Source organism: Devosia sp. Soil_C_22, assembly GCF_057657195.1.
This window is the reverse complement of record NZ_JBDGIY010000001.1, coordinates 3,116,399-3,171,949: the sequence shown is the minus strand read 5'-3', so window position 1 is coordinate 3,171,949 and position 55,551 is coordinate 3,116,399. Positions and strand designations below refer to the sequence as shown.

At 65.9% G+C, this 55,551-nt stretch carries 51 protein-coding genes (2 of these 51 only partly in view); 24 read left to right on the top strand and 27 right to left on the bottom strand.

Annotated features, from left to right (window positions below):
- The 8 genes from tolB to AC3A6I_RS15265 form a co-directional block, all read left to right on the top strand.
- On the top strand, positions 1-881 hold the 3' portion of the coding sequence (tolB, locus tag AC3A6I_RS15300) for a Tol-Pal system beta propeller repeat protein TolB (protein ID WP_487544599.1). Its footprint begins 430 nt before the window's first position; the window shows 881 of its 1,311 coding nt (coding positions 431-1,311); its start codon lies beyond the left edge, outside the window; the stop codon is at positions 879-881.
- A gap of 178 nt (positions 882-1,059) precedes the next feature.
- Entirely contained in the window at positions 1,060-1,554 is a 495-nt protein-coding gene (gene pal, locus AC3A6I_RS15295) for a peptidoglycan-associated lipoprotein Pal (RefSeq protein WP_487544597.1), read from the top strand.
- Between the two features lie 192 nt (positions 1,555-1,746).
- Positions 1,747-2,832, top strand: coding sequence for a tol-pal system protein YbgF (ybgF, locus tag AC3A6I_RS15290; protein WP_487544596.1), 1,086 nt, complete (start codon positions 1,747-1,749; stop codon positions 2,830-2,832).
- On the top strand, positions 2,814-3,830 hold the full coding sequence (gene tilS / locus AC3A6I_RS15285) for a tRNA lysidine(34) synthetase TilS (protein WP_487544595.1): 1,017 nt from the start codon (positions 2,814-2,816) through the stop codon (positions 3,828-3,830). Before ybgF ends, tilS begins: the two co-directional genes overlap by 19 nt.
- 139 nt (positions 3,831-3,969) lie before the next feature.
- A complete protein-coding gene (gene ftsH, locus AC3A6I_RS15280; RefSeq protein ID WP_487544594.1) occupies positions 3,970-5,901 on the top strand; it encodes an ATP-dependent zinc metalloprotease FtsH in 1,932 nt (643 codons plus the stop codon).
- A gap of 376 nt (positions 5,902-6,277) precedes the next feature.
- Positions 6,278-7,621 (top strand): phosphoglucosamine mutase, encoded by a 1,344-nt coding sequence (gene glmM, locus AC3A6I_RS15275; protein WP_487544593.1) that lies wholly within the window; start codon positions 6,278-6,280, stop codon positions 7,619-7,621.
- Between the two features lie 340 nt (positions 7,622-7,961).
- Positions 7,962-8,696, top strand: coding sequence for an outer membrane protein (locus tag AC3A6I_RS15270; RefSeq protein ID WP_487544592.1), 735 nt, complete (start codon positions 7,962-7,964; stop codon positions 8,694-8,696).
- Positions 8,697-8,799: 103 nt separating this feature from the next.
- Complete coding sequence (locus AC3A6I_RS15265) at positions 8,800-9,072, top strand: hypothetical protein (protein WP_487544591.1); 273 nt, start codon at positions 8,800-8,802, stop codon at positions 9,070-9,072.
- A gap of 1 nt (position 9,073) precedes the next feature.
- Here AC3A6I_RS15265 and AC3A6I_RS15260 read toward each other — a convergent pair whose 3' ends face one another.
- Positions 9,074-10,225 carry a winged helix-turn-helix domain-containing protein gene (locus tag AC3A6I_RS15260; RefSeq protein ID WP_487544590.1) on the bottom strand — a complete coding sequence of 384 codons (1,152 nt, stop codon included), beginning with the start codon at positions 10,223-10,225 and terminating at the stop codon, positions 9,074-9,076.
- A 194-nt stretch (positions 10,226-10,419) separates the two neighbouring features.
- The gene (locus AC3A6I_RS15255) at positions 10,420-12,474 is read right to left on the bottom strand and encodes an ATP-dependent helicase (protein ID WP_487544589.1); all 2,055 of its coding nucleotides are present in this window, start codon (positions 12,472-12,474) and stop codon (positions 10,420-10,422) included.
- A 371-nt stretch (positions 12,475-12,845) separates the two neighbouring features.
- Here AC3A6I_RS15255 and AC3A6I_RS15250 point away from each other — a divergent pair, with 371 nt between their 5' ends.
- Positions 12,846-13,139 carry a hypothetical protein gene (locus tag AC3A6I_RS15250; protein WP_487544588.1) on the top strand — a complete coding sequence of 98 codons (294 nt, stop codon included), beginning with the start codon at positions 12,846-12,848 and terminating at the stop codon, positions 13,137-13,139.
- Positions 13,140-13,256: 117 nt separating this feature from the next.
- Here the strand turns inward: AC3A6I_RS15250 and AC3A6I_RS15245 are convergent, their stop codons facing one another.
- From AC3A6I_RS15245 to AC3A6I_RS15220, 6 genes are all read right to left on the bottom strand, one after another.
- Complete coding sequence (locus tag AC3A6I_RS15245) at positions 13,257-14,957, bottom strand: HAD family hydrolase (RefSeq protein WP_487544587.1); 1,701 nt, start codon at positions 14,955-14,957, stop codon at positions 13,257-13,259.
- A gap of 54 nt (positions 14,958-15,011) precedes the next feature.
- Positions 15,012-15,224 carry a hypothetical protein gene (locus AC3A6I_RS15240; RefSeq protein ID WP_487544586.1) on the bottom strand — a complete coding sequence of 71 codons (213 nt, stop codon included), beginning with the start codon at positions 15,222-15,224 and terminating at the stop codon, positions 15,012-15,014.
- 66 nt (positions 15,225-15,290) lie between these two features.
- The gene (locus AC3A6I_RS15235; RefSeq protein WP_487544585.1) at positions 15,291-15,992 is read right to left on the bottom strand and encodes a TfuA-like protein; all 702 of its coding nucleotides are present in this window, start codon (positions 15,990-15,992) and stop codon (positions 15,291-15,293) included.
- Complete coding sequence (locus tag AC3A6I_RS15230; protein WP_487544584.1) at positions 15,989-17,107, bottom strand: YcaO-like family protein; 1,119 nt, start codon at positions 17,105-17,107, stop codon at positions 15,989-15,991. Before AC3A6I_RS15230 ends, AC3A6I_RS15235 begins: the two co-directional genes overlap by 4 nt.
- Positions 17,108-17,206: 99 nt before the next feature.
- Positions 17,207-17,425 (bottom strand): hypothetical protein, encoded by a 219-nt coding sequence (locus tag AC3A6I_RS15225; RefSeq protein ID WP_487544583.1) that lies wholly within the window; start codon positions 17,423-17,425, stop codon positions 17,207-17,209.
- A 20-nt stretch (positions 17,426-17,445) separates the two neighbouring features.
- Positions 17,446-19,200 carry a BTAD domain-containing putative transcriptional regulator gene (locus AC3A6I_RS15220; protein WP_487544582.1) on the bottom strand — a complete coding sequence of 585 codons (1,755 nt, stop codon included), beginning with the start codon at positions 19,198-19,200 and terminating at the stop codon, positions 17,446-17,448.
- Between the two features lie 403 nt (positions 19,201-19,603).
- On the opposite strand from AC3A6I_RS15220, the gene AC3A6I_RS15215 reads away from it, so the two are divergent.
- Both AC3A6I_RS15215 and dld read left to right on the top strand, forming a co-directional pair.
- Entirely contained in the window at positions 19,604-20,083 is a 480-nt protein-coding gene (locus AC3A6I_RS15215; RefSeq protein ID WP_487544581.1) for a Ros/MucR family transcriptional regulator, read from the top strand.
- 530 nt (positions 20,084-20,613) lie between these two features.
- Complete coding sequence (gene dld, locus AC3A6I_RS15210; RefSeq protein ID WP_487544580.1) at positions 20,614-22,323, top strand: D-lactate dehydrogenase; 1,710 nt, start codon at positions 20,614-20,616, stop codon at positions 22,321-22,323.
- 19 nt (positions 22,324-22,342) lie between these two features.
- Here dld and AC3A6I_RS15205 read toward each other — a convergent pair whose 3' ends face one another.
- Entirely contained in the window at positions 22,343-23,326 is a 984-nt protein-coding gene (locus AC3A6I_RS15205) for a bile acid:sodium symporter family protein (RefSeq protein WP_487544579.1), read from the bottom strand.
- A gap of 87 nt (positions 23,327-23,413) precedes the next feature.
- On the opposite strand from AC3A6I_RS15205, the gene AC3A6I_RS15200 reads away from it, so the two are divergent.
- Positions 23,414-24,301: a LysR family transcriptional regulator gene (locus AC3A6I_RS15200; protein WP_487544578.1), complete on the top strand. Its 888-nt coding sequence runs from the start codon at positions 23,414-23,416 to the stop codon at positions 24,299-24,301.
- 7 nt (positions 24,302-24,308) lie between these two features.
- Here the strand turns inward: AC3A6I_RS15200 and AC3A6I_RS15195 are convergent, their stop codons facing one another.
- Positions 24,309-24,923: a GNAT family N-acetyltransferase gene (locus AC3A6I_RS15195; protein ID WP_487544577.1), complete on the bottom strand. Its 615-nt coding sequence runs from the start codon at positions 24,921-24,923 to the stop codon at positions 24,309-24,311.
- A 53-nt stretch (positions 24,924-24,976) separates the two neighbouring features.
- Between AC3A6I_RS15195 and AC3A6I_RS15190 the strand changes: the two genes are divergently transcribed.
- A complete protein-coding gene (locus tag AC3A6I_RS15190; protein WP_487544576.1) occupies positions 24,977-26,140 on the top strand; it encodes a M20 aminoacylase family protein in 1,164 nt (387 codons plus the stop codon).
- Here AC3A6I_RS15190 and AC3A6I_RS15185 read toward each other — a convergent pair.
- The 3 genes from AC3A6I_RS15185 to AC3A6I_RS15175 are packed head-to-tail and all read right to left on the bottom strand — an operon-like array spanning position 26,137 to position 28,553.
- Positions 26,137-26,892: an amino acid ABC transporter ATP-binding protein gene (locus AC3A6I_RS15185; RefSeq protein ID WP_487544574.1), complete on the bottom strand. Its 756-nt coding sequence runs from the start codon at positions 26,890-26,892 to the stop codon at positions 26,137-26,139. The two genes, AC3A6I_RS15190 and AC3A6I_RS15185, sit on opposite strands and share 4 nt — an antisense overlap.
- Entirely contained in the window at positions 26,893-27,729 is an 837-nt protein-coding gene (locus AC3A6I_RS15180; RefSeq protein ID WP_487544573.1) for an amino acid ABC transporter permease, read from the bottom strand.
- Positions 27,726-28,553, bottom strand: coding sequence for an ABC transporter substrate-binding protein (locus AC3A6I_RS15175; protein ID WP_487544571.1), 828 nt, complete (start codon positions 28,551-28,553; stop codon positions 27,726-27,728). The genes AC3A6I_RS15180 and AC3A6I_RS15175 overlap by 4 nt, the downstream gene beginning before the upstream one ends.
- 324 nt (positions 28,554-28,877) lie before the next feature.
- Between AC3A6I_RS15175 and AC3A6I_RS15170 the strand changes: the two genes are divergently transcribed.
- Complete coding sequence (locus tag AC3A6I_RS15170; RefSeq protein WP_487545040.1) at positions 28,878-30,053, top strand: phosphoserine transaminase; 1,176 nt, start codon at positions 28,878-28,880, stop codon at positions 30,051-30,053.
- Positions 30,054-30,140: 87 nt separating this feature from the next.
- A complete protein-coding gene (gene serA, locus AC3A6I_RS15165) occupies positions 30,141-31,724 on the top strand; it encodes a phosphoglycerate dehydrogenase (protein WP_487544570.1) in 1,584 nt (527 codons plus the stop codon).
- Between the two features lie 68 nt (positions 31,725-31,792).
- Here the strand turns inward: serA and AC3A6I_RS15160 are convergent, their stop codons facing one another.
- The gene (locus AC3A6I_RS15160) at positions 31,793-32,173 is read right to left on the bottom strand and encodes a hypothetical protein (protein WP_487544569.1); all 381 of its coding nucleotides are present in this window, start codon (positions 32,171-32,173) and stop codon (positions 31,793-31,795) included.
- A gap of 114 nt (positions 32,174-32,287) precedes the next feature.
- On the opposite strand from AC3A6I_RS15160, the gene AC3A6I_RS15155 reads away from it, so the two are divergent.
- Complete coding sequence (locus AC3A6I_RS15155; RefSeq protein WP_487544568.1) at positions 32,288-33,085, top strand: helix-turn-helix domain-containing protein; 798 nt, start codon at positions 32,288-32,290, stop codon at positions 33,083-33,085.
- On the opposite strand, the gene AC3A6I_RS15150 is transcribed toward AC3A6I_RS15155, so the two are convergent.
- The 3 genes from AC3A6I_RS15150 to AC3A6I_RS15140 form a co-directional block, all read right to left on the bottom strand.
- Complete coding sequence (locus tag AC3A6I_RS15150; protein WP_487544567.1) at positions 33,082-34,017, bottom strand: DMT family transporter; 936 nt, start codon at positions 34,015-34,017, stop codon at positions 33,082-33,084. The two genes, AC3A6I_RS15155 and AC3A6I_RS15150, sit on opposite strands and share 4 nt — an antisense overlap.
- A 90-nt stretch (positions 34,018-34,107) precedes the next feature.
- Positions 34,108-35,484 carry an FAD-binding oxidoreductase gene (locus AC3A6I_RS15145; RefSeq protein WP_487544566.1) on the bottom strand — a complete coding sequence of 459 codons (1,377 nt, stop codon included), beginning with the start codon at positions 35,482-35,484 and terminating at the stop codon, positions 34,108-34,110.
- 177 nt (positions 35,485-35,661) lie between these two features.
- On the bottom strand, positions 35,662-37,050 hold the full coding sequence (locus AC3A6I_RS15140; RefSeq protein ID WP_487544565.1) for an FAD-binding oxidoreductase: 1,389 nt from the start codon (positions 37,048-37,050) through the stop codon (positions 35,662-35,664).
- A gap of 267 nt (positions 37,051-37,317) precedes the next feature.
- Between AC3A6I_RS15140 and AC3A6I_RS15135 the strand changes: the two genes are divergently transcribed.
- Positions 37,318-38,607 carry an adenylosuccinate synthase gene (locus AC3A6I_RS15135; protein WP_487544563.1) on the top strand — a complete coding sequence of 430 codons (1,290 nt, stop codon included), beginning with the start codon at positions 37,318-37,320 and terminating at the stop codon, positions 38,605-38,607.
- 48 nt (positions 38,608-38,655) lie between these two features.
- Positions 38,656-40,824, top strand: a complete 2,169-nt coding sequence (locus AC3A6I_RS15130) for a hypothetical protein (protein WP_487544562.1) — start codon at positions 38,656-38,658, stop codon at positions 40,822-40,824.
- Here the strand turns inward: AC3A6I_RS15130 and AC3A6I_RS15125 are convergent.
- The 3 genes from AC3A6I_RS15125 to thiB are packed head-to-tail and all read right to left on the bottom strand — an operon-like array spanning position 40,821 to position 44,026.
- Positions 40,821-41,459, bottom strand: coding sequence for an ATP-binding cassette domain-containing protein (locus AC3A6I_RS15125; RefSeq protein ID WP_487544561.1), 639 nt, complete (start codon positions 41,457-41,459; stop codon positions 40,821-40,823). The two genes, AC3A6I_RS15130 and AC3A6I_RS15125, sit on opposite strands and share 4 nt — an antisense overlap.
- A complete protein-coding gene (locus AC3A6I_RS15120; protein WP_487544560.1) occupies positions 41,446-43,062 on the bottom strand; it encodes an ABC transporter permease family protein in 1,617 nt (538 codons plus the stop codon). Before AC3A6I_RS15120 ends, AC3A6I_RS15125 begins: the two co-directional genes overlap by 14 nt.
- Positions 43,037-44,026, bottom strand: coding sequence for a thiamine ABC transporter substrate binding subunit (thiB, locus tag AC3A6I_RS15115; RefSeq protein ID WP_487544559.1), 990 nt, complete (start codon positions 44,024-44,026; stop codon positions 43,037-43,039). Before thiB ends, AC3A6I_RS15120 begins: the two co-directional genes overlap by 26 nt.
- 192 nt (positions 44,027-44,218) lie before the next feature.
- On the opposite strand from thiB, the gene AC3A6I_RS15110 reads away from it, so the two are divergent.
- Together AC3A6I_RS15110 and blaOXA are read left to right on the top strand one after the other, a co-directional pair.
- Entirely contained in the window at positions 44,219-44,917 is a 699-nt protein-coding gene (locus AC3A6I_RS15110; RefSeq protein WP_487544558.1) for a thiamine diphosphokinase, read from the top strand.
- The gene (blaOXA, locus tag AC3A6I_RS15105; RefSeq protein WP_487544556.1) at positions 44,917-45,702 is read left to right on the top strand and encodes a class D beta-lactamase; all 786 of its coding nucleotides are present in this window, start codon (positions 44,917-44,919) and stop codon (positions 45,700-45,702) included. Before AC3A6I_RS15110 ends, blaOXA begins: the two co-directional genes overlap by 1 nt.
- A gap of 590 nt (positions 45,703-46,292) precedes the next feature.
- Here blaOXA and rpoH read toward each other — a convergent pair.
- Both rpoH and AC3A6I_RS15095 read right to left on the bottom strand, forming a co-directional pair.
- Positions 46,293-47,180: an RNA polymerase sigma factor RpoH gene (rpoH, locus tag AC3A6I_RS15100; protein WP_487544555.1), complete on the bottom strand. Its 888-nt coding sequence runs from the start codon at positions 47,178-47,180 to the stop codon at positions 46,293-46,295.
- A 186-nt stretch (positions 47,181-47,366) separates the two neighbouring features.
- Positions 47,367-48,386, bottom strand: coding sequence for an RluA family pseudouridine synthase (locus tag AC3A6I_RS15095; RefSeq protein ID WP_487544554.1), 1,020 nt, complete (start codon positions 48,384-48,386; stop codon positions 47,367-47,369).
- On the opposite strand from AC3A6I_RS15095, the gene AC3A6I_RS15090 reads away from it, so the two are divergent.
- On the top strand, positions 48,385-48,738 hold the full coding sequence (locus AC3A6I_RS15090; protein ID WP_487544553.1) for a hypothetical protein: 354 nt from the start codon (positions 48,385-48,387) through the stop codon (positions 48,736-48,738). The two genes, AC3A6I_RS15095 and AC3A6I_RS15090, sit on opposite strands and share 2 nt — an antisense overlap.
- Positions 48,739-48,747: 9 nt before the next feature.
- Here AC3A6I_RS15090 and AC3A6I_RS15085 read toward each other — a convergent pair whose 3' ends face one another.
- Together AC3A6I_RS15085 and AC3A6I_RS15080 are read right to left on the bottom strand one after the other, a co-directional pair.
- A complete protein-coding gene (locus AC3A6I_RS15085; RefSeq protein WP_487544552.1) occupies positions 48,748-49,875 on the bottom strand; it encodes a hypothetical protein in 1,128 nt (375 codons plus the stop codon).
- A 137-nt stretch (positions 49,876-50,012) separates the two neighbouring features.
- Positions 50,013-50,606, bottom strand: a complete 594-nt coding sequence (locus AC3A6I_RS15080) for a DUF1134 domain-containing protein (RefSeq protein ID WP_487544551.1) — start codon at positions 50,604-50,606, stop codon at positions 50,013-50,015.
- Positions 50,607-50,775: 169 nt separating this feature from the next.
- Between AC3A6I_RS15080 and AC3A6I_RS15075 the strand changes: the two genes are divergently transcribed.
- The gene (locus AC3A6I_RS15075; protein WP_487544550.1) at positions 50,776-51,303 is read left to right on the top strand and encodes a YHS domain-containing (seleno)protein; all 528 of its coding nucleotides are present in this window, start codon (positions 50,776-50,778) and stop codon (positions 51,301-51,303) included.
- Between the two features lie 62 nt (positions 51,304-51,365).
- Complete coding sequence (gene chpT / locus AC3A6I_RS15070; RefSeq protein ID WP_487544548.1) at positions 51,366-52,040, top strand: histidine phosphotransferase ChpT; 675 nt, start codon at positions 51,366-51,368, stop codon at positions 52,038-52,040.
- 194 nt (positions 52,041-52,234) lie between these two features.
- Here chpT and AC3A6I_RS15065 read toward each other — a convergent pair whose 3' ends face one another.
- Positions 52,235-53,149 (bottom strand): calcium-binding protein, encoded by a 915-nt coding sequence (locus AC3A6I_RS15065; RefSeq protein WP_487544547.1) that lies wholly within the window; start codon positions 53,147-53,149, stop codon positions 52,235-52,237.
- 363 nt (positions 53,150-53,512) lie between these two features.
- Between AC3A6I_RS15065 and AC3A6I_RS15060 the strand changes: the two genes are divergently transcribed.
- Positions 53,513-53,887, top strand: coding sequence for a response regulator (locus AC3A6I_RS15060; protein WP_487544546.1), 375 nt, complete (start codon positions 53,513-53,515; stop codon positions 53,885-53,887).
- Between the two features lie 262 nt (positions 53,888-54,149).
- Here AC3A6I_RS15060 and AC3A6I_RS15055 read toward each other — a convergent pair whose 3' ends face one another.
- The gene (locus AC3A6I_RS15055; protein WP_487544545.1) at positions 54,150-55,016 is read right to left on the bottom strand and encodes an alpha/beta fold hydrolase; all 867 of its coding nucleotides are present in this window, start codon (positions 55,014-55,016) and stop codon (positions 54,150-54,152) included.
- Between the two features lie 103 nt (positions 55,017-55,119).
- Positions 55,120-55,551, bottom strand: partial view of a phosphotransferase family protein gene (locus AC3A6I_RS15050; protein ID WP_487544544.1) — the 3' end only. It continues 486 nt past the right edge of the window; the window shows 432 of its 918 coding nt (coding positions 487-918); its start codon lies off the right edge, out of view; it ends in the stop codon at positions 55,120-55,122.

The window sequence follows — 55,551 nt, the reverse complement described above, 5'->3', positions numbered from 1 at the left end:
ATCGCCGCATCGCCCATATCGTGTCCGACGCGATCTATTCCTCGCTGTCGGGCGGCACGGGCTATTTCGATACCCGCGTGCTGTACGTGGCCGAATCCGGTCCCAAGGCCAATCGCGTCAAGCGCATGGCAATCATGGATCAGGACGGCTTCAACGTGCAGTACTTGAGCTCGGGCAATGCCCTGACGCTCACCCCGCGCCTCTCACCGCGCGGCGACAGCGTGGTATTCACGTCCTACGAGGACGGCAATCCGCAGGTCTATTACGCCGGCCTCGGCGGCGCGTCCAAGAAGCTGATCAACGGCGCGCCGATGTCGTTCGCGCCGCGCTTTGCGCCTGACGGCTCCAACGTCGTGTTCTCGGTCTCCAACGGCGGCACGACCAACATCTATTCGGCCTCGGTCGGCGGCGGCAATCCGGTGCAGCTGACCAGCGGCGCGGCCATCGACACCTCGCCCTCCTATTCGCCGGACGGTTCGCGCATCGCTTTCGAAAGCGATCGCGGCGGCTCCCCGCAGCTCTACATCATGGGCGCTGGCGGTGGGGGGGCGCAGCGCGTCTCCTATGGCGAGGGGTCATACTCGACCCCGGTCTGGTCGCCGCAGGGCGATCTGCTCGCCTACACCCGGCAGTCGGGCGGACAGTTCCATATCGGCATCATGTCGCCGGACGGCTCCAACGAGCGCATCCTCTCGTCCTCCGGTCAGGTGCAGGAAGGCCCGACCTGGGCCCCCAACGGCCGCGTCATCGCCTTCTTCCGCGATCCGGGCGGCGATGCGGGTCCGGGGCTCTACTCGATCGACATCTGGGGCCGCAACGAGCAGAAGCTGGCAACGGAGTCGTTCGCTTCCGACCCGAGCTGGTCGCCGCTCCGCAGCTAACCATGAGTATTGGTGTTGCGGGAGCCGTGTCGTCCTCGCAACACCACGAAAAAGCCCGGATTCAGGCCACATTCGCGCCCTATTGGGGAAGAATTAACCAAGCGGAACAACCCCGCCTTAAGATTACCGGCGGTAAAAAACGCCAACACAAATCCTTCCATTCAGGAGATTTACCCGGATGCGTTCCGCAACGCCCCTTTCCACCGTGCTGCGTACTTTCGCGCTGGTGGTCCTCGTGGTCGCCGTAGCGGCCTGTTCGCGCAATGGTGCCGGCGGCGGCACCGGTGTCGGCAATCTCGGCCCGGGCGGCGGCGCCCCCGGCAGCCAGCAGGAATTCCTCGTTTCGGTCGGCGATCGCGTCTTCTTCGAAACCGACAGCTCGAGCCTTACTCCAACCGCCATGGCGACGCTCGACAAGCAGGCCGTGTGGCTCAACCGCTATACCAACTACCGCATCATGATCGAAGGCCACGCCGATGAGCGCGGCACCCGCGAGTACAATATCGCGCTCGGCGCCCGCCGTGCCTCGGTGGTGGTGAACTACCTCGTTTCCAAGGGCGTGCAGCAGCAGCGCATCACGTCCAAGTCCTTCGGCAAGGAGCGTCCGGTGGCGATCTGCAACGATATTTCGTGCTGGTCACAAAACCGCCGCGCTGTCACGGTCGTACAATAGCCTGAGCGGGTTTCGGGGCGGGGCGCTGCTCGTATAGCGGCGCATCCAGCGTAATCCCCGAGGCTTGTTCGAACTGGAGGCATAGCGCCGGGCGTCACCTATTGGCGTCCGGCGCTTTCTTTTTGTCGAAATCATGCGTTATGCGAAGGTCGTACAATCCCTCCATGATTGGACGTAACGGAGCCATCTGACGTGAAACTCTTCAGCATGCGCGGTGCACCGATCCGGCCCGCCATCCTTGCCACCATCGTTGCCGCGGGGCTTGCCGGTCCGGCGCTCGCGGCCGGCGATCTGTTCGGCGGCGCTTCCGCCACCACGCCGCCCCGGGCTGTCGGCGAGGAACGTATCCTCGTGGCGCAGAACCAGCAGGATACGGCGCAACTGCTGGTTCGCATGCAGGACCTCGAGCAGTTGGTCCGGACCCTCACCGGCCGTATCGAGGGGCTCGAGTTCCAGCTCACGCAGATGCAGACGCAACTGGCCAAGCAGGCCGAGGATAACGAGTTCCGCTTCCAGGAGCTGGAAGGCGGTGCGGTGGGAAAACCCCAGGCGGCAGCGCCAACTGACGGCGCGACGCCGTCTGCTGCGCTGCCGCAGGCCCCGGCAACCGACGTGCCTGTCACCGCCAATACCGACACGGCCGCGCCGGCCGGCAACGGAGCCCCGATGGATGATCTGCCGTTGGCCGACCTCAACGGCGAGCCGATGGACGATCTGGATGGCGCCCCTATGCACGGCGATCTCGCCGTCGGCGATTCGGCCGATCCGCTGCTCTCGGGCGGTGTCGACCAGCTCGGCACCATGCCCGGTGACGATGCGCTCAGCCTCGATCCGGGCCGGCCGCTCGACCTGTCGTTGCAGGGCAACGGCGAGATCTCGGATGGCGACGCCCAGGCCCAGTACGCCGCGGGCTACGAAGCCATGACGCGCGGCGACTATGCCTTCGCCGAGGATCAGTTCACCCAGTTCGTCGCGCTCTATCCCGACGATCCGCAGGCGCCCGACGCCATCAACTATCTGGGCGAGGCGCTGATCCAGCGTGGTGCCTATACCGACGCGGCCCAGGTGCTGGCCGACGGCTACACCAAGCACCGCGACAGCAACCGCGCGCCCGACATGATGCTGAAGCTGGGCGTGGCGCTGGTCGGCGCCGACCAGGCCGATGTCGGGTGCCGCACCTTCTACACGCTGGCGCAGCGTTACCCCAATCTGTCGCCGGCCTTCGCCCAGCGGCTCGCCGAGGAGCAACAGAAGGCGCAATGCCCGGTCGCCAACTGATCGATGCCGGCGCGATCTTTTCGCCGCTGGCGCAGTTTTCCCGCATCGGGCTCGCCGTTTCGGGTGGGCCCGACAGCCTCGCCCTGCTTTTGCTTGCCGGCGAGTATGCCCGCAAGCACGATAGCTATGACCGCTTCGTCGTCTATTCGGTCGATCACAACCTGAGGCCCGAGGCCGCTACCGAGGTGGCCTTTGTGCTGGATACGGCCACCAGGCTGGGATTGCAGGCGCGGGGCCTGCGCTGGGATGGCCTGAAGCCATCGACCGGCATCCAGCAGGCCGCTCGCCGCGCTCGCTACGCCCTGATCGGCCGGGCCATGGCCGAGGATGGGGTCGAGATCGTCGTCACGGCGCATCACCTGGGCGACCAGGCTGAAACCGTGCTGATGCGGCTTGCACATGGCTCCGGTGTCGAAGGCCTGCGCGGCATGGACTATTTCTCCGAGGTCAACGGCATCGCCATCGTGCGGCCGCTGCTCGGCATCGATCCGGTGGCGCTGGCCCAGGTGGTGGCGAGTGCCGGGCTGACGCCGGTAGGCGATCCGAGCAATCTCGATACCGACTACGAGCGAGTGCGCTGGCGGCACGCCCTGCCGCAACTCGCCGCTCTCGGCATCGACGCGCGTCGGCTATCGCGCTTTGCCGATCGCATGCGCGATGCCGATCTCGCCATCTCGGCCATGGCCAACACGGTGGAGTTCGAGGCCGGCATCGGCAGCCGTACGCTGGGGCACAAGATTCTGCGCGATTTGCCGCGAGCGGTGGCGGTCAAGGTGATGCAGCGTCTGCTGCGCGAAGTGGGGGCCGGCCTGAAGCCGCACGACCTCGCCCGCATCGAGGCGATCACGGATGCGCTACGTGGCCAGTCGGCCCTCAAGCGAACAAGTTTGCATGGTTGCCTCGTGGCGTCCGATGGCACGAGTATCGTCGTCGAGCGTGAACCGGGTCGCCGGGCCAAGGCGGATGCACGCGCAACCCGCGGCCCGCGTGACGCGTAATTAACCGGAAGAGCGCAAGCTCACTCGACTTTGCGGCCAAAGCGCCGCACCAGTGGCTACCTTGTAAGGCCCTAAGGCGAGGCCTACATTCGCCCTAATATTCCCGGCCCCCCGAACGGCCGGGCTTCAGGACAGGATGATGAACGTCAATTTCCGGAACTTCGCCATCTGGCTGGTGATCCTCTTCATGCTGATGGGCCTGTTCCAGGTCTTTCAGTCGTCGACCCGCTCGATCGCGGTTTCCGACAAGAGCTATAGCCAGTTCGTTTCCGACGTGAACGCGGGCAGCGTGCAGTCGGTGACCATCACGCAGAACGTGGTGACCGGCACGATGAACAGCGGCGCCAAGTTCGAAACGGTGCTGCCCGAGGGTGCCGATATCATTTCGCGGCTCGAGGAGCGCAACGTCTCGATCACGGCCCAGCAGCCGGAGTCGAGCCCGTTCTGGGGCATGCTGCTGACCTCGTGGCTGCCCTTCCTCGTCATCATCGGCGTGTGGTTCTTCTTCATCCGGCAGATGCAGGGTGGCGGACGCGGTGGCGCCATGGGTTTCGGCAAGTCGCGCGCGAAGCTGCTCACCGAGACCCAGGGCAAGGTGACGTTCGAGGACGTCGCCGGCGTGGATGAGGCCAAGCAGGATCTCGAGGAGATCGTCGAGTTCCTGCGCGATCCGGGCAAGTTCCAGCGCCTGGGCGGCAAGATCCCGCGCGGCGTGCTGCTCGTCGGCCCGCCGGGTACGGGTAAGACGCTCATTGCGCGCGCCGTCGCCGGCGAAGCCAACGTGCCGTTCTTCACCATCTCGGGTTCGGACTTCGTGGAAATGTTCGTCGGCGTGGGCGCCTCGCGTGTCCGCGACATGTTCGAGCAGGCCAAGAAGAACGCTCCGTGCATCATCTTCATCGACGAAATCGACGCCGTCGGCCGGCACCGTGGCGCAGGCCTCGGCGGTGGTAACGACGAGCGCGAGCAGACCCTCAACCAGCTGCTGGTCGAGATGGACGGCTTCGAGGCCAACGAGGGCATCATCCTCATCGCCGCGACCAACCGTCCCGACGTACTCGACCCGGCGCTGCTGCGTCCTGGCCGCTTCGACCGCCAGGTCGTGGTGCCGAACCCGGACGTGCAGGGCCGCGAGAAGATCCTCAAGGTCCACGTCCGCAAGGTGCCGCTGGCCCCCGATGTCGACCTCAAGGTTCTCGCCCGCGGTACGCCCGGCTTCTCGGGCGCCGATCTGATGAACCTCGTCAACGAGGGCGCCCTGCTGGCGGCGCGCCGCAACAAGCGCTTCGTCACGATGAGCGAGTTCGAGGATGCCAAGGACAAGCTGATGATGGGCGCGGAGCGCCGCACCCTCAGCCTGACCGAGGAAGACAAGAAGCTCACCGCCTATCACGAAGCCGGGCACGCGCTGCTCGCCATCAAGATGGACGCCTCGGACCCGATCCATAAGGCCACCATCATTCCGCGCGGCCGTGCGCTGGGCATGGTGATGCGCCTGCCCGAGCGCGACCAGGTGTCGCTTACCCGCCGCAAGGCCTTCGCCGACATGGCGGTGGCCATGGGTGGCCGTGTCGCCGAGGAAGAGATCTTCGGCTACGACAAGGTGACCTCCGGCGCTTCGGCGGACATCAAGATGGCGACGAGCCTCGCCCGCGCCATGGCCACGGAGTGGGGCATGTCCGACAAGCTCGGCCCGCTGCTCTACGGCGATGCACAGGACGAGGTCTTCCTCGGCCGCTCGATGATGCAGCGCAACACGCACATGTCCGACGAGACCCAGAAGGTGGTCGACGAGGAGATCAAGCGTTTCGTCGACGATGGCTACAAAACGGCACAGACGGTCATTCGCGAGAACATCGATGACCTGCACGCCATCGCCCAGGCGCTCATCGAGTACGAGACGCTGACCGGCGACGAGATCCGCGGGCTTATGGACGGCAAACTGCCGATGCGTCCCGAGGATAGCGAGCCGGTGCAGAAATCGACCGGCGTGCCCTCGGCCGGCAAGTCGGGCCGCAAGCGCCCCGACGCCGATCCCGGCACCGCCCCCGAGCCGCAGCCGGGCAGCTGATCGGGCACAGATTGAGCAAGGGCCGTCCTTCGGGGCGGCCCTTTGTTTTGTGGACATGGACACTTGTCCACTAGCAGCGGTGCCCAAATACCACCCACCACCCTGTCCCTCCCCCGCAAGGGGGGAGGTGACGTGCGCTCACACATCTTCGTCCCACGAGCACCGGTGTTTGCTTGAGTGTCTCCCTCCCCCTTGGGGGAGGGGACAGGGGTGGGGGTATCTTGAGGTATGAGGGTTGCCTCCTTCACGACACCGCCCATTCCCACCCTCTCAGCCCCACATCCGCCGAGATTCACCGGTTAACGAAACGGCACCAATCTGTTTCGTATGCTTGGGGTTCGGCGCTAGATTGGCGCCCGGTCACCAGAGGGTTCTCATGGCGCGCAAATATTTCGGCACGGACGGCATTCGCGGCCTCGCCAACGGCAGCAAGCTGACCCCCGGGCTCGCCATGCGGGTCGGCATGGCCGCCGGCCTCAAGTTCGTCAATGGCGATCACCGCAACCGCGTGGTGATCGGCAAGGACACGCGCCGCTCCGGATATATGCTCGAGAGCGCGCTTACCGCCGGCTTCACCGCCGTGGGCATGGATGTCTACCTGCTTGGGCCGATGCCGACGCCGGCCGTCGCCATGCTCACCCGGTCGCTGCGCGCCGATCTCGGCGTCATGATCTCGGCCTCGCACAATCCGTTCGAGGACAACGGCATCAAGCTGTTCCGGCACGACGGCTACAAGCTCTCCGACCAGCTCGAAAGCGAGATCGAAGAGCTGATGGACGAGGACCTCAACGCACGGCTCTCGACCGGCCGCGATATCGGCCGCGCCCACCGCGACGAGGCGGCCCAGACCCGCTATATCGAATATGCCAAGCGCACCCTGCCCAAGGGGATCGACCTCACCGGCCTGCGTGTCGTGGTCGATTGCGCCAACGGCGCCGCCTACAAGGTTGCGCCCACCGCGCTTTGGGAGCTGGGCGCCGAGGTGTTCACCATCGGTAACGAGCCCGATGGCTTCAATATCAACGACAAGGTCGGCTCCACCGCCCCCGAGGCGCTGATCGCCAAGGTGAAGGAGCTGCGCGCCGACATCGGCATCGCTCTCGATGGCGATGCCGACCGCGTCATCATCGTCGATGAAAAGGGCGAGATCGTCGACGGCGACCAGTTCATGGCGGTCATCGCGCAGTCCTGGCATGCCCGCGGCGAGCTCAAGGGTGGCGGCCTTGTTGCCACCGTGATGAGCAATCTCGGCCTCGAGCGCTATCTGGGCAGCGTCGGCCTCAACCTCGAGCGCACCCAGGTGGGCGACCGCTACGTGCTCGAGACCATGCGCGCCAAAGGCTTCAATGTCGGTGGCGAGCAGAGCGGCCACATCATTCTCACCGATTTCACCACCACGGGCGATGGCCTCATCGCCGGCCTCCAGCTGCTCGCGGTCGCCAAGCAGGCGGGCAGACCCGTATCCGAGGTGTGCCGGCGCTTCGAGAAGGTGCCGCAGCTGCTGCAGTCAGTGCGTTACAAGGACGGCAAGCCGCTCGAGCACAAGCTGGTGCAGCAGGCGATCAAGGAGAGCCAGGCGCGTCTCGGCGACTCCGGCCGCCTCGTCATCCGCCCCTCGGGCACCGAGCCGGTGATCCGCGTGATGGCCGAAAGCGACGACGAAGGGCTGGTCGCCGCCATCGTCAGCGAGATCGCGGCGACGATCAAGAAGGTCGCGTAGACCGCTAGGATCGAGCGGGAAGGGTCCCCCACCCTGTCCATCCCCCGCAAGGGGGGAGGTGACCCTGTGGCACTTGCCTTCGTTCCACCAGAACCGGCGTTAGCTTGAGCGTCTCCCTCCCCCTTGCGGGGAGGGGACAGGGGTGGGGGTATCCTCCCGCGCCGACCATCATGGCCAACCCAGTCAGCCCACAGCAGCCTGCAAGTAATTCTCGGCCACCGAAAGCATTCGTTAACCACATCTGCACACCCGTCATTAGGGTTACTCGTTAGGGTTAAGCCGACTTTAAGAACTAGCCCGCATATTGGCCTCCACTTGACTGGTGCAAGAGGATTTCAGAATGCGCAAGTTTCTCGCTTCGGCGGCGGTGGCAGGAGCCGCGCTGCTGGTTGCCCCGGCCGCGATCGCGGCCGACATGCCCGAATACCCCGATATTCCCGAGGTCGACTACGACATCGGCGGTTCGTTCTATCTGCGCGGTAGCGCTGCGCTGAACTGGCACTGGGGCGAAGAGCTCACCCACCCGGAGATCGACCAGACCTGGGACTATAGCGAGTACGGCTATGGTTACAGCTGGGGCGCCGGCTTCGGCTACGAGACCGGCAACGGGCTGCGCGTCGATGCCACGATCGACTCGGTCGAAACCACCGGGCTCAAGATCACCAAGGATCTCGGCGATCCTAACGATGGCGACTACACGCTGATGCTGCGCTCCACCGTCGCGCTCGCCAACGTCTACTATGATTTCGGCCTCGGTGGCGACTGGAGCTACTCGGCGGGCGCCGGCGGTGCCTTCGGCTATGTCGGCGCCGGCGTCGGCGTTGCCTGGAACCATGCCGAGGTCAACGCCCCGACCGGCTTCCCGGTGCAGACCGGCACCAATGTCAGCGCGGCCGGCGCGGTCATGCTCGGTGTTGGCTACGATATGGGGGACTGGGTCGCGGATGTGGGCTATCGCGGCCTCTACATCGACCAGATCAACAACGAGCCGACGGCCGATCCGAACAACTACTACGAGGCCAACAGCAACTGGATCCACGAGCTGCGCGGTACCGTCCGCTATCGGTTCAACTGATCCGGCCTCAGCACCAGTCCATGCATGGAAGCGGCGCCCAGAAGGGCGCCGTTTTCTTTGGACGGTCAGCGTCCTGTCAGCTTGGCGCAACTAGCTTTTCGCCATGCAAATCAATGGTATCGGCAAGCTCGCCATCGACGGCGAGGAGCGTGGCGAATTTCAGTTCAGCTTCCTCACGACGGAAGGATTCGCCACAGGTCTCGGCGAACTCTTCGGCGACGCACAGGCGCTGCTTGAGGCGTTCCGGGCGAAGGCCGCGGCGTTGAGCTGTGACGGCTGGGGCGACCCGGTCGAGATCATGATCGTGGGCGAGCCTGACGCCGGCATCGTCGATTTCGTCACCCTGAACGAATCGCCGCGCGACTGGCTCGAATAGCTCACGCTTCGCCGTTGGCGAGCTGGAAGCGCTCGAAGCGGCCGAGTTCCTCCTCGATTGTCGCCTTGTGCTCGGCGGCCTTGCCCTTGCCCACCCAATGCCAGGCCTGGATCAGCACCTTGCCCGCCGCCCGGTCGGTCTTCAGATCCATCGCCGCGACGATCTCGTCACCCACCAGTACCGGCAGGGTGAAGTAGCCGAACTGGCGCTTTTCCTTCTTCACATAGGCCTCGAACACATGGTCGTAGCCGAAGAACAGTTTTAGCCGGCGCCGCTGGATCACCACCGGGTCGAAGGGCGAGAGGATATGCACCAGCGGCGGATCCTGCGGCTCCGGCACCTCCAGCGCCTCGGGGGGCGCGTAGTGCAGGGCAGGGTCGTCACCCACCGTCACGGGCACCAGCTTTCTGGTCCGCACCCGCGAGTCGATCAGCTTCTGCAATTCCGCGCTGAAGCGCAGTTTCGGGTGCATTACCGAGGGCCCGCTGATCAGCCCCTGTGAGGTGATCGCACGCTCGAGCAGATACTCGTCGATCTGTCGGTCGGTGGCGGCGCGCGGTCGCGGCGGCCAGCCGAAGTGGCGGTCCATCAGCTCGTAGGTCTTCACCATGCCGGTGCGTTCGGAGATGGTCAACTCGCCCGAGTAGAACCCGTATTGCAGCACGCGCTTGGATGGCTTGCGACTGCCCCATGGGTGGTCCTTCTCCACCAGTTCGTCATTGTCGATATCGCGGATCGAGAGCGCGCCATCCTTCCGGATCTGGCGCAACAGCCGCTTCAGGTCGTTGGGGTCGGCATCGGCGTACCAGCGCAGCGGCTCGGTCAGATGGTGCTTCATCTCGTTGAGGTAGAAGCGGATGTCGCGTGCCGGCACATAGGCCAGCGCATGCGTCCAGTACTCGAACACCGACTTGTCGACCGATTGCGCCTGCGCGAGGTCGGCCCGGCGATACTCCGGGATGCGGGTGAACAAGATGTGGTGATGCGCCCGCTCGATCACGTTGATCGTGTCGATCTGCACATAGCCCAGATGCTCCACCGCCGCCTTCACCGCGGCGGCACCGGCCCCGAAGGGCGCGCGTTCGTCGAGCCGCTGGGCATGCAGCCAGATGCGGCGGGCGTGGGCGATATCGAGAGCGAGGGGCTTTTTCACCACTTCACCTCTCCCTTGGGGGTGAGGTCGGCGCGTAGCGCCGGGTGAGGGGGCCTTCAGGTCGCCAAAAGGAAGGCCCCCTCACCCCAACCTTCTCCCCCAAGGGAGAGGGGGCGCCGTGGCCCGGTCCGTGTGCAAGCTCGCTCATCCTGACAAGCATAGCGCAGCTTGCTGCCAGCGCGTGTCAGGGTTTGTCATTTCTTCCACATCGCCCTCAGCCCTGCGCGGACATCGACGCGCGGTGCGGCTGGAGCGATCCCCCGCAGTTCTGCCGGCTTCACTGCCGGCCAGAACAGGTCGTCGAACAGCGGCAGCATTGCCTTGGTGATGAAGCGGGTGCGCTGGGCATAGACATGCTTGTCGCCGTGCTGGCCCTGCTGGTGCACGTAGAAGCGCTGCGGGATGACGAGGTGCAGCTCGTCCTTGGCGCGCGTCATCGCGACATAAAGCAGGCGGCGCTCCTCTTCGAGTTCATGCGTCGAGCCGGTGCCGAGGTCGGAGGGGATAGCGCCATCGACCACGTTCAGCACATGCACGTTCTTCCATTCCTGCCCCTTGGCGGAGTGGATGGTCGAGAGGATCAGAAAATCCTCGTCGAGCAGCGGCACGCCGGCCTGGTCCGAAGTCGCTTCCGGCGGGTCAAGCGTCAGTTCGGTAAGGAAGCGCTCGCGGCTCGGATAGCCGCCGGCGATCTGCTCGAGCTGGTAGATGTCCTCCTTGCGGATCTCGGCGTCTTCGTACACCGCCTCCATCAGCGGCTCGTACCACATGCGGGCGCGCAGCAGTTCGGCCGGCCAGCCGGCCGTGCCGCGTCCGAGATGGTCGATCACCTCGATGAAGCCGGGCCAGCCCTCCGAACCGCGCGGCGGTGGCGGGGCGGCCAGCAATTCAGCCAGCGGGTCGGCGCTCTCCGCCATCCGGTCGAGGAGCTTCCCCGCCGCGCCGGGACCAATGCCGGGAAGCAGCTGCAGCACGCGAAAGCCGGCGACGCGGTCACGCGGGTTGTCGACAAAGCGCAGCAGCGCCATCACATCCTTGATGTGGGCGCTGTCGAGGAATTTGAGCCCGCCATACTTCACGAACGGGATGTTTCGGCGGGTGAGCTCGATCTCGAGTTCGGCCGAATGGGATGAGGTGCGGAATAGCACCGCCTGCTGCTTCAGTGTCGTGCCGCCTTCGCGGCAGCTCAGCACGCTTTCGACCACGTAGCGGGCCTGGCTCGGCTCGTCCTTCACCGTCACCAGCCGCGGTTTTTCGGTGGCGATACGCTCGCTCCACAGGTTCTTGGTGAAGCGTTCGGTGCTCTCCGAGATCACCGCGTTGGCCGCCTCGAGGATCGGCTGGGTCGAGCGATAGTTGCGATCCAGCGTCACCATGCGCGCCGGCGGCGAGAAGGCAGCCGGGAAATCGAGGATGTTGCGCACCGTGGCGGCGCGGAACGAGTAGATCGACTGCGCGTCGTCGCCGACCACGGTCAGCCCGTCGCCCTGCGGCTTCAGCGCCAAGAGGATAGAGGCCTGCAGGCTGTTGGTGTCCTGGTACTCGTCGACCAGCACGTGGTCGAAGCGCTGGCCGATATCGTCGGCGATCGCCGGCTCGCGCATCATCGCGGCCCAGTAGAGCAGCAGGTCGTCGTAATCGAGCACCTGCTGGTTCTGCTTGGCATCGACATAGGCCCCGAACAGCTCGCGCAGCTGGGCTTCCCACATGGCGACCCAGGGGAAATGGTCCTTCAGCACGCGGTCGAGATCGCCCTGCGCGTTGACGACGCGCGAGTAGATGGCAAGGCAGGTGCCCTTGGTGGGAAAGCGCTTCTTGGCTTCCGAGAACCCCATCTCGTGGCGGATGATGTTGATCAGGTCGCCGGAGTCCTCGCGGTCGTGGATCGAGAATTCCGGCCTCAGCCCGATCTGCTCGGCATATTCGCGCAGCAGGCGCGCGCCGATGCCGTGGAAGGTGCCGGCCCAGCTCAGCGCATCGGTGACGATGCCCGCGTTCTTGCCCATCACCTGCACCACCAGCCGCTCGACCCGGCGCTGCATCTCGCCCGAGGCGCGGCGCGAGAAGGTCATCAGCAGGATGCGGCGCGGATCGGCGCCGTTGACGATCAGGTGGGCCACCCGATGCGCCAGCGTGTTGGTCTTGCCCGAGCCGGCCCCGGCGATCACCAGCAGCGGGCCGCCCATATGCTCGACGGCCAGCCGCTGTTGGGGGTTCAGCTTGTCGAGATAGGCGGGGGTGTCGAGCACGCGAATCGGTCCGGATAAAAGTCCGGATCAGGAAGCACTATTCGCGCTTTGTTCGCAATTCACGCCGGGCCAACTGGGCAGGCTGCAAACCGCCCGGTCGACGGCCAACCCCCCCTTTTGCCGTGTGCGGTGCTAGATGTGATGTGCGCGACGCTTGACCATCGATGTCATCTTGTTTCAAATACAAGATTAATTTTAGAAGGACAATGTCGTTGGCTGGGACGAGTATAAAGCTAAGCATTGCACTTGATGTGAACTGGCAGTCAATCTCAGGTGAATCTGAGTTAACAAAGACGGTTGCGCGAATAGATCGAACAAATAGCAATGCATTGCAAATAACATGGGTCGGTGGCGACGCGGAGACTGACGGCGTGATTGATCCTGGCGTCATCCTCAAGCGCTGGCTCGCGGGCGCAGGCACCGTGCTCGAAGATGATCTGCTGGAACCGGCCGATCGCACGCGGGCGACGATGGTCTTTTCCGCCGACGATTTCGCTTACTGCCAGGCCTGGTGCGTGGTGGACGGCGAGCACCTGATCAACGCGACCTACCTGTGCGAGGAGATGCCCACAGCCCAGGAACTGCGCGAAGTCGAGCAGATGGTCGCGAGCCTCGCCATCGTGGAAGGCCCGCCGCCGCGGCCGCGCAAGTGGATGTGGTTCTAGCGTTTCACATTCGAAGCGACCTCCAAACTCGGCGTCATCCCCGCGAGGGCGGGGATCCAGTGGCCGCACGCCCGGTGCCCGTCTGGGTTTTCGCCTTGGCGAAAGTGCTCCAGCCCGCTATTCGGCTGCCTTGGCCGGCTGGGTGTAGCGCGCCTTGACGATCTCGGCGATCCTGTCCCGGCTGTCCTCGGGCTCCTCCGCTTCAATCGCTTCGGCCTCCTCGGCGAGCTCATCGTCCTTGATGCAGATGCGGAACCACTTCGAATAGTCGCCGCGCCCGAAGTGGTAGGCCCAGGTCTCATCGTCGAGGCCGTCGGCGATCTGCAGGAACATCACCAGGTTCTGCGCCTTGAGGTTCAGCTTCCCCTCCGGCCCGCGGAAATAGAAGCTGCGCTCGTCGGTCAGCGCGCCTTCGGCATATTTGCGGATGTGGCGCTTGTGCTGCTGTCTGGGCTTTTCCACCGTCACCAGCTTGGGCACGGTGCCCGCCGCCCGGTGCCAGTAGAGCACATGCTCGTCGTCGGGCACCTTGGTCTTCGGCACCTTCTCGCCGACCGCCTTGCAGAAGCTGGCGATCACCTTGTCGGCCTCGGGCCCCAGCGCGAGGATCCGCGTCACGTGCTTCAGCGCATCGGGCGCGATGGCGTCGGGGTGGACGGTGATCATCACCGTACCGGTCATGGTGTCGGGCAGGGCCAGCGCCTCGCCCTTGCGCTGCCCGGGCAGCAGGTGGTGTGCCTCGTCGATGATGATCCAGTGCGGCCGGCCGGTGCGGGCGCGCAGCTTGCCGAGCTCGGGGATCAGCTCGGTGAAAAAGCCCGGCCGCTCCTTAAGCTCCAGTCCCAGCGTGTTCACCACCACGCTCGTCTCGGGGGTCTCCAGCAGCTCGAGCGCCTGCTTGTGCGTTGGTGGGATCTTTTCCTCCCCCACTTGCACGGCATTCTTCAGCTCGGTGTAATCGCCCTCCGGGTCGAGGATGACGAATTGCTGCTCCTTGCCGATCAGCTGTTCGGTGAGGGCGGTCGCGAGCGTCGATTTGCCGATGCCGGATGAGCCGGCGATCAGGAGCACGTCGCTGGGCCGCAGCTCGATCGGCTCGTCGTTCGGCCCCGTGCCGATCGGCACGCGGTTGCGGGGCAGGGCGGCGAGCCCCTCGTCATTGTTGAGCATTTCGCCGATCAGCTCGACCACGCCGGCACCGCGCCGGCCGCGGGTGACGAAATCGGCGGTGTCCTTCACCGCCGCCAGGGCGTTGGCGACGGCGGCGCTGCAGCCGCAGGCGCGCAGGAAGGCGTGGTCGTTCTCGGCGTCGCCGATGCCGACCACGTTGTGCGACGAAAGCTCCAGCACCTCGAGCGCTGCGGCGAGCCCGCTCGCCTTGTTGATGCCGGAGGGCAGCACCATCACGGCGCCCTTGTTGAAGATGATCTGCAGCTCGAGCCTCAGCTCGGTGATCGCCTCGAGCACGGCATGCTGGTGCGGTTCCCACGTGGCGACGATGGTGCGTCCCACCGAAAGCGGTGCGACGCCGCGTTTCTCGAGTGCGGCGACGAGTTCCGGCGCCGGCGGCGGGCCGACCGGGCGCTCCTCCTCGGAGGCCGGCAGGTAAAGCAGCGCGCCGTTCTCGACCACACAGATGTCGAACAGGTCGAACCGGTTGAACACGGTCTTGAGATCCGGCAGTTCGCGGCCGGTCACCAGCAGGAGCTTGCGCCCGCTCTCCTTGAGCTTTTCCAGCGCCTTGATCGTCGCCTTGGAGACGCGTCCGTCACTGGCGATGGTGCCGTCATAGTCGGTGGCCAGGGCCTGCAGGTACATGCGCGCCTCGCGAGCGGGTTGGACACCGCTCAACGCGCGACGGTCGCTGCCGGTTCAGCCCTCGCCGCCCAGTTCGCGTTGCTTCCTCAGGTAGGCGACGCCCGCGGTGTAGCGATCATGCATACGGGCGAAGCGGTTGAGGGTGGCCTTGGGCACGTTGGCCTCGATCAGTTCGGCGTGGATCGCCTTGAGCTCTTTCTCCATCGCGTCCATGTCGAGCATCATCTGCTCGATCTGCTCGCGCGACAGTCGCACCATGGTTGCCATGCGTTGTCTCCTCCGCTCGCCAGGCGCGGCATACTACGCCGTTCCCTGCGGCAGCGCAGCCCGTGGTTAGGTCGCGGCACGAGCCGCGAGATAGCGGCGCCAGGGGTCGGAAGAAACGAAGTGCCAGTCCGCCGGCGGGAGGGTGAGGGTGTCGGGCAGGGCGCGCAGCCGCTCGACCAGCAGCAGCGCATCGGCGGTCTTCAGCGACACCCGATGCGTGCGGTACTGCGCGGCAAGCTGCGGCAGCCCGACCCGCTCGGCGATCACGTCGGGCGTACGGTCGCCGAAATAGAGGCTCCGCGCCGCGATCAGCAATGCGGCGGCCTCATCGGCCGTCGCCGCGCCGGCCGCCACCATGGCCGCAATCGTCGCCTCCGCATCCACCAGCGGTTCGCTGAGCGGCATGAAGGCCATTTCCTCGGGGGCATGGGCAAGGCAGACGTCGCCATCCTCGATACGCTCGCCGTCGAGATAGCTGAGCGCGATCGCGCCGACCGGCTCCATGCCGAAATCGGCGCATTCGGCCGCCCGCAGCGCTCCCAGCGAAGCGGCACCGAGCACATGCACGCCGGCCTTGAGCGCGAACAGGATTTCCTTGTGCCACACCGACGGCACGAAGCCGAATACGCCGTCGACCAGCCCGATGGCGGTGGCGCCGTCGAGCGCGGCCCGATGCAGGTCGCCCTGCCGCGCGGGCGGGCGGACATCGAGACCAGTGCGGTTGTAATCGGCGCCATAAAGCGAGGGGCCGGCGAACAGGATTTTCACAGGAACCCCAGCATGGCGGTAGCAGCCCGCTTGCCCGGGCGCCAATTGCGGTTGGTCAGCCGGTCCTCGAGCCCGGGCACGAAGACGCGCACAACATTGATGCCGAAGCGCGAGCCGCCCATCGGCACGACGACGATGCGCTCCAGCCCGGCGCGGGCGAGGCCGGCGCGCATGTGCATGATCAGCTCTTCGGTCGAAGCGCCGCGCGGCAGTCCGTCAGGCGCCGGGCGCTCGGCCGGCGCGTCCTCGGTCAGCACGGCGATGCTGCGGCCCAGCGTCTCGTCATACTCAGCCTCGATGATGTCGTCGCGCGCCCCGGCAATGTTGGTGATACGGGTCTGCGCCGCTTCGACGATGGCGCGGCGCGCCGCGATCCCCGCGACCGGATGGCACGACGCGCCCGTCGCGGCATCGAAATGCCTGTCGGCGCCGTCGCCGGGCGAGAGCACCGCATAGATCACCGGCAGGCCGGAATTCGAGGTCTGGTCGTAGAGCCGCAACTGGAAGCCAGCCTCGGCGATGCGGAAATCGAGCGCATCGACCTCGGCGTCATCGAAGGCCGAGGGCGCAACACGGGTGGCGCGCGCCGCCGTGTCGGACTTGAAGCCCCACAGGCACACCGCGTCGCGCTCTACCGTCTCGCATAGCGCATGCAGCAGCGCGCCCGACACGCTGGTGCCGGCGCCCACGCCATTGGTCGATTGGGCGATGCCGGGGAAGTCTTCCGGCTCGGCACCGAGCACCACGGCATCGTATGGCACCAGCACCGTGACGCCGGTGCCTAGCTCCACGCCCTCCACCCAGCGCACCGGCCGCTGCTCGTCGAGCGTCGTGCCGTGTGGCAACAGGTGGGTGAAGTCGAGCACCGCAAACCCCATGGCCTTGGCGGCGCTAAGGCTCAATACCAGCTGCGGTGTTTCCGGCGCTTCGGCGACGGCGTACTCGGCCGCCTCCATGACGGCGGAGATCTGTGCCGACAGTTCGTCCAGACCCTTGCCGTGATGGGTGGCGATGGTGGCCGAGTTCGGCCGGATGGCGGCATAGACCGGGATGCCGAGCCGATCCAGCCCGGTCTGGCGCGCCAGCCGGGTGATGCCGATCTGCGGAAACTGCAAAGACAAATCCCGCAGCAGGGCTGCGGGATCACTGTGGCCGTCGGCGACCCGATGGATCGCCGGCCGGCTGGTGGCGGCCCCGATGGACAAAGGCCAGCCTTACTTGGCGTGGAAGAACCAGGCCGCGCCGCCGTCTTCGCGCTGGTCGGCGGTGATGGCGATGTCGATGCCGTCGACGATGGAGTTACCGGCTTCGATCGAGGAACGGACATTGGCGGGGACCACGCTCTGCTGATCCAGCGGCGTGACGGTCATGAGCTGGGTGTCGACGACCAGCAGCTGGGAGGAATCTTTCTGTCCGATAATAACGTACCGCATAAGCACTGCTCCTTGTTGGCCTACTTGAATCCGGCCTTGTGCAATGCCTCAATATACAGATCGACATCCGCAGGATCGCGCTGCGGTACGCGTGATAGCCAACGAGCGGTAGTAAAATCCGGCTGCAATTTAAGGGCTTGCAAGCGGTAGCGGCGCGCCAGGTCCATTTGCCCCGCCATGGCGGCCGAGGCCGCCATCAGGCGATAGGCGGGTTCGGGGTTGCGCATCTTGCCCAGGTTGCGCAGCGCCTCCTCGAAGCGGCCGCGGAAGAAGTTGATGCCGCCCAGGGTCCACAGGTACTCGTCCGGCGGGATCGGGTTGAGCCGCATGGCGAGGTCGATCTTGTCCTGCGCCTCGGGCAGCATGGAGTTATGGGCGAGCGTATCGGCGAAATCGGCGAGGATGTCGGCGTGGTTGGGGGCGAGATCGGCCGCCATCGCCATGTGCGCCAGGCTCTGGTCGAGGTCGCGGTCGAACAGCGCGACGCGCCCGAGCTCGCGATAGGCGGTGCCGTCATTGGGATCGATGGCCACGGCCCGCTCGGCATGGAGCTTGGCCCGGTCGAGCAGCGCCCGGTCCGAGCCCGCGCGCAGCACCCATTCGACGACATAGGAACGGGCCAGCGCGCTCTCGATCGAGGACTGTTCAGGTTCGATATCCCGGGCAATGCGTAGCGACTTGCGTCCGCGGCGTATCTTGGGCAGGTCGAAGGTCAGCAGGTTCTGCCGGCCGGCGAGATAGTGCGAATAGGCGTCGGCGTCGCGTTCGGTGCGCTCGCGCTGCAGTTCGGAGGCCTCGATCGATTCGGCCAGGGCGCGCGCCACGCCGTTGGTGAAGTCCCAGTAGTTCTGCGGCGCCGTTGTCGGGGAGAAGGCGAAGCGGTCGGCCCATACGATCTCGCGGCCCGAGGCGCGGATCAGGCGGATGGCGAGCGATAATCCGTCGCCGGGAAATTGCGGCGAGATGCGGCTTTCGACGGCATAGTCGATCTGGTGCGAGCGCACTTCGTCGAGCGCGCTGAACGGATCGAGTTGCCAGGCGGTGTGCGGGGCGATCACCGACACCGACTTCAGCCGGGAGAGGCCGATGGTCACGTCCTCCACTAGCGCCGGCGCGAGATGCTTGGGGAAGTTCGACTGCTTGAAGTCCTGCAGCGGCGGCAGCAGCACCACGCGCGGCACGAAGCTCTGGCGATAGCCCGGATCGGTCTTGCGCCGCTGCGGCGTCGCCGGGATGGAGGGCGCCTGTTCCGCCTCCGCTTCGGGGCGGAACATCTCCGACGTCTCGATCGCCGGCGTCAGCCCCAGGCCGTGGTGCAGGCGGTTGCGGAACGCCGAATAGGCGGCGCGGGCGCCGGCTTCGTTGCTCTCGGCCCGGAACAACTCGATCGTCGCCTGGGCCACGGTATCGGAATAGGGCAGGCGTTCGGCCAGCTTGGTGAGGGCGGCCCGGCCATCCTGGCCGCCGATGCGCAGCGCCGCCTCGGTCGAAAAGGTCGCGAACTGGTTCTCGATGCGGGTGCGCTCGAGCGTCAGCCACTGGCTGAACTCGTTGCCTACGCCATCGACGCCGGCGAGAAGTTCGCCGCGATATTCCCCAATCAGCCGTTCCAGCTCTGCAATATCTGCAGCAGTGCGGACGCGTCCGACATCGCGCAGATCCAGTCCGACCTCGCCATTAAGTTCGATCTCGGTAGCATCGGCCTTGAACAGTTCAAAACCGTACTTCGCTTCCAGGTCGCGCGTGTGCAGCAGCGTCTGGCGAAGATTCGTCATTGCCTGCTCGGCGGTGCTGTCTTCCCAGATTCGCTCAGCAAGCACGGCGCGCCGGCCGCGGCCGGAAAACTCTAGATAAAGCAGGGCCGCCAGAGCGTAGGCCTTCTGCCGCAGTTTGACTGCGGTCCCGTCGGCAAGACGGAGAACCGGGTTGCCCAAAAGCTGGAGCGAGACCGTAGCAGGCATGGAAACTACAAACTTGATCGGCTGGTGGAGAGGAATTGGTGGAAGTTTACTTGACGAAGTAAAGAGCGAAGCGTAGCCACATAACGGCTAGATAACGCATACAAGTAAGCCACCTGCTTGGCCAGCGCTAGCACAATAATGGGGGAGGCACCGGGGTGGCAGGCCGTAGTCTCCTCATACAGGACCCGAACCCTAGGCAAATTGGACCGAGGAAAATATGGAATCAGGAGTATCCGGATCGACGGGGGCAACAGCACAGTCGGAATCGCGGAGCATACAGTTGGTCGAGCTCAGTGCCGAGATCGTAAGTGCTTACGTGAGCCACAATGCATTGAGCGCGCCTGATCTGCCGAAGTTGATCGCCAACGTGCATACGGCACTTGTCGCGCTCGGTGGTGCTGTTGAAGTGGAGCCGGCGGTTGAATTGAAGCCGGCAGTGCCGGTCAAAAAGTCAATTACGCCCGAATATTTGATCTGCCTGGAGGACGGCAAGAAGTTTAAGTCGCTGAAACGGCACCTGCGTACCGAGTACGACATGTCGCCGGAGGAATACCGCGCGAAGTGGGGACTGCCGCCGGACTATCCGATGGTTGCTCCGACTTATTCGGAAGCCCGTTCGCGACTGGCCAAGACCATTGGTCTCGGCCGCAAGCCCAAGACTCCTGGGGCGCGCAGCCGCGCCAAGGCACTGGCATAACGCCAGCCTACCCTCACCGAGCGTCATTCGCTCGATGTCTGGTGAGAAAGGCGCTGCTCCCTCCGCCGCAAGGAGGGAGCAGCACTGGCACAGGACCCGAATTCTCCTATGCAGCTGCAGAATATGCCTAGGCCCGTGATGGGCGCGTTATGCGACGAAAGCTACGACGCATCATATGGTTAACGGCGGACGCAGCGGTCGGTGGTCAAATCGTTACCGGCCGATGGCCGAATCGCCAGACCGACGTCGACGCTGCGGCCGATACCGACTATGTCACGGCGAACCCATCTGTTCCGCAGCCTGAATCATGACCTCGCAGCTGGCCATGGCCGACTGACCTCGCCCGCTTCCACCAATGTTGCATCAGAACAAGTGCGCCGCTGAGCCCTACATCCGTGGCGAGCTCGAAGATTTCCTCAAATCGCCCCGAGGATATCGGCCTGCGCGGCTGAGCATTGCGACAGACGTGGTGTCGACGGCGGCGCCAATCGGGCTTATGCCAGTACGCCGTTCCAACCGAAGACGTTTCGATGCTCACCACTCCGACCCCGATTTCCGGCGAAGCCCTGCTGACGCAGCTGCGCGGTCTGGTGGGCGACGCTCACGTGCTCACCGATCCGCGCAAGAACCGGCGCTTCCGCAAGGGCTATCGCTATGGCGAGGGCGCGGTGCTGGCGGTGGTGCGGCCGGGCACGCTGCTCGAGCAGTGGCGGGTGTTCAAGGCTGTCATCGAAGCGGGCCGCATCGTCATCATGCAGGCGGCCAATACCGGGCTCAATGGCGGGTCCACCCCCTACGGCGACGACTACGACCGCGAGGTCGTGCTGATCAACACGATGCGGATCGATCGCATCGACCTGCTGAAGGGCGGCGAACAGGTGCTGGCGCTGGCCGGCTCGACCCTCCACCGGCTCGAAAAGCTGATCCGCCCGCTTGGCCGTGAACCGCACTCGGTGATCGGCTCGACCACTATCGGCGCCTCGATCGTGGGTGGCGTCTGCAACAATTCCGGCGGCGCGCTGATCCGGCGCGGCCCCGCCTTCACCCAGCTCGCGCTCTATGCCCGCGTAGCCGAGGATGGCAGCGTGTCGCTGGTCAACAACCTGGGCATCGAGCTCGGCAACGATCCCGAGGAAATCCTCGCCCGCCTCGATAGCGGCCGCTATGGCGAGGGCGACGTCTGGCACGATACCGGCAGGCTTGCCTCCGACCCGGATTACTCGACGCTGCTGCGCGACATCGAGGCGCCCGGTCCGGCCCGTTTCAACAACGATCCGCGGCTGCTCTACGAAGCGGCCGGCAGCGCCGGAAAGCTCTGCGTGTTCGCGGTGCGGCTCGACACCTTCCCGAGCTCGGGTCCGTCGAAGGTCTTCTACATCGGCTCCAACTACTACATGGAGCTGACCAATATCCGCCGCCACATCCTGAGCCAGTTCAATACCCTGCCAGTGGCGGGCGAGTACCTGCACCAGGACGCCTACCGGCTGGCCGAGGATTACGGCAAGGACCTGTACCTCCTCATCAAGCATGCCGGCACTGAGCGTATCCCGACCGCCTTCGCGCTGAAGAGCCGGTTCGACGCCATCACCGGCCGGCTCGGCCTCGGCACCAATCTCTCAGACAAGATACTGCAGGTCATCACCGGCCTGCTGCCCACGCACCTGCCGGCCCGCATGAACGCGTTCCGCGACAAGTATCAGCATCATTTGCTGCTGCGCATGGACGGTGAGGGCATCGACGAGGCCCGGCAGTATCTCGAATCCATCTTCCCTTCGGCCGACGGCGACTTCTTCGAGTGCGACGAGGAGGAGGCGGCCGCCGCCTTCCGCAACCGCTACGCCATCGGTGGCGGCTCGGTGCGCTATCGCGCCGTGCATGCCGACAAGGTGGAGAACATCGTGGCACTCGATCTGGCGCTGCCGCGCAACACGCTGGACTGGCGCGAAACGCTGCCCGACGGGCTCGAGCAATATATCGAGCGCCGCATCCCGTGCGGGCACTTCATGTGCCAGGTGTTCCATTACGACTATGCGGTCAAGAAGGGCACCGATTGGCTCGAGATCGAGCACAAGATTATCGCCCATCTCAACGGGCGCGGCATCGAGTTCCCGTCCGAGCACAATGTCGGCCATCTCTACACGGCAAAACCCGTGCTGGCCGATTTCTACCGCTCGCTCGACCCCACCAATTCGATGAACCCCGGCATCGGGCAGACCTCCAAGCTCAAGGACTGGGCCTGAGCCCAGTCCGCGCCGGCGGCTATTCCGCCGGTACCGCCTCGGGTTCGCGCGCCATGCGCTGGGCGATCGCGGCCGACACGAAGAGCTGGAACTGGTGGTAAAGCATCAGCGGCAGGATGATCAGGCCGGCCGACGGACCCGCGAACAGCACATTGGCCATCGGCACACCGCTCGCGAGGCTCTTCTGCGAGCCGCAGAACAGCAGGCTGATGCGGTCGGCCCGGCTCAGCCCGGCCTTGCGCCCGGCAAAGCTCACAAAGCCGATGACGATGAACAGCATGGCCAGATCGAGCGCGATGATCAGCACCAGGCTCGCGGGCTCGACCCGGCTCCAGATGCCGCCGACGACGCCGGCGCTGAAGGCCGAGTAGACGATCAGCAGGATCGAGCCACGATCGACGAACGTGGTCAGGCGCTTGGCCTTCTCGATGCGCGCGCCGATCCACGGCCGTAGCGCCTGGCCGAGCGCGAAGGGCAGCAACAGCTGCACGCAGATCCACACGATCGACATGGCGTCGAACGGCACGCCCTTGGTGGCGAGCAGCCAGGCGGCGAGCAGCGGCGTCACGATCACGCCGAGAATGTTGGAGAGCGACGCCGCGCAGATCGCCGCCGGCACATTGCCGCGCGCCATGGCGGTCAGCGCGATCGAGGACTGCACCGTGGAGGGCAGGATGCTGAGATAGAGCATGCCGAGCGCCAGTTCCGGCGGCAGCCACTGCCCGAAAATCGCGACGAGGCCGAAGCCGAGCAGCGGGAACACCACGAACGTGGTGACCAGCACCATGGCCTGCAGCCGCCAGTTGGTCATGCCGGCGACGATCACCTCGCTCTTCAGCTTGGCGCCATAGAGGAAGAACAGCAGCGCCACGGCGCCGAGGCTGATCTTGGAGACGACCTGTGCCGCAAGCCCCGACACCGGCAGCACGGTGGCAAGGATCACCGTGCCCAGCAGCATCAGCATGTAGGCGTTGGCCGAAATCCAGCTCTTCAGTCCCTGCATTCCAGTCCCCTCAGGCGGCAGTTGACAGTTTTGCGACTAGGGCATTCTCATTCGTGATAACAGCGTTAACAGCTATCGTGGTCCTGCATGAGCGCTCCGAGCCATCTCCTGGTCGATATCAGCCCCTCGCTGCTGGCGGCTTTCCTCGCCGTCGCGGAGCACCGCAGCTTCTCAGTTGCGGCCGAGCGGCTGGGCCTGCGCCAGTCCACCATCAGCCAGCAGATCAAGCGGCTCGAGGACGCGCTCGGCCATCGCGTCTTCGCCCGGGACACCCATTCGGTGACGCTCACGCCCGACGGAGATGCACTGGTTCCGATGGCGCGCGAAATCCTCGCCGCCAACGAGCGGCTGACCCGCTTCTTTTCCGGCCAGCCGAGCCGGCGCCGTCTGCGTCTCGGCATCTCCGAGGACTTCGCCATGTCCGGCCTGCCGGCCGTGCTGGCGCGTTTCGGCCGCGAGCAGCCCGATGTCGATATCGAGCTCAGCGTCGGTCTCAGCGGCTTTCTCTACCAGCGCTATGACGCCGGCGAGCTCGACGTCATCTTCGTCAAGCGCAAGCCGGGTGACCGGCGCGGCGAAGTGGCGTGGCGCGAACGGCTGGCCTGGATCGGCCGCCCGGGCCTGACGCTCGTCGCCGGCCAGCCGGTGCCGCTCGTCGCCTACTACCCGCCCAGCATCACCCGCACGCTGGCCATCGCCGTGCTCGACACGTCGGATCGCAGCTGGCGGCTCGCCTGTTCCAGCGGCAGCCTGAGCGGGTTGCGCGCCGCGCTGATGGCCGGCTTCGGCGTCGCCGCCCATTCGCGCCTGCTGCTGCCTTCCGGCCTCGCCATCCTGCCCGACAGCGCCGGCCTGCCGCCGCTGCCCGAAGTCGAGTTCGTCGCCATCGGTCCGGGCGGCGGCGACACCCTCGCCAACACCTTCGTGCGCACCCTGATCGACAGCCGCGCGGAGTTGCAGCAGGTGGCGTCCTGAAGCCGGGTCAGGCCGGACGGATCAGGCATTCGCTGCCTATGGGGACAAAGCCGAGGCTGAGGAAGGCGCGCAGCGAGCGGGCGTTGCCCGGCGACACCGCGGCAAACAGCAGCTCGCCCTCCGGCACGAGGCCGATGGCTTCGGCGATCAGCGCCGTACCCAGCCCGCGGTTGTGGTCGGCCGCCTCGACGCTCATCTCGCGCCGTCCGGCAAGCCCGGCCCCGATGGTCACGAGGCCGCGCTCGTCGCCATAGACGATGACGTCGGAGCGATACTGTCGGGCATATTGCACGCGCGGGTGGTCGTCGAAGTCGGTACGGGCAACCAGCCTCGAGCCACCCGTGCCGCGCCGCACCAGCATCGCGTCGATTACCCCGACAAAGCCGCGCGGGCCGGCGAGCCAGCGCAGGAAGTCAGGCGCCAGCGAGCCGCCATAGCCATCCGGGCCCTGCGCCAGCACGTCATCGGCCGGGCGCGAGGTCGCGACCACCGCATGCCCGGTGAAGGCCACCGAGCACTCCCAGCCTCCGGCCAGCGGCGGGGTGACGGTCACGCCGCCATCGACCGGCGGGAAACGGCCATCGGCGGCTGCGGTCAGGACATCGAGGAGCGGGTGGTGCATGTGACGCTTGGTGGTTCTATCTCGTTGCCAAGTCTGCGATATAGGCGGCCAGCATGAAAGTCACCCCGCCCATTTCCGCCCCCCGCAGCATCGACGATTTCGTCGCGCTGCGCCGCCACCTCCACGCCGCGCCCGAACTCAGCCGCGAGGAGTTTTCGACCAGCGCGCTCGTCGCTGATCTGCTGGCCGGCTGGGGCTATGAGGTCACGACCGGCATCGGCGGCACCGGCGTCGTCGCCACCCTGCGCAACGGCACCGGCGAGCGCAGCATCGGGCTCCGTGCCGACATGGATGCCCTGCCGATCACCGAAGCTACCGGCCTCGACTATGCCAGCGCCACCCCCGGCGTGATGCATGCCTGCGGCCATGACGGGCACACGACCATCCTCCTCGCCACGGCGCGCGAGCTGGCCAAGACGCGGAACTTCTCCGGCACCGTGCGGCTGATCTTCCAGCCGGCCGAGGAGGTCGGCGGCGCCGTGCAGATGCTCGAGGACGGGCTGTTCGAGCGCTTCCCTGTCGATGCGGTATTCGGCCTCCACAACTGGCCCGGCATCCCGGCCGGCGAGTTCCGCTTCGTCGATGGCCCAACCATGGCGGCCGTCGATCTCGTCATCATCACGGTCAAGGGCAAGGGCGGCCACGGCGCGAAACCGCAGGATGCGGTCGATCCGATCGTCGCGGCTTCGGCGCTGGTGATGGCGCTGCAGTCGATCGTTGCCCGCAATATCGATCCGCTCGAAACCGCGGTGATCACCGTCGGCTCGATCCATGGCGGCACGATGCCGACCGTGATCCCCGACAGCGTCGAGCTGCAGATCACAGTGCGCTCCTTCACCGACGCCGTCCGCGACCGCATCCGCGAGCGCATCAAGGTGCTGGCCGAGGCGCAGGCGGCCAGCTTCGGCGCCACCGCCGAGGTCTACCATCCGCCGGGCTTTCCAGCGCTGCACAATCATCCCGACGAGACCGCCTTCGCCCGGCAGGTCGCGATCCGCCACTTCGGCGCCGACAAGGTCGGGACGCTGAAGCCGCTGCTGGTCAGCGAGGATTTCGCCTTCATGCTGGAAAAGCAGCGCGGCAGCTACCTGTTCGTCGGCAATGGCCCGAGCGCGGACCTTCACAGCCCGCGCTACGATTTCAACGATGCCGTGATTGCGCCGGCGTCGCGGTATTGGGTGGCGCTGGTCGAGGACTATCTCGCCGCGAATAGCTAGGTCATCGCCTCGAGCCGCCCCGACGCGATGATCCGCTCGAGGAATTTCTGCGTGCGCGGGTTCTCGGGCCGCGAGAACAGCTGGCGCGGGTCGCCCTGCTCGACGATGCGGCCGCCATCGAGAAAGCACACCCGGTCGGCGACATCGCGGGCGAAGGCCATCTCGTGCGTCACGATCACCATGGTCATGCCGCTCTGCTTCAGGTCGCGGATGATCTTCAGCACCTCGCCGATCAGCTCGGGATCGAGCGCTGCCGTCACCTCGTCGAGCAGCAGCACCTCCGGTTCTGTCGCCAGCGACCGCACGATCGCCACGCGCTGCTGCTGGCCGCCCGACAACTGCTCGGGATAGGCCTTGGCGTATTGCCCGAGCCCGAACAGCTCGAGCAGCTTAAGCGCCGCCGCCTCAGCCTCGCCCCGGGCCCGGCCATGCACCTTGATCGGGGCGAGCGTGATGTTGTCGAGCACGCTCATATGCGGGAACAGGTTATAGGCCTGGAACACGATGCCGATGCGCTTGTAGAGCCCGGTGCGCCCGAACTTGTCGTCGTAGATGTCGACCCCGTCGAGCCGCACGCTGCCCTCGTCGAACTCGGTCAGCCCGTTGATGCAGCGCAGCAGCGTCGATTTGCCCGAGCCCGAGGCGCCGATCAGGCATACTACCTCGTGCGGCGCCACGTTGAGGTCCACGGCATCCAGCACCAGCCGCTCGCCGTAATATTTGGTGAGCTTGTCGATCTCGATGCGGTTCATCTACAGCGCACCCTGGAGGCGGCGCTGACGGTCCTTGCGCGCCAGATGGTCTGTGAGCCGGGCCAAGGGAATCGTGGCGAGCAGGAACAGGATCGCCGCCACTACCAGCGAGGAATAGTTGAAGGTGCGCGCCGTGTAGATCTGCGCCTCGCGCACCGCGTCGCGCACGCCCAGCACCGAGAGCAGCGCCACGTCCTTCTGCAGCGCGACGACGAGGTTCAGCATCGCCGGCACCACATTGCGCAGCGCCTGCGGCAGGATGGCGTAGCGCAGCGTCTGCCACTGCGTGAGGCCGAGCGCCTTGGCGGCCATGCTCTGGCCCTCGTGCACCGCCTCGATGCCCGAGCGATAGACCTCGGTGGCATAGGCGGAATAGCTCAGCACCAGCGCCACACCGCCCCAGAACAGGCCTTCCTTGGGCAGGCCGGGCAGGTTCAGCGCCGGAATGCCGAAGCCGAACAGCAGCACCAGCAGCAGCGCCGGCAGGCCGCGGAACAGGTCGACATAGAGAATGGCGAACACGCGCAGCGGGGCGAACCACGGCCCGCCCATGGCGCGGAAGATCGCGAGCACCAGCGCCCACACGCCGATGCACACGAGGCTGATCAGCCAGATCTGCAGCGAAACGAGGAAGCCGCGCGCCACGCTGGGCGCGGCCTCGAGCATCGCCTCGACGCTGAAGAACTGCAGCTGGATGCGCGGCCATTGCGGCGCCGAGCCCACGAAATAGGCGACGGCGCCGAAGACGATGACCACGCTGGCCAAACTAATAAGGACCGGCGCGAGCCGGTCCTTGAGCGCAATCTGCCGGCGCCCCTTGCCGGGCCGTCGTGTCATTGGCTGATCGTGGGAATGTTCGGGTCGGCGACGAGGTATTTCTGGACCAGCTCGTCGATGGTGCCCTTTTCCTTGAGCGCGGCGAGGCCCTCGTTGATCCAAGGCACGATCGGGTTCTCGTAGGCGAACAGCAGGCCGAGACCCTCGTCGTTCGGATCCTTGGGCAGGAGCGCGGTGATCTTGGCCTCCGGCACCTGGCAGCAGGTCGCATAGAGTGCCGTGGGAAGGGTCGCGATGGTCGCGTCGATCTGGCCGCCCTGCAGCGCCTGGAACACGCCGGCCTGGTCGTCATAGACCGAGGCATTGTCGATGCCGAGCACGTTGGTCACGTAGTCGAAATCGGTGGTGCCGACGGCGACGCCCCAGCGGGCAGCCTTGAGGTCGGCGAAAGACTTGGCGCTTGCCACTGCCGCGCTCGGCAGCGCGATCACCGCCTTGTCGGACTGGTAGTAGACATCCGAGAAGGTCGCGACCTTGGCGCGATCCGGGGTCACCGAGATCTGCTGGATCGAGAAGTCATAGGCCTTCGGGCCGGGCGCGATGGCGCCGTCGAAGGTCACGTCGACCCAGACCACGTCTTCCTTCTTGAAGCCAAGCTCAGCGGCCAGCGCATAGACGAGCGCCGCCTCAAAACCCTCGCCGGCTTCCGGGTTGTTGTCGAGCACCCATGGCGGATAGCTCGGCTCGGAGGTCGAAACCGTCAGCTTGCCCGGTGTGAACAGGCGCGGATCGTTGGGCGTCTTTTCCTGTGCCAGCACAGGCATAACCGTCATCGCGATGAACGCCAGCAGCGCTACCGCCAACACATTGTGCTTTTGAGCCATTTTTACTCTCATCGAGTCGTGTCCTGCCCGGCGCCAGACCGAAACCGCCCGTCGCCGAACCCCCACGCGAATTTACCGACAATCGCTCCGAGCGCCAGCCACAGAATTGCGAAAAACCGGAACTGCCGGAATGTTCATTGCACCGGCAATGACTTGCTGAAAACGGGCGCATCGGAGCCCAGCCGGTCGATGCCGGCGAACAATGCGCCCGGACCGTCACAAATCATCCATTGACGCGAGCCGGTCGCGAGGAGTATCTGCCCGCCTCAGGACATCCCACCCTAACGTGGGACTTTCGACCTGGGAGGGTCGCTCATGGCTGATATGCCCCTGACTGCGCCGGCAGTGAAACCGGCTAACCCCAATTTTTCGTCGGGCCCCTGTGCCAAGCGTCCTGGCTGGACGGTGGATGTGCTCGCCAACGCGCTCGTTGGCCGCTCGCATCGCGCCAAGCCGGCCAAGCAGCGCATCGAGAAGGCCATCGCGCTCACCCGCGAGCTGCTGGAAGTGCCGGCCGACTACCTGATCGGCATCGTGCCCGCTTCCGATACCGGCGCCGTCGAGATGGCGCTGTGGTCGATGCTCGGCGCCCGCGGCGTCGACATGCTGGCCTGGGAATCGTTCGGCGAAGGCTGGATCACCGATGTGACCAAGCAGCTCAAGCTACAGAACGTCCGCAGCCTGACCGCGCCCTATGGCGAGCTGCCCGACCTGACCCAGGTCAATTTCGACAACGACGTCGTCTTTACCTGGAACGGCACCACGTCGGGCGTGCGCGTGCGCAATGCCGACTGGATCCCGGCCGACCGCAAGGGCCTCACCATCTGCGACGCGACCTCGGCCGCCTTCGCGCAGAAGCTCGAATTCGACAAGCTCGATGTGGTGACCTTCTCGTGGCAGAAGGCGCTGGGTGGTGAAGCCGCGCACGGCGTCCTGATCCTCAGCCCGCGTGCCGTCGAGCGGCTCGAGACGTTCAAGCCGGACCGCCCGCTGCCCAAGATCTTCCGCATGACCAAGGGCGGCAAGCTCATGGCCGACATCTTCGAGGGCGCCACCATCAACACGGTGTCGATGCTGTGCATCGAGGATGCGGTGGATGCGATGGAGTGGGGCAAGTCGATCGGCGGGCTCAAGGCCATGCAGGCCCGTGCCGATGCGAGCTTCAAGGTGCTCAGCGACTGGGTCGCCAAGTCCGACTGGGCCGCGTTCCTCGCCAAGAACGAAGCCGAACGTTCGAACACCTCGGTGTGCCTCGTGATCAAGGACCCGGCGATCACCGCTTTGTCCGACGACGCCCAGGCGGCCTTCGCCAAGGCGATCGTGTCGCGGCTCGACAAGGCCGGCGTCGCCTATGACATCGGCGGCTACCGCGATGCTCCGACGGGCCTCCGCATCTGGACCGGTTCGACCGTCGACACGGCCAATGTCGAAGCGCTGGTGCCATGGCTCGATTATGCCTTCGCCGCCGAAAAGGCCGCGCTGGCCCAGGCTGCCGCTTAAGGTTCCGGCCCTCGCGTTCAGCGGGGGCTCATCACCCGTTATTTTCCGTTCATCCGCGTGGTTTTCCCGCGGCATAAGGAGGGCGACATGCCTAAGGTTCTCGTTTCGGACAAGCTGAGCAAGACCGCTGTCCAGATTTTCAAGGACAACAACATCGACGTCGACTACCTGCCCGATCTCGGCAAGGACAAGGACAAGCTGCTCGAAGCCATCGGCCAGTACGATGGTCTCGCGATCCGCTCGGCGACCAAGGTCACTGAGAAAATCCTGAGCGCTGCCAAGAACTTGAAGGTCATCGGTCGCGCCGGTATCGGCGTCGACAACGTCGATATCCCGGCCGCCACCAAGGCCGGCATCATCGTCATGAACACCCCGTTCGGCAACTCCATCACCACCGCCGAGCACGCCATCGCCATGATGTTCGCGCTGGCCCGCCAGCTGCCCGAGGCCGACGCCTCGACCAAGGCCTCGAAGTGGGAAAAGAACCGCTTCATGGGCGTCGAAGTCACCAACAAGGTGCTCGGCCTCATCGGCGCGGGCAATATCGGCTCGATCGTCGCCGACCGGGCCCAGGGCCTCAAGATGAAGGTCGTCGCCTTCGACCCGTTCCTTACGCCGGAACGCGCGCAGACCATGGGCGTCGAAAAGGTCGAGCTCGACGAGCTGTTCAAGCGCGCCGATTTCATCACGCTGCACACACCGCTGATCGATGCGACCCGCAACATCATCAATGCCGACGCCATCGCCAAGATGAAGGACGGCGTGCGCATCATCAACTGTGCCCGTGGCGGCCTCGTCGATGAAGCCGCGCTCTACGATGCGCTGAAGTCGGGCAAGGTAGCGGGCGCCGCCTTCGACGTGTTCGTCGAGGAGCCGGCCCAGAACAATCCGCTGTTCGAGCTCGACAACTTCATCGCCACGCCGCACCTCGGCGCCTCGACCACCGAAGCGCAGGAGAATGTGGCGCTGCAGGTGGCCGAGCAGATTTCGGCCTACCTCAACACCGGCGAGATCACCAACGCGCTGAACTTCCCCTCGATCAGCGCCGAGGAAGCGCCGCGCCTCACCCCGTGGGTGAAGCTGGCGGAAATGCTCGGCGCCTTCGCTGGCCAGCTGACCGAAGATCCGATCACCGCGATCAAGCTCGAATACGAGGGCAATGTCGCCGCCCTCAACGTCAAACCGATGACCGCGGCGGCGGTGAACGGTGTGCTGAAGCCGCAGATGCCGACGATCAACATGGTCTCGGCCCCGCAGATCGCCAAGGATCGCGGCATCAATGTCGAGGTCACCACCCGCGACCAGCAGGGCGCCTACGAAGGCTATATCCGGCTGACCGTCACCACCGAGAAGATGGAGCGGGCGGTGGCCGGCACGGTGTTCGCCAACGGCAAGCCGCGCATCATCCAGGTGAAGGGCATCAACATGGAGGCCGAGCTCACCCCGGCCATGCTCTATGTCACCAACGAGGACAAGCCGGGCCATATCGGCCGCCTCGGCACGCTGCTCGGCAGCCTCGGCGTCAACATCGCCAACTTCAACCTCGGCCGTGCCGAAGTGGGCGGCGACGCCATCGCGCTGCTCTCGATCGACGGGACCGTCAGCGACCAGCAGCTCGGCGAGATCGCCGCACTGCCCGGTGTGCGCCAGGCCAAGGCCCTGTCGTTCTGATCGGCTGAAACGCGAATGCAGGAGCGGCCCCGCAGGTGACTGCGGGGCCGCTTTCTTGTCCGGACCGTTCAGGCCAGCGCGCCGGCCCGGCCGAGGCCCATCCACTGCAGCGCTGCCAGCGCTGCGACGGCAACCGCCTGCGCGATGACGAAGACGACGCCTAGCATGGGCAGAGGCAGCATGCTGGTCAGCAGGATGGCGATGCTGCCGACCACCCAGGCGGCGTTGACCAGCACGATGGTCATGGCGAGGCCGCGTGACGTGGTGCTCGGCCAGCCGACCCAGGCGACGAACAGTGCGAAGACCACGAGGAACAGCCCGAGCGGCATGGCGATATCGGCGGGGATGCCAGTGAGGCCGGCAAGGAAGCTGCCGCCGAAGGCGAGCAGCAGGCCGGTGGCGCCCGAGGCGATGGCGTCTGCGATGAGGGCGATGCGGATGACAGGCATGTCGTTACTCCGTCGGTTTTCGTTTTGACGGGCAGACATTTCTACCGCCGACGTGCTCGTCTCAATTCCCGCAGAGGTAATTGAACCATTGCCGGGAGTGGCTAGACTCGCCCCATGACCGCACAAGCCATCACCTCCGACCGTTCGATCGGCGACTATATCCGCGACTGGCGCCAGCACCGGCGCTACAGCCAGTTGTCGCTCGCCCTCGACATCGAGCTCAGCCAGAAGCACCTGAGCTTCATCGAATCCGGGCGGTCGATCCCGAGCCGGGAGGTGGTGCTGCGCATTGCCGCCGGGCTCGGGGTGCCGCTGCGGGTGCGCAACCTCATGCTGCTCGCCGCCGGTTACGCCCCGGTCTATCCCGAGCGCCGGCTCGATCACCCCGATCTCGCCCCGGCCCGGACCGCCGTCGAGCGCGTGCTGAGGGCCTACGAGCCGTTCCCGGCCGTGGCGGTCGACCGGCAGTGGAATCTCGTCTCGGCCAATGCCGCGACCGCGCCGCTCTTTGCCGCGGTGGCCGACCAGAGCCTGCTCGAGCCGCCGCTCAACGTGCTGCGCGCCAGCCTCCATCCCGATGGCATCGGCAGGCTGATCCTCAACCGCGAGCAGTGGTCGCGCGACATCCTGCGCCGGCTCTCGGCCCAGCTCGAGGCGACCGGCGATCCGGGCATCGCCGAGCTGATCGACGAGCTGCGCGATCTGACTGGCATCGCGCCGGGCACCGAAGGTCGCGACGAGCATGGCGGGGTATTCGTGCCGCTGGTGCTGCAATTGCCTAATGGCGTTGCCAGCTTCATCTCGACCACCACCGTGTTCGGCACGCCAACCGAGATCACGCTGTCCGAACTGGTGATCGAGGCGTTCCTGCCCGCCGACGCGGAAACTGCCCGGCTGCTGCAGGAGCTCTAACGCCGCGCCGCCACTTCGGCGAGCACGATCCCCGCGGCGATCAGCAGCGCGGCGATCAGGTGGAAACCCTGGAACGCCTCGCCCAGCACCACCACCGAACCGATCGTGCCGAATAGTGGGATCAGGTTGATGAACAGGCTCGCCCGGTTGGAGCCGATCAGCTCTACGCCGCGCACGTAGAACAGCTGCGACAGCACAGAGGGGAAGACGATGGTGTAGGCGGCGACGGCCCAGCCCTGCATGTCGATCGCCGCGAGGTTGTGCGCGAGCGCGAGCGTGCCATCGCCCAGCCCCGCCTGATAGGCGAAAGAGGCGAGGATGGCGCCCCCGAAGGTCGCCGCGAGGAAGCTCAACCAGTGCGTCTGCGGCCGCCAGCGCAGCGCGATCGAATAGACTGCGTAGGCGAAGCAGCCGAGGATCATCAGCGCATCGCCGATATTCACATCGAGGCTGAGGATGCGGCTCACCTCGCCATGCGTGGCGATCACCGCGATGCCGATGAGCGTGATGGCGACGCCCACCACCTGCAGCAGCCGCACCCGCGTGCGGAACAGCACGAAGTTGAAGATGATGACCATGATGTTGATGGTCGCCTGCTCGAGCGCGATGTTGACGCCGGTGGTGAAGTAGGCCGCGACATAGACGAAGACGTTGAAGCTCGCGTAGCCCACCGCGCCATAGAACAGATACAGCCACCACTTGGCGCGGATCACCGGCCAGTCGCGCCGCAGCGGCCGGATGGCGAAGGGCAGCACTAGGAGCAGCGCGCCGGTCCAGCGCACGATCATCAGCGAGTGCGGATCGATATGGCCGACCGCAAGCTTGCCGGCCACGACATTGCCGCCCCAGAACAGCGTGGTGAGGATCAGGATCAGGTAGGGCCGGTCCATGAAGGACCGGGCAGGGGCCTGCGCCGCGGGAGTTTCAGTCATCAGCCGTCGCGAATGAACCGGCCACCGCACGAGGGCGGTGGCCGCTTGTCGAAGGCCGCGACCTTAGTCAGCCGCGCCGCGATCCGCTAGTCAGGCCGGCGGAATGTTGTGGTTGCGGCGGAACAGGTTGTGCGGATCGTATTGGCGCTTCACCTGCCGCAGCCGGTTCCACGTCGCCTCGGGGTAGGCGTCGCGCACGCGCTCGGCGCCCTCGTCGGCGATGAAGTTCACGTAGGCCGCGTGGTCGGGCGGGTTCAGCGCCTGGGCAAAGTCCTTCACCCAGGCGAGCTTGCTGGTCCGCTCGGCTTCCGTGCCGTCGTAGAACGCCGCGACATTGACCATGATGGTGCGATCCCGATGCGCGTAGGCGGTAGCATCGGCTGCCACGCGGTTGGCGGCCCCGCCGAGCACGCGGATCTGGATCACCCGGAACGGCGCGTCGCCTTCCTCGAGAAAGCCCATCGCCGTCTCCGCCTCGGCCGGCCCGAACCGGTCGACGAACAGGTTCAGCGCCACTGCGATCGGGTGATACTCGCCATTCTCGGGCGGGAACATGATCTCGTGATAGACGCCCGATTTGACGAAATCGGCGATCGGCGTCGCGATGGCACGGAACGGCGCGATCGCCGCCGCCGCCCCCTCGGCCGGCCCGGAATAGGCCATGAGCCCCATGATCACCATCTGCCCCACCTTGTCGGGCGGCAGGAAGGGCATGGGCGGCGCCGGCATTACGGCGACGATGGCCGACAGGTCCTCCGAGGCCGCCTCGGCCGCGGCGATGAAGGCCGCGACATTCTTCGCCGTCGCCGGCAGCATCAGCATGCCGCCGGTGAAGTGCTCGAGCGGATCGAGCCTGAACTTGATGCGGGTGACGACGCCGAAATTGCCGCCGCCGCCACGCAGGGCCCAGAACAGGTCCGGGTGGTTGCCGGCATCGGCGGTGATCAGCTGGCCATCGGCGGTGACGAGCTCGAAGGCGAGCACGGCGTCGATGGTGAGCCCGAGCTTTCGCGTCAGGAAGCCGACGCCACCGCCCAGCGTGATGCCGGCAATGCCGACGGTGCCGGTGTCGCCGAAGCCGACGACCAGCTGGTGCGGCGCGAGTGCCTTGAGCAACTCGACCGCGGTGGTGCCGGAGCCGGCCCAGGCCGTGCGGGCCGCCGGGTCGATATCGATGCGGTTCAGGTCGCGCACGTCGATGACGATACCGCCCTCGATGCTCGAGTGGCCGGCGGCGCTGTGGCCGCCGCTGCGGATGGCGATCTCCAGCCCGTGCTCGCGGGCATAGACGATCACCGCGGTGATATCGTCGGGTCGGGCAACGCGCACTATGGCGCCCGGCCGAGTGTCGATACCGCCGTAAACGACGGTGCGGGCCTTGTCGTAGTCGGGATGGTCAGGTGTCAGGATAGTCCCGGCCAGGCCGGGGACGTCGAAGGGTTTCGCGGCAAGCGAGGTCAGGGTCATTTGACTGGTCCATGTCTCGTGGTGTCGCCCTGGGCAGCGGTAACATGGGTGTGACCACCGCGTGTTTCCAGACCCCGGCGCGGGTCTGAGTGAAGAAAACGCGCCTCGCGCCCACAGGGACAATTGCCTCAAAGGAATTGTGGCTGCCGGCACCACACGGCGCCGGCAGCCGGAGCATTACTTGCCCGGCACGATGTTGGTGTTCAACCGGAACAGGTTCTCGGGATCGTAGCGGTGTTTGACCCGGCGCAGGCGCTCGAAGGTCGCGGCCGGATAGGCCGCGGCCACGGCGTTGCGGCTGTCGCTGGCGCCGATGAAGTTCACATACGTGCCGTCTCCGACCGGCACGACCGAGTTCAGCGCGTCCGACACCCAGCGCTCCTGCGCTGCAACCACGTCCGGCCCGCCGCCATACATGGCGAGAAACGAGACCATGAAGCGGCTCCTGCGATGGCCGAACGCCGTCGCATCGGCGGGCACCTCGGCATGGGCGCCACCGAGCACGCGGATCTGCGACATGCTCATCGGGGCGGTGCAACTGACGGCGGCTGCCGAGAGCGCGCGGGCCTCCTCGATGCCGAAGCGGTCGGTGAAGCGCGAGCGGATCGCCACCATGGCCCGCATCTCGGGCGGCGGATCGAGCATGTAGAGGCTGGAGTAGGGGCCTTCCGCAATCATGTCTGCCAGCGGGGTCGCCAGTGCCCGGAACGGCGCCAGCGCCTTCTGCGCCGCCTCAGGCGCGCCGGCATAGGCCATCATGGCGACGAAGGCGAGCCGACCATGTGCCTCGGCCGGAATCGCCGGGATGGGCGGCAGCGGCATGATCATGGCGATGGCCGACAGCTCGTTCGGTGCGGCATCGGCCAGGGCAGCGAAGCCGGCAATCACTTCGGGCGTCGGGGGCAGCACCAGCGGGCCGCCGGTGAAGGACGGCAGCGGGTGCAGGCGGTACTTGAAGCGGGTGACGACGCCGAAATTGCCACCGCCCCCGCGCAGGGCCCAGAACAGGTCGGCGTGGTTGTGCGCATCGGCGATGATGATGTCGCCCGCGGCGGTGACGATCTCGACGGCCAGCAGTGAGTCGATGGTGAGGCCGTGCTTGCGCACCAGGTAGCCTATGCCGCCACCCAGCGTCAGGCCGGCAATGCCGACCGTGGCCGAGTCGCCGAAGCCGACGATCAGCCCATGCTGTTCCACCGCGCGTGTGACCTCGCCGGAGGTCATGCCGGCGTCGGCCCAGGCGGTGCGGGCCTCGGCATCGATCTCGATGCGATTGAGGTCGCGCACGTCGATGACCAGCGCACCGTCGGCGCAGGAAAAGCCGCTGGTGCTGTGGCCGCCCGAGCGTACCGCGACCGGGAGGTCGGTGGCCTGGGCGAAGTTGAGCACGGCGGCGATATCGGCGGCATTGGCGATGCGGACGATGGCGGTGGGGCGGCGGTCGAACTGCGCCAGGGCCACGGTCCGCATGGCGTCATAGTCGGCATGGTGCGGCGCGATAACGCTGCCGCGGATCATCGAGCCCAGCATCTCGATCTGGTCTTCAATGGGAAAACGCTTGTCCATTCTGCATCCCTTGGGACGCCCCCCAATGGCGCGGCGTCTATGAGGATGGCGGTGAACCGCGGCTGAACGCTGTGATCAGGCGCGGCTCAGGATGTCGCGGGAGCGCCGGAACGTTTGTCTTTGTGGCGCGCGTGGTCTATGGGACATCCGCAATTGCCGTGCGCCGATTTGGCGGGGCGCCGGCCGTTGCCCGAACAGGTCTCAATCGGCCGCGCGGGGCAGCAGAACCCCGATGGCGGCGGCTTTCCCAAGGGGCATGAAGCAACAATGGCAAACGTGATCGTCGTCGGCAGCCAGTGGGGTGACGAAGGCAAGGGCAAGATCGTCGACTGGCTGAGCGAGCGCGCCGATGTCGTCGTGCGCTACCAGGGCGGTCACAATGCCGGCCACACGCTGGTCATCGACGGCACGAGCTACAAGCTGGCGCTGCTGCCCTCAGGCGTCGTGCGCGGCAAGCTCAGCGTCATCGGCAACGGCGTCGTGGTCGATCCGCACCATTTCGTCGCCGAAGTTGAAAAGATCGGCGCCCAGGGCATCAAGATCACGCCCGAAGTGCTGAAGATCGCCGACAACGCGCCGCTGATCCTCAGCCTCCACCGTGAGCTCGACGCAGTACGAGAAAGCGGCAATTCCGGCCTCAAGATCGGCACGACGCGCCGCGGCATCGGTCCGGCTTACGAGGACAAGGTCGGCCGTCGCGCCATCCGCGTCTGCGATCTCGCCGAGCCCGAGACGCTGATGCCCAAGATCGAGCGGCTGCTCAGCCACCATAATGCGCTGCGGCGCGGCATGGGCATGGCGGAACTGTCGCCGTTCGCGCTCTACGGCGAGCTGATGGAGGTCGCCGACCAGATCCTGCCCTATGTCGATCGGGTGTGGGACCTGCTCGACACGCATCGCAAGTCCGGCTCGCGCATCCTGTTCGAGGGGGCGCAGGGCGCGCTGCTCGACAACGATCACGGCACTTACCCCTTCGTCACCTCGTCCAATACCGTGGCCGGGCAGGCCGCTGCGGGTTCGGGTCTGGGGCCGACCGCGATCGGCTATACCCTGGGCATCACCAAGGCCTACACGACGCGCGTCGGCGAAGGTCCGTTCCCGTGCGAGTTGTTCGACGATATCGGCCGGCACCTGGCGACGGTTGGTCGCGAAGTGGGTGTCAACACGGGTCGGCCGCGCCGCTGCGGATGGTTCGACTCGGTTCTGGTCCGCCAGACGGTCAAAACCTCGGGGATAAACGGTATCGCACTGACGAAACTGGATGTTCTCGACGGCCTCAAAGAGATCAAGGTATGTGTCGGCTACGAGCTTGACGGTCAGAAAATTGACTACTTGCCTGCCTCAATGGGAGCACAAGCTGCTGTTAAGCCGATTTATGAGACCCTTGAGGGGTGGTCGGAGACCACGGCAGGGGCGCGGAGCTGGTCAGAACTCCCGGCACAGGCGGTGAAGTACGTTCGGTATATCGAGGAGCTCATCGGCGCACCGGTTGCCATGCTCTCCACGAGCCCGGAACGGCTTGATACCATTCTGGTCCAGGACCCGTTCCAAGATTGACGAATTTTGGCTAGAAATAGCCGACAAATCACGGATGTCGCTTAGGGAATGGCGGATTACAAAGAGCTGTTGCGCAGGGCAGTAGAAGCCCTGCCGGAAAACAATGGCGCAGCACGACGTGCGGTCTATGAGAAGGCGCGTGCCGCCCTCGTGGGTCAGTTGCGCGCCATCAATCCGCCGCTCGCCGCCCGTGACATTACCGCGCACCGCCTGCAGCTCGAGGATTGCATCCGCCAGGTCGAGCAGGAAGCCAGCGAGGCGGTAATCGCCGGCCTCGGCGGTGGTCGCGACGACAATCCTCCGCCCCCGCCGGTCTATTTCGAGCAGCCGGCCAAGAAAGCCATCCCGGCTCCTGCCCGCCCGGTCGCCAAGCCCGCGCCCGCCAGCGGCAAGGAGCCGCCAAAGCCGCTGCCGCCCGGCGGCACCATTGAAGAAATCATCGCCGCAGCCAATGCCGAGACCGAGTCGTCCTCCGACCGGTCGCGCGCCATCGTGCGTCCCGATGCCAAGCCGATGGGCAAGCCCGTGCCCAAGCTGGTGCTGTCGCCCGCCCGTCCGCAGGTCATTGCGCACCAGCAGGATGCCGAGGATGACGGTGATGAAATTCCGGCCTCGCCGCCGGCGCGCAACCCGGTTGCCAAGCCCGTCGTCGCCGGACGACCGCTGCCGTCCATCGTGGCGCGCGCCGAAGCGGTGAAGAGCCGCACCGGTGGCGCCCAGTTCGGCCAGCCGATCGCCGGCGCCGCGCGTGGTCCGGTGCTCGAACCGCGTCGTGAACTCGCGGCTCCGCGCTTTGAGCCGGCGGCTCGTAATGGTGGCCAGGCCACGGCGCGCCAGATGGACGACGAGCCGGCAGCTCTGTTCAACGCGCCACCGGTTGCCGCCGCCATGTCGGCCGTGCGCGAGGTCGAGCTCGAGGCCCCGGCCGATCCGCAGGGCGCCATCGACCGCGCCATCGCCACCCTCGATCGGGAGGCGCGTGGCGACGAGGATGACGAGCATGTGAACGGCGTCGACTACGCCGCCAATGACGACGAGGGCGACGACGACGGCCGTCACAGCAACGGCTTTGCGCCATCCGTGGTCAGCTCCGACGCGCCGTCTGGCATTCGCACCCGCGAAGGTAAGGCCGCCAAGGCCAGCGCCTTTGCCCGCGATGCCCGTGAGCCGCGCAAACGCGAGGCCGAGCCGCGCTACACGCGTTCGCGTGACGATTCGGAGCGCCGTGGCCTTGGCGCAGTCACCATCTTCCTGATCGTCTTCGCCGTGCTGCTGGTTGCAGCGGGGGGCGCCGGCTTCTGGGCCTGGCGCGAGGGTTTTGTCGATCTCGACGCCATGTTCGGACGCGGCAATCCCGTGACCGAGCAGGCCGCCGTCACCCAGCCGGTCACCACCCCGGCGACGACCGATACTCCGGCTACCGGTCCAGGTAACACCAACACACCGCCCGAGGCTCCAGCCCCGACCGCTGAACTCGCGGCGCCGGAAGCGCCCGAGTTGCAGCGTCTCGGCGCCGATCCGGCGCAGCCGACAACGGCGGCGTTGCCGCTGGTCGATCCCTCGTCCGAAGCACGCCTCGGCGCCGAGCCGACCCCGACCGAAACGAGCGCCGAGCAGGCGGTGGCGGCAGTCGATCCGACCAGCCTCGCCGGCAGCCAGTCGCTGCTGCTCGAAGCTTCCGACAGCGGCACCACCGGCGCCGTACCGTTCTCCGGTACGGTCGACTGGAGCAAGGGCACCGACGAGATGGGCCTGCCGACGCTGATCGGCAAAGCCACCATCCCGGCGCGGAACCTCTCGGTCGACGTGCTGATCCGCAAGAACTCGGATGCCAGCCTGCCGGCCAGCCACCTGATGGAAGTCAACTTCCGTGTCACGGACAGCTTCATCGGCGGCTCGATCGCGGGCCTGCCGGGCGTGCTGCTCAAGAACGAGGAGCTGGTGCAGGGCACCCCGCTGGTCGGCGCTTCGGCGCGGGTCGTCGGCAACTCCTTCCTGTTCGCGCTCAGCGCCTCGCCGGCCGACATCACGGCCAACAGCAACCTGCTGACCTCGCGCAAGTGGATGGACCTCGCGCTCATCTATGCGACCGGCAAGCGGGCGATCATCACGCTCGAAAAGGATGCCACCGCCGAGGCGATGTTCACCGAGGTTGTCGACGCCTGGAACGGCCAGCCGGCCGCCGCAGCCCCGACGCCCGCACCGAGCAACGGCTAAGCCTCGAACAGCCTGCCATTCTCCAGCCGATAACGTCGCGTCGCCAGCGCCGCGACGTCGTCGGCATGGTGGCTCACCAGCAGCGTGATCCAGTTGTGCCGCTCGGTCAGCGCCTTCACCAGCTCACGGGCGGTGGTGCGCGTCGCATCGTCGAGCGCCGAGAACGGCTCATCGAGCAGCAGCACCGGCCGGTTGCGCAGCAAAGTCCGCGCCAGCGCCACGCGCTGCTTTTCGCCCCCCGACAATGTCTCGGCCCGCTGCGCCATCACGCCGGGCAGCCCCACCTCTGCCAGCGCCTCGGCAATCCGCTGCTCCCGTTCCACCCGCGCCATGTCGCGCGGCAGACCCAGCTCGATGTTGCGGGCCGCCGACAGATGCTCGAACAGCGTCTCGGACTGGAACAGGATCGACACCGGCCGCTGCTCGGGCGGTAGCGGCAGCAGATCGCGCCCATCGAGCGTCAGCGTTCCGCCGCTCGGTACGAGGAAGCCGGCGACGAGATCGAGCAGCGTCGACTTGCCGGCGCCGCTCTGGCCGGAAACACTGGTCACCTCGCCCTGCCGGGCGACAAGACTCAGCTCGAAGTTCAGGGTCGCGCCGGGGTGGGTATAAGTCAGTTTGTCAGCTTGCAGCACGCGTAACCCTTTCCACCAGCCGCGGCAGTAGCACGAAGGCGGCGATGGTGATGATGAGCATCAGCGCCGCGATGGTCGCGGCATCGTTGGTGCGATAGGCGCCGAGCGCCCGGTACATGAGCAGCGGGAGCGTGGCGAAATCGTCGGTGCCGAACAGCGCGATGACGCCGAGATCGCCGAGCGAGAAGCAGAAGCTCAGCGCCAGCACCACGCCGACATCGCGCCCGATCAGCGGCCACTCGACCGCCCGGAACTGCTCCCAGCCGGTCAGCCCGAGCGAGCGGATCAGTCGTCCGCGGCTGAGTGCAATCGCATCGAGCGGCGGCGCCAGCGTCGCGAGCGCAAAGGGCAGCGACAGCAGCGCATTGGCGATCAGCACGATCGCCGGCGCCGCCACCTCCGGCATGATCCCGGCATTGCGTACCAAGAGGAACGCGCCGAGCGACAGCACCACCGCCGGCACCGCGAGATAGGCATAAGCCGGCGCCCCGATCGCCACCCGCAACACCGGATCGCGGCTCGCCGCCCGTCCGGTCCCGACCACCAGCGCCAGAACCAGCGTCAACAGCGCGGAACCGATACCGATGGCAAGGCTCGTCCCCAGCGAGCGCCAGAAACTCGGGCGTGAGGCGACATCGAAAATCCCCGGCCCGATCCCGTCGATCAAAATCGCCAGCAGCGGCAGCGCGAAACCGACCGTCCCCAGCACCAGCACCGCCCATTGCAGCCCCCGCGCCAGCCCGCGATCGCGCCACAGCGTCGGCCGCGAGGTGCCGGTGCTCGCCGAGACCGGCGCGAAGGCGGAAGCCGCGAGGATGATGGCCGAGCAGATGCCGATCTGCGTCAGCGCCAGCACCACGGCGCCTTTCAGGTCGAAATCGAGCCGCACCGCCGCGTAGATCGCGACCTCCAGCGTCTGGTTGGCGGGTCCGCCACCGAGCAGCAGCACGATGGGAAAACTGGTGAAGGCCAACAGAAAGATGATCGCCGCCAGCCCGGGCAGCGAGGTGCGGATGGCCGGCCAGTCGATCACCCTGAAGCGCTCGAAGGCCGGCAGCCCCAGGCTCTGCCCGGTCTTCAGCCGTCGCTCCGGAACGGCGTCGAGCCGCGCGAGCAGGATACGCGCCGCAAACGAGGCATCGAGGATCACATGCGCGGCGAGAATGCCGCCGAGCCCGAAGATCGGCACCTCGAGCGGATGCCCGGTCAGCGCCAGCGAGGCCTCGTTCACCCAGCCGGCCCGGCCCCACACGCTGAGTAGCCCGAAAGCCACGATCAGCCCGGGCGTGACGATGGCCGAGGCGAACAGCCCCACCACCAGGTCGCGGCCGGGAAAGCGCAGCCGGTTCAGCGCCCAGGCGAGCGCCGTACCCACCAGCAGCGAGAGGATCATCGTCAGCGCGGCCTGCACCGTGGTCATCCACACGAGGTGCAGCACGTCGACGCGCGACGGCTGCGCCGTGGCATCGCCGGCCGTCGTCAGGATGGAAATCAGCACCAGCGCCACCAGTATGGCGATGGTCGCCGCCACCGCCGCCCCAGCGAAAAGCCGGAGCGGACGATGGGGCAGGGCGCGATTACTGAAGCGCAGCGAGAGCGGCATCGATCCAGGCCCTTCCGTGTGCGGCGATGTCCGCTTCGGAGACAGGCAGCACGTGCGTCGGCGGCGTGCCGAAGGCAGCAGGCAGGTCGGGCAACTCGATCACCGGATACATCCAGTTGGTGGTCGGGATGATCTTCTGGGCTTCCGGCGTCATCAGATAAGCGAGGAAGGCCTTGCCGAGCTCGGGCTGGTCGGAGCTTTTGGTGATGCCCGCCACCTCTATCTGGGCGACATAGCCTTCCTTGAACTCGGCGTAGGCGTATTTGTCGTCGTCCTCGGCGATGGCGTGGTAGGCCGGCGAGGTGGTGTAGCTCAGCACCATGTCGGCCTGCCCGTCGAGGAACAGGCCATAGGCCTCGCTCCAGCCACGCGTCATGGTCAGCACATGCGGCTTCAGCCCGGCCCAGATCTCGGGTGCGCGCTCGCCGTAGGCGGCGGCCACCCACAACACGTTGCCCAGGCCCGGCGTCGACGAGCGCGGGTCCTGGATGACGATCTTGAAGCTGTCGGGCAGCGCGATCAGTTCCTCGAACGAGGTCGGCGGATTGGGCGTCTTCTCCTTGTTATAAACATAGGCGAAGTAGCCGTAATCGAAGGGCACGAAGTCGGCGTCGCTCCAGTCGAACACCAGCCCTTCAGGTGTCAGCCCGTGCGGGGCGAACAGGCCCGTAGCGCGTGCATCGCCGGCGGTCGCGGTGTCGAGCCCGACGACGACGTCGGCCTTGGTCGCCGCGCCTTCGAGCTGCACCTTGCGCAGCGTCGAGATGGCATCCTCGGCGGACGAGAATTCGATGGTGCAGTTGCAGGTCGCCTCGAAGCCGGCCTTCAGCGCGGGGCCGGGGCCCCACTCGGAGGCGAAGCCTTCGTAGGTGTAGACGTCGAGCACGGGCTTGTCCTGCGCGAGGGCAGGTGGCGCGACTGCACAGAGCAGTGCCGCCAACGCGAAGTGCTTGAACGAGCGCATGTTTCGTTCCTTCGGTTTGCGGCCATGTAGGATGAGGGACGTCAAATGGTGCGGACGCGCAAGCGCCCTTGCCATCTCGATCTTCCTCCGCCAGCATGACCTGGTTCAGGTTCTATGGGTAACTCTCAGCCCCGGGAAACGACCCGGGACACCCCAGCGAGACGCCTCGTAGATAGACAGAGTTCTCTTCCCGTGCAAGCGACTACCCCTCAAACTAACGTTGCGGTCTTTGACGACCTGCTCATCATCGTGGGCGGCGGAACGGTCGATTTCGACCTGTTGCGTGAGCTCTACGCCTCGGGCGGGCACCTCGTCGGGGCCGATGGCGGCGCCGACCAGATCGTCGCCGCCGGCCTCAAGCCCGAGCTGATCGTGGGCGATTTCGATTCGCTGCAGAACCCGCATGCCTGGCTGGGGAAAACCCGGCTGATGCAGATTTCCGAGCAGCTCACCACCGACTTCGAGAAGGCGCTCTATTCCACCCGCGCCCCGGTAACCGTGGCGCTGGGGATGACCGGCCGCCGCTTCGACCACACGCTCGCCGCGCTCGACGCGGTCACGCGCCATGCCAGCAAGCGCATGGTGGTGATGGTCGACGAGGAGGATGTGGCGCTGGCGCTGACCGAGAAATTCAGCTTCACCGTCGCGGCCGGCGAGCGGGTCTCGATCCACCCGCTTCTGCCGGTGAAATTCTGGAGCTCGGACGGGCTCAAATATCCCCTCGATGCGATCACGCTCGCTCCGGGCGTGCGCACCGGCACGTCCAACGAGGCGCTGACGGGGCCGTTCACCATCGTCCCCGAAGAGGGTATGCACGCGCCGTACCTGCTGATCCTGCCGCGCACCTATCTCGCGCCGCTGATCGCCAAACTCCTGCTCGAGGCCCGCTGATGCGACTGTTGTTTGCCCTCGTGGCGATGTTGGCTTTCGCCGGCACGGCTCGCGCCGAAGTCGCCTGCCTGCTCATCGCCGACGCGCGCGACGGCGCGGTGCTACATCGTGAAGGCGATGGCTGCGACGAAGGGATTGGTCCGGCCTCCTCGTTCAAGTTCGCGCTCAGCGTCATGGGCTTTGATGCCGGCATCCTGACCGCGCCGGACGAGCCCGCCTGGCCATACGAGGCGCGCTACGAGGCCGTCCGGGCCATCGACAAGGAAACGACCACGCCGCGCCGCTGGCTCAAGGAATCGGTGCTGTGGTACTCGCGCGTCCTCGTCGAAAAGCTCGGCGCCGAACGCTTCGCTGCCTATGTGCGCGATTTCGGCTACGGCAATGCCGATGTGTCGGGCGATCCTGGCGCCGGCAATGGCATGACCCATTCGTGGCTCAACTCGTCGCTGCAGATCACCCCAGCCGAGCAGTTGAGCTTCGTGAGCCGGTTCCTCCGCGGCGAGCTGCCGGTCGACATCACGGCGATCCGCCAGACGGTCGCCGCGATGCCGCATTTTTCCGCCGGTGGTTGGGACATCCAGGGCAAAACCGGCACCGGCTACATCAAGGAAGCCGACGGCCAGCGCGGCAACCGCCAGTTCGGCTGGTTCATCGGCTGGGCCACGCGCGGCGACCAGGCGCTGGCGTTTTCATACCTGCAGAAGAACACCAAGGCCGGCGGTAGCGCGCTCGGGCTGCGCGTACGCGATGACCTGCTGGCGCGGTTGGGTGAGTTGGTGGAATAGACCCAGGGGCGGAGTTTTCCCACTCCTCATCCGCCCTTCGGGCACCTTCTCCCACAGGGGGAGAAGGGTCCTCCACTGGCATCGCGGTCGGGCCTTATCCCTTGATGGGAGAAAGGTGGGCGAAGCCCGGATGAGGGTGGAGCCGCACGCATTTGCTTCAATCCTCGGGGCGGGGAGGGGCCACCGTAGGCGGTGGAGGGCGGTCACAAGTACTTCCCTCTCAGTCGTCATCCGCTTGTAGAGCGCGCCCACAGCACCAACCCACTGGCCGTCATCCCGGCGAACGCCGGGACCCATTGCTCAGTTAGGAAAAACGAGGCTCGCACCCAACCGGTCCGTCACGGCAAGGTCGGCCTTGTCAATGCGGGGGTGACACCGTGCACTGGGTCCCGGCGTTCGCCGGGATGACGGTCGGTGAGCGGGAGGCAATCGCCGCCCCAACACCGCGAGATCGACGCTACAGCGACAGCATTATCAGCGAGCCGAGCGCGACGGTTTCGGCCACGATGATCCACCCAGGTGGTGAACAGGCTGCGCAAATAAAAAGGGCCGCTCTGCAGCGGCCCTTTACATTCTCTGGTGCGAATCGCTTACAGCGCGGCTTCGCGCGACTTGGCGTGGGCGGCCTTCTGCACCGCGTCCTGGACCTTCTCGAAGGCACGCACCTCGATCTGGCGGATACGCTCGCGGCTCACATTGTATTCCTGGGCCAGCTCTTCGAGCGTCGCCGGGTCATCTCGCAGGCGGCGCGCCTGGAAGATGGCCTTTTCGCGGTCGTTCAGGTCCTGCATGGCCTTGTTCAGCAGCCCCATGCGCTCGGAAAATTCCTCGGTTTCGCCGAGGGTCGTTTCCTGGTCCGGCGTGTCGTCGGCGAGCCAGTCCTGCCACTCGGAGGCGCCCTCGTCGGCGCGCATCGGCGCGTTGAGCGAGGCGTCGCCGGACAGGCGCTGGTTCATCGACACGACGTCGGCTTCGGTGACGTTGAGCGTGGTCGCGATCTGCTTGATCTGATCAGGGTGCAGGTTGCCGTCATCGAGGGCGGCGATCTGCCCCTTGATCTTGCGCAGGTTGAAGAACAGGCGCTTCTGCGCGGCCGTGGTGCCGATCTTCACGAGGCTCCACGAACGCAGGACATATTCCTGGATCGCGGCGCGAATCCACCACATGGCATAGGTCGCCAGCCGGAACCCCTTTTCGGGCTCGAAGCGCTTGACCGCATGCATGAGGCCGACATTGCCCTCCGAGATGACCTCGGAAATGGGCAGGCCATAGCCACGATAGCCCATGGCGATCTTGGCCACGAGCCGCAGATGCGACGTGATCAGTTTCTGGGCCGCACCCGGATCCTGATGCTCCTTGTAGCGCTTGGCGAGCATATATTCCTCGTCCGGCTCAAGCATCGGAAACTTGCGGATTTCTTGGAGATAGCGGCTGAGACCTCCCTCAGCCGAAAGCACAGGCAAATTGGTCTGGGCCATGTTGCACCCTCGTCTTTCCCCCGGCGTCCCGGGCAGATGGCCAGCCCGCATCCTTCCGGCAGGCGGGCAGGCAGTATAGTTTATATAGGTCGAAAACGGGCCTTGATAAGACCCACCTATCCGCCACCACAATGCCGGCGACTGCATTACGGTTGCATTGCGGCCGGATCAGTTCGGTCGATTTTCCTAGCGGGCAAAGGCCCGGTCGAAGGGCTCGATCGCTTCGGCCAGCGCCGCCAGGTCGGGCGGCAGTGGGGCTTCGAAGAACATTTCCTCGCCGCTGGTCGGATGCTCGAAGCCGAGTTCGGCTGCATGCAACGCCTGCCGTCCCAACGTCTCGACCACGGCTTTGGCTGCATTTGGCAGGCGATTGGCCTTGGTGGCGAAGCCCGGGGCGTAGAGCGGGTCGGCGACCAGCGGGTGTCCGATATGGGTCATGTGCACGCGAATCTGGTGCGTACGCCCGGTTTCGAGCTCGCAGCGGATGCGGGTGATGTCCCAGCCCTCATCGCCGAAGCGCTGTTCGACATGGTAGTGGGTGATGGCCTCGCGTCCGTCCTTGCGTACAGCCTGTTTCAGCCGGTTGTTCTGGTCGCGGCCCAGTGGCGCTTCCACGGTGCCGGCGGCCTGCTGGGTGCGGCCCCAGCAGAAGGCGATATAGGCGCGGTGCAGCGGCCCGGATCGGCCGTGATCGGCGAACTGGGCGGCGAGATGGTTGTGCGCCTGCTCGGTCTTGGCGGCGACCATCACGCCCGACGTATCCTTGTCGAGGCGGTGGACGATGCCCGGCCGCTTCACCCCGCCAATGCCCTTGAGGCTATCGCCGCAATGGTAGAGCAGGGCGTTGACTAGGGTTCCGGTCAGGTTGCCGGGTGCCGGGTGCACTACCATGCCGACCGGCTTGTTGATGACGATCAGGTCGTCGTCCTCATAAAGGATATCGAGCGGGATGTTCTCGGGCGTCGGCTCGGCCTCGACCGGCTCGGGCGCGCTGAGTGTGACCTCTTCGCCCGCACGCAGCTTGTATTTCGGCTCAGTGACAGCTTGTCCGTTGATCGCGACCGCACCTGCCAGTATCAGGTCCTTGATCCGGTTGCGCGAGAACACCGGCACGGCGCGGGCCAAGGCGGCATCGAGCCGGCTGCCGGCGTCGGACGCCTCGACCGTTACCGTCCACTCCTGTTCCTCGCCGGAAAAGTCCTGCATGAGCGATCCTCAAACCCCCGATACCGAGAAGACGCCGGAACTGACGCCGGCCGCGGTCGCCGTGCTGACCCGGGCGCGCAAGAGCTTCTTCATCTCGATCGGGCTGCTGCTTTTGGGCCTTATGGCCATCGGCGGCGCGGTTGTCTACCGCACATCGCAGAACAACAGCGCCGCGGGTGGCGACTATGTCATCGCCGCGCTGAATATCCCGGCCGGCGCCGAAGTGGTTTCCGCCGTTGCAGCAGATGGGCGGGTCACCGTGACCTATCGCCTGGGCGCGATGACCAGCGTGCGCATCTTCGACGGCAAGTCGGGCGAGATGATCCGCGAGATCCCCGTGGTCAGCGAGTAGCCGCGGCGGCTAGTTATTGTCCTGCAGTTCGCGCAGGGCTTTCAGCCGATCCGAAACCGCTTGGCCCTCGGGCGGGGTGCCGCGGCGGGCATTGGGGCCGAGTACCGGAGTGGCAGCTTCCTCGGCGTCGACGAATTTCTGCATCCGGTCGGCGAGGCTTTCCTCCGCCTCGACCGGGTCGTTGCCTTCGAGCGCATAAACGATCTTGCTGACGTCGGAGGCGATGTCGTTCAGCCGCTCGCGCAGGTGCGACTGCTCGATGCGGTCGCTGTCCCAGTCGGCCATCACCGTCTCTTCGACATTGGCGACCTTGTCGCGCAGCCGCTCCATCTCCTCTTCGAGGTTGAGCTTTTCAGCGAGCAGCAGGTCGCGCTGCTTGTCGCCGTCGTCGACGATGCGGGTGGTTTCGGCGAGCAGGCTCGAGACGCGTGCCTCGGCATCGGCGATGCGGGCTTCGGCGTCGGCGAGGTCGGACTGGGCGGTGCTGGCGGAATCCGAGCGATCGGCCAATTGCTGGCGGAAGTTCATGGACTCCGCCTGGACTTCGGCCAGGTTTTTGCTGGTATTTTCGAGCTGTTCCAGGAGCTTGCGGTTCTGGGTTTCGAGGTGGTCGGCGCGCTTGCGCTCGGTCCTGAGCTCGTCGCTCTCGGTGCTGCCGGCGGCGCCGCGCAGGCTTTCGCGGGCGGCTTCGAGCTGGCTCGATTTTTCGGTCAACTCCCTGTCGCGCATACGCAATTTCTGGGTGACGTCGGCCGCCTCCTTCTCCAGTTCGAGGATCCGGCGGCGGGCCTCGGCCTCGCGCTCCTCAAGTTCGCGGACGATGGTGAGGTGGTTGTCGCGCTCACCCTTGATGCCGGAGAGCTCGGATTTCTTGCGGTTCACGTCCCGCAACTGGTCGGCGAGGCGGCGGCGGAGGGCTTCGACGTTCTGCTCCAAGCGTCTGGTGGACAAGGCGAATTCGGCGCGGAGCTGGTCCTTGTCGGCGCGGAATTCGGCCATGGTCATAGGGGTGGCAGCTTCGATGCGCTTCTTGGTCAGGCGCACGGCGCGGCGCCAGACGGCCGGCAGCAGGATCAGCGCCAGCAACCCGGCGACGAGCAGGCCGAGGACGAAATACATAATGTTTTCAATGACCATAACGCTACGTCCAACCACGCTCCCGCGCCGGCATTCTAGCGCAAGCGGATTAAGCGGTCACGACCAAGTGTGACAGGGCCGCTGCCCTGTGGAGGCCGCGATCCTGCTGCAATGATGAACGATGTCTGAACGTTCGTTCAGAACGGGTTCCAGGTCGGTTCCTGGGTGAACTTCAGGTAGCCCACATTGATGCCGAGGCGGGCGCCAACGCCGGAGCGGATCGGAACCATCACCACGTCACCGTACTTGACCACGGTCATGCCGAAGCCGCCCAGCACGTAGGCGGAGCCGTCGACGCCGGGATAGCGGCCATAGACGTCGGAAACCTGGCTGAGGTTGTAGACCAGCATCATGACCTTGGAGCCATCGCCGCCGAAATCGAAGCCGATGCTGGGACCCTGCCAGAAGATCGGGTACTCGCCCTGGTTGCGGGTATACATGGTGCCTTCGCCGTAGCGGGCGCCGGCGAAGATGGCGCCGCCGGCTTCCTCGCCGAGGATATAGGCGTTGGGCAGGCCGAACTGGCTGACGGCACGCTCGACCACCGAAGCGAGGCCCTGCGAAACCGAGCCGAAGAACTGGTGGCCGGTGTCGATCAACTCGTCGCCGGAATAGTTGTCCGAGAGCGAGCCCTGCTGCTGGGCATAGGACAGGGTGGGCGCAAGCACCAGCGTCGCCGCGGTCAGCGCAACGAAGGCGGCAAGGATCAGGTAGATCATGCGATCAAGCATGGGAACTCCCGGTGACTTCTGTGCGGGGGCAGTCCATTTACGCGGTCCTTACCTTGCGGGCGGTAGGCTCGGCGCATCTGGTCCTGCTCAGGTGACCTCAAGCTAGGCCTTCATGGCGGCAATGATGCGGCAAAACCGTAAACAAAACTTAACCATAACGGGCGGGATCGTGGCGCTTCTGGTCGCCCTCGGCCTGAGCGGCGTGGCGCCGGTCTCGGCCGCCGCGCTGGTGACGGCGGTCGTCGCCGATCCGCTCACCGGGGTGGCGCTCGAGGGCTATGATCCGGTGACCTATTTCATCGCGCCGGAACCGCAGCTGGGCTCGGCGGACTTCGAAGCGAGCTGGGAAGGGGTGACCTGGCACTTCGCGTCCGCAGCCAATCGCGACGTCTTCCTCAAGAACCCGGAAATCTACGCGCCGCAATATGGCGGGCACTGCCTGATGAGCCTGTCGCGGGGCTACCTGTCGGACGGCAAGCCGCGGCTCTACGTGATCACCGGGATGAAGCTCTACCTGTTCTACTCGGTCGCCAACCGCGAGGCGTTCTTCGCCAGCGGCGACGGTGCTGCGGTGGGAGAGGCGAACGGCAAATGGCCGGCGCTAAAGGCACAGCTGACCGGGGCGGAGGCGCCGGTGATGGTGGAGGCCGCAGCCACGCCCGAAACGGCCGAACCCAAGGCAGACGCTACCCACTAGGGCGAGCCGGGGTGTTGCGGTTAGTGTAACCCAAATCTGATTCGACGGAGAGGCCCGACATCATGGCGGATATCATCGAGCTCAAGGCGACCGACCTCGCGGCCATGTTGTGCTCGCGCGTTTGCCACGACCTGATCAACCCGGTGGGCGCCATCGGCAACGGGCTCGAAGTGCTCGCCGACCCGAGCCAGACGGCGATGGCGGACGGCGCGCAGGAACTGATCGCCAACTCGGCCAAGCAGGCGCGCGCCAAGCTGGAATTCGCCCGGCTGGCCTATGGCGCGAGCTCGACCGCCGGTACCGATTTCGACACGCGCGAGTGCGAGCGGGTGGCCAAGCTGCTGTTCGAGATCGAGAAGGCCGATCTCGACTGGCAGGTGCCGCTGATCCTGTTGCCCAAGCACAAGGCCAAGCTGCTGATGAACATGCTGCTGATCGCCTCGATGGCGGTGCCGCGCGGCGGCGTGGTGACGGTGAAGGTGGAAGGCGCGGCCGGAGCGGAGCGTTTCGTGTTCACATCGAAATCCGATCCCGAGAAGCGGCAGAAGACGCTGATGCCGGCGGGCGCCGAGGGATTGCTGTCGGGCGCGCCGGAAGGTGGCGTCGACGCACGCGGAATCCAGCCGTTCTACACGGGCATCCTGGCCCGGATGACGGACATGGAGCTCAAGATCAGCGTCGAGGGCGATACGTTCGAGTTTACTGCGACGCCGAAGGCTGTGGCTGCGGCGGCTTAGGGTTCGCACGGGTTACCACCCGCTCGGTTGTCATCCCTGCGAAGGCAGGGATCCATCCTTTCCACCTGCGCGAGCTGAGAGTTGGACCCCTGCTTTCGCAGGGGTGACAGCCGGTGGGTGTGGTCGCCCCCTCCACCGCCTACGGCGGTCCCCCTCCCCCGCTCGCGGGGGAGGATTAGAGGTGCCTCACTCTTCTAGAGGATGAAATCGGCGGCGCTCAGTGATGCGCCGAACTCGGTTTGCACTTCGATTTCGAAGTCGGCGAGGCCGTCGCCGTTGGTGTCACCTGAGACCAGCAGGTGGCCGGTGCTTTCGAGGGCGGAGACGCGGAGTTCGCCGGCGGTGCCGGAGAAGTCGGCGGCGCCGATGAAGCTGAAGGCTTGGTTGCCGGTGCGGGCGGCGTTGGCGTCGATGAGGCCGAGGTGGATGCGGTCGCTGGTGGCGCCGGTGCCGTCGTTGGCGGTGAAGTTGAGGATGAGGTCGCGCTCGGCACCGACGGCACTGTCGGTGACGGTGCGGAAATCGAAGCGGTCGGCGCCGATATGGTCGCCGAAGAAGGGTGGACCGTACTCGCGGTCGCCGCCCTGCATGACGTCGCGCCCGAGGCCGCCAACGAAGATTTCGAGGCCGTAGCCCGTGCCGGTCAAAGTGTCGTTGCCGGCGCCGGCGAGAATGAGCCCGGGCTCGACCGTGTTGTTCATCGAGATGATGTCGTCGCCGTCGGTACCGGTCGCGGTGATGGTGTGGTTGTTGCCGAACGCGAAGCGTTCGATGCCGGTATAGTCGTTGAGGTCGAGGTTGATCGTGGCGCGCAGCTCGTCATTGCCGCCGGTGTCGATGACGATGTCGGGCGCATAGTGAATGAGGTAGATATCGTCGCCCTCGCCGCCGATCAGGGTGTCGAGGCCGTGGCCGCCGACCAGGCTGTCATTGCCGGCGCCACCTTCGAGCGTGTCGTCACCTCCATTGCCCCACAGCTGGTCGTCGCCTCCAAGGCCGAGGATGTGGTCGTTCTGCGGGGTGCCGCGGATGAAATCGTCGTTCTCGGTGCCGACCAACTCGGTGGCGAAGGCACCGTCGTCCACGTCATCGGGAAACTCGGGCGGCATGTGTTCCTCCAAAACGATTGCCTGAAGCGAGCTTAGCCGGGGCGTCGAACGCCCGGCTGCGCGTTGCCGGAATGGACGGTGCGCAGGCGCTGCAGAGCGAAGGCGAAAAAGCGTTTGAACAGCATCTGGCGTCGCTGTGGGCCTGCTCACGAATTGAGCAACGCAAAGTCTTGTGCCGCCGATGTACGATTGACGGGCCGCATCGCCGGCCGGTCGCCAAGTTTCGAACGGTGCGGTAAGATTCGTATGCATCGCCATGCAAAGCGCGGCACGATTTCAGTGTTTACTAACCAATGATGCGCACAGTTGGGGACATGGACGGGCTGCGGCGGCAAGGGTCGCCTCCGTTCGGAGACAGCTGAAATGAAGTCCTGCCTCGTGGTCGACGACTCCAGCGTGGTGCGCAAGGTTGCGCGCCGCATCCTGGAGGATCTCGACTATATCGTGGACGAGGCCGAGGACGGGCAGGAAGCCTTCGACAAGTGCCGGCAGGAAATGCCCGACGCGATCCTGCTCGACTGGCAGATGCCGATCCTGAGCGGGCTCGAGTTCTTGAAGCTGTTGCGGGGCTATGTCGGCGGAAATGCGCCGCGTGTCGTCTATATGGTGACCGAGAACGATATCGGGCAGATCGCCATCGCGCTGAAGGCCGGCGTCGACGACTACATGATGAAACCGTTCGATCGGGACCATCTCGAGGCGAAGTTCATCGATCAGCCGGCGCGGGCTACGGCTTGACGCTTGCTTCCGCTCGGCGGGCGGGTTTCGACATCTCATTCCACCTCGCGTGTCACCCCTGCGAAAGCAGGGGTCCAACTCACGGCCAGTGCTGGTGGAGAGATGGATCCCTGCTTTCGCAGGGATGACAGCTGGTGGGTGGGCAGGCATCGGAGCCCGGCACGGTGGCGGAGAACACGGTGCACTTGGCCGCCCCCTCCACCAGCTTCGCTGGTCCCCCTCCCCCGCCACGCGGGGGAGGACATGGAGAGGCCCGTGCCGATCACATCCCCATAAAGCCCTTCGGGGTCTCGCCCTGGAGGAAGGGTTCGATGAAGCCGTAGAGCAGGTCGGTCTGGTTGATGACCGCGGTGTGCGAGGTGGCCGGGAGGATGGCGAGGCGCGAGGCGGGGAGCGGCGCGCCCATGTCGCCCATGCCGCCGCCGCCGAGCAGACGGAACAGCGCGACATTGTGCTCGAGGGTCGAGACGTCGGCGTCGCCGGCGATGATCAGGACCGGGGTCTTGAGCTCTTTGACGTCGGCTTCCCAGGCCATCGGTTCCTTTTCGAGCGCGATCAGCTTTTCGGCGAAGGCGCGGAAGCCGTCGGGGTTAGGTGCGAGCTTCTTCCACTCTTCCTCCATCGGGCCGCCGGCGAACATATCGACCGACATCTGCGGGATGAAGGCGGTGAAGGCGGGCTGCCAGCCCGAGATATCGTAGGCCACCGAGGCGGCGACGAGCTGGTCGACCTTCTCGGGATGGCGAATGGCGAGCTGCAGGCCCGCGGCCGAGCCCATCGAATAGCCGAACACGTCGGCCTTCTCGAGGCCCACCGCATCCATGAAGGCGGCGACGTCGTCGGCGAGGTTGGGATAGGTGATCGGGCGATCGATGTCGTTGGTGCGGCCGTGGCCCTGGAACTCCAGCGCGTAGACCTTGTGGGTCTCGGCAAGGCGCCCGACGATGTCGCCCATGGTCTCGATGTTCATGTAGGCGCCGTGCAGGATGACCAGCGGATCACCTTCGCCGGAGACCTCGTAGTACATCTGCATGCCGTTGACTTCGACGCGGTCGCCGACCGGCTCGGACTGGGCAAAGGCGGTGGTGGTCATCAGCAGCATCCCGGCAATGATGGTGGTGCGAAGCATGTGTCGTCTCCTTGGATGGGGCGCCCCCAAGGCGCCTCCCTGCCAACACGACGAGCGCTTAACGCGCGGATCGACAGGTGCGGCAGATTTTTTTCGAGATTTTTCAGCGAAGGCGGGAGAGGGCCAGCCGGGTCCAGGTGAGATCGGCTTCGAGCGTGCGGCCGGCGGGGCGCTCGTCGGGGGCGCTGCCGCGACGATCGGCGAGGAAGCCGATGGCGCTGGCGGCGTTGAACAGGCCTACGCGCGCGGGGTCGATGGCAGTGCCGCCGGCGGTGCGATAGGCGGCGATGGCGGATTGGAGCAGGGTGTCGTCGAGGCTATCGAAGACGAGGTAGCGGAAATCGGCGTGGCGGTCGGCGAAGGCGGCGTCATCGTAGTCGAAGATGCCGGCGACTGATCCATCCGGGGCGAGGGCGAGGTTGTGGAGGCCGAGGTCGCCGTGGGTCAGGACGCGGTCGGTCACGGTGGCGGTGGTACGCTCGTAGGTATCGATTGCTGCGAGGCAGCGCTCGATCAGGGCGTGGTCGGCGGTGAC

Excerpts from the sequence above, each read along its gene's own strand:
- pal (WP_487544597.1), top strand. The coding sequence starts at position 1,060 with ATGCGTTCCGCAACGCCCCTTTCCACCGTGCTGCGTACTTTCGCGCTG.
- tilS (WP_487544595.1), top strand. The coding sequence starts at position 2,814 with ATGCCCGGTCGCCAACTGATCGATGCCGGCGCGATCTTTTCGCCGCTG.
- ftsH (WP_487544594.1), top strand. The coding sequence starts at position 3,970 with ATGAACGTCAATTTCCGGAACTTCGCCATCTGGCTGGTGATCCTCTTC.
- glmM (WP_487544593.1), top strand. The coding sequence starts at position 6,278 with ATGGCGCGCAAATATTTCGGCACGGACGGCATTCGCGGCCTCGCCAAC.
- AC3A6I_RS15270 (WP_487544592.1), top strand. The coding sequence starts at position 7,962 with ATGCGCAAGTTTCTCGCTTCGGCGGCGGTGGCAGGAGCCGCGCTGCTG.
- AC3A6I_RS15265 (WP_487544591.1), top strand. The coding sequence starts at position 8,800 with ATGCAAATCAATGGTATCGGCAAGCTCGCCATCGACGGCGAGGAGCGT.
- AC3A6I_RS15245 (WP_487544587.1), bottom strand. The coding sequence starts at position 14,957 with ATGTACCTGCAGGCCCTGGCCACCGACTATGACGGCACCATCGCCAGT.
- AC3A6I_RS15240 (WP_487544586.1), bottom strand. The coding sequence starts at position 15,224 with ATGGCAACCATGGTGCGACTGTCGCGCGAGCAGATCGAGCAGATGATG.
- AC3A6I_RS15225 (WP_487544583.1), bottom strand. The coding sequence starts at position 17,425 with ATGCGGTACGTTATTATCGGACAGAAAGATTCCTCCCAGCTGCTGGTC.
- AC3A6I_RS15220 (WP_487544582.1), bottom strand. The coding sequence starts at position 19,200 with ATGACGAATCTTCGCCAGACGCTGCTGCACACGCGCGACCTGGAAGCG.
- AC3A6I_RS15215 (WP_487544581.1), top strand. The coding sequence starts at position 19,604 with ATGGAATCAGGAGTATCCGGATCGACGGGGGCAACAGCACAGTCGGAA.
- dld (WP_487544580.1), top strand. The coding sequence starts at position 20,614 with ATGCTCACCACTCCGACCCCGATTTCCGGCGAAGCCCTGCTGACGCAG.
- AC3A6I_RS15205 (WP_487544579.1), bottom strand. The coding sequence starts at position 23,326 with ATGCAGGGACTGAAGAGCTGGATTTCGGCCAACGCCTACATGCTGATG.
- AC3A6I_RS15200 (WP_487544578.1), top strand. The coding sequence starts at position 23,414 with ATGAGCGCTCCGAGCCATCTCCTGGTCGATATCAGCCCCTCGCTGCTG.
- AC3A6I_RS15195 (WP_487544577.1), bottom strand. The coding sequence starts at position 24,923 with ATGCACCACCCGCTCCTCGATGTCCTGACCGCAGCCGCCGATGGCCGT.
- AC3A6I_RS15190 (WP_487544576.1), top strand. The coding sequence starts at position 24,977 with ATGAAAGTCACCCCGCCCATTTCCGCCCCCCGCAGCATCGACGATTTC.
- AC3A6I_RS15185 (WP_487544574.1), bottom strand. The coding sequence starts at position 26,892 with ATGAACCGCATCGAGATCGACAAGCTCACCAAATATTACGGCGAGCGG.
- AC3A6I_RS15180 (WP_487544573.1), bottom strand. The coding sequence starts at position 27,729 with ATGACACGACGGCCCGGCAAGGGGCGCCGGCAGATTGCGCTCAAGGAC.
- AC3A6I_RS15175 (WP_487544571.1), bottom strand. The coding sequence starts at position 28,553 with ATGGCTCAAAAGCACAATGTGTTGGCGGTAGCGCTGCTGGCGTTCATC.
- AC3A6I_RS15170 (WP_487545040.1), top strand. The coding sequence starts at position 28,878 with ATGCCCCTGACTGCGCCGGCAGTGAAACCGGCTAACCCCAATTTTTCG.
- serA (WP_487544570.1), top strand. The coding sequence starts at position 30,141 with ATGCCTAAGGTTCTCGTTTCGGACAAGCTGAGCAAGACCGCTGTCCAG.
- AC3A6I_RS15160 (WP_487544569.1), bottom strand. The coding sequence starts at position 32,173 with ATGCCTGTCATCCGCATCGCCCTCATCGCAGACGCCATCGCCTCGGGC.
- AC3A6I_RS15155 (WP_487544568.1), top strand. The coding sequence starts at position 32,288 with ATGACCGCACAAGCCATCACCTCCGACCGTTCGATCGGCGACTATATC.
- AC3A6I_RS15150 (WP_487544567.1), bottom strand. The coding sequence starts at position 34,017 with ATGACTGAAACTCCCGCGGCGCAGGCCCCTGCCCGGTCCTTCATGGAC.
- AC3A6I_RS15145 (WP_487544566.1), bottom strand. The coding sequence starts at position 35,484 with ATGACCCTGACCTCGCTTGCCGCGAAACCCTTCGACGTCCCCGGCCTG.
- AC3A6I_RS15140 (WP_487544565.1), bottom strand. The coding sequence starts at position 37,050 with ATGGACAAGCGTTTTCCCATTGAAGACCAGATCGAGATGCTGGGCTCG.
- AC3A6I_RS15135 (WP_487544563.1), top strand. The coding sequence starts at position 37,318 with ATGGCAAACGTGATCGTCGTCGGCAGCCAGTGGGGTGACGAAGGCAAG.
- AC3A6I_RS15130 (WP_487544562.1), top strand. The coding sequence starts at position 38,656 with ATGGCGGATTACAAAGAGCTGTTGCGCAGGGCAGTAGAAGCCCTGCCG.
- AC3A6I_RS15120 (WP_487544560.1), bottom strand. The coding sequence starts at position 43,062 with ATGCCGCTCTCGCTGCGCTTCAGTAATCGCGCCCTGCCCCATCGTCCG.
- thiB (WP_487544559.1), bottom strand. The coding sequence starts at position 44,026 with ATGCGCTCGTTCAAGCACTTCGCGTTGGCGGCACTGCTCTGTGCAGTC.
- blaOXA (WP_487544556.1), top strand. The coding sequence starts at position 44,917 with ATGCGACTGTTGTTTGCCCTCGTGGCGATGTTGGCTTTCGCCGGCACG.
- rpoH (WP_487544555.1), bottom strand. The coding sequence starts at position 47,180 with ATGGCCCAGACCAATTTGCCTGTGCTTTCGGCTGAGGGAGGTCTCAGC.
- AC3A6I_RS15090 (WP_487544553.1), top strand. The coding sequence starts at position 48,385 with ATGAGCGATCCTCAAACCCCCGATACCGAGAAGACGCCGGAACTGACG.
- AC3A6I_RS15095 (WP_487544554.1), bottom strand. The coding sequence starts at position 48,386 with ATGCAGGACTTTTCCGGCGAGGAACAGGAGTGGACGGTAACGGTCGAG.
- AC3A6I_RS15085 (WP_487544552.1), bottom strand. The coding sequence starts at position 49,875 with ATGGTCATTGAAAACATTATGTATTTCGTCCTCGGCCTGCTCGTCGCC.
- AC3A6I_RS15080 (WP_487544551.1), bottom strand. The coding sequence starts at position 50,606 with ATGCTTGATCGCATGATCTACCTGATCCTTGCCGCCTTCGTTGCGCTG.
- chpT (WP_487544548.1), top strand. The coding sequence starts at position 51,366 with ATGGCGGATATCATCGAGCTCAAGGCGACCGACCTCGCGGCCATGTTG.
- AC3A6I_RS15065 (WP_487544547.1), bottom strand. The coding sequence starts at position 53,149 with ATGCCGCCCGAGTTTCCCGATGACGTGGACGACGGTGCCTTCGCCACC.
- AC3A6I_RS15060 (WP_487544546.1), top strand. The coding sequence starts at position 53,513 with ATGAAGTCCTGCCTCGTGGTCGACGACTCCAGCGTGGTGCGCAAGGTT.
- AC3A6I_RS15055 (WP_487544545.1), bottom strand. The coding sequence starts at position 55,016 with ATGCTTCGCACCACCATCATTGCCGGGATGCTGCTGATGACCACCACC.